A 57671-nucleotide genomic window follows, 5' to 3' on the forward strand; every position below is an offset into this window, starting at 1 on the left:
TGCTGCGTATCCTCCTTCCAATCCTAGTGTGATGCAAAAATGAAATAAAAAAACACTCCTCCCTAAAAAAGGGACGAGTGTTGTATTCGTGGTTCCACCCTTGTTTCAATTCGTAAAGTAACACACTTCACCAATTTCTCAAGTCTAAATAACGGTTTTTGCCGGCAAGCAATTACTAGATGCTCGTTCACTGCTGCAGTTCAGAGGTGGTAATCCATTTTTCCGTATTAGGAAGCTCACAGCCAAAGGCTTCCCTCTCTGAAAATCGTAAAAAATTGATCGTGTCCTCATCATCACTTCTTGATGTCGAATTTTGTAGTTATTGTTCATTATATTGAATTGTTAGAAAAAATCAATATATTTTTTATATAACATAGTAAATATTTCTCTTCTTATATTATAACAGAAGATACAAAACTTCCCCATTTCCCTAAAAATGGTATAATCCGTTTAGGAGGTGCACCAATAATGATTGCTGTCTTTTGTATCATTGCTACGTTTCTCTCTATTCTATTCGCTATCATGCATCGGCACAAGTATCCTGGTTATAGCATTTTAGCGGTAGCTATTATACCAGCTGTTTCCTTCTACGTATTGGGTAAATATCAATATACGGAAGTGTTTATCGGTTTTGTAATCTTCTACTGCATCTTCGGATACATACTAACAATGAAAAGAATTTTATTGAATCATTAAAAGGGACCGATTTCTGCTGACAGAAATCGGTCCTCGCACGTACCTTCCGGTTGCCCACACGAAAGATACATAAATCAATTATTTATCTTCTTTTTTCATAAAAAACTTATGGTGCGGTAAATCAACATTCAATGCGTCTAATTGTTTCTTTTCGTTGTCTAAAATCGCTTTTGCTTTTGTTTTTGTTGCTTCATCTAATCCAGCAAAGATGTCTTCATGCTTCTCTTTCTCTGGAAGTTTCACACCTAATTTTGTTAATTCCTCTTTTGCTTGCTCATGCGTTAATTTTCCGGATTTCTTTTGCTCTAAAATTGACTTCGCTTTCTCTTTTGTCTGTTCATCTAAGTTAGCAAACATGTCTCCATGTTTACCTTTCTCCGGCATTTTCACGCCTAGCTTTGTTAATTCCTCTTTTGCTTGCTCATGCGTTAATTTTCCAGATTTCTCTTGCTCTAAAATGGATTTCGCTTTTTCTTTCGCCTGTTCATCTAATCCCGCAAACATTTCTTTGTGCTTACCCTTTTCCGGGAACTTCACGCCTAATTTTGTTAATTCTTCTTTTGCTTGTTCTCGTGTTAATTTACCAGACTTCTCTTGCTCTAAAATGGACTTCGCTTTTTCTTTCGCCTGTTCATCTAATCCTGCAAACATGTCTTTACGCTTCTCTTTCTCTGGAAGCTTTACACCTAGTTCCTCTAACTGTTTCTTTGTATCGTCCATAATTGTTTTTACTTTTTGTTTTGTAGCGTCATCCAAATCCTTTTTCGCCGTTTTTGCAGGCTGATCCACTGCTGGAGTATTCGTTGCCGCGAATGCCGGAATGCCGACTCCTCCAATGATTCCGAATGATAAAGCACCTGCAATCGCTAAATACCCAACTGTTTTCTTCTTCATAGGAAATTTCCTCCTTCATATTTCTAATGCATGTACACTTTCGTATACAATGCCTATAGTAATGTCGGTTTCTTAACATTTCCTTAACGATTTAACAAAAAAACACCGCTCGTAATGAGCGGTGTTTCTCTATGCTTTTTGTAATTGTAACTCTTCACGTTCCATTATTTTTCTTAATACAATTGTTTGTGTCATTGTAAATAAGTTACCTGTTATCCAGTACAACACAAGTCCTGATGGCGCCGCAAACCCCATAAATAGAATCATTGCCGGCATCATAATTTGCTGCATCTTTAGCATCTGTACTTGTTCTCCAGGTGTAATATTCGATTGGAAAACTTTCATCTGAATAAATGTCGTTAACGCTGCAATAATCGGTAATATATGATATGGATCTGCATGTCCTAGGTTCACCCATAAAAACGAAGATGTGCGAATCTCTTCAGTTCTGCTAATCGCATAATACAAAGCAGAGAAAATCGGCATTTGTATTAATAATGGCCAGCAACCAGCAAGTGGATTCCAACCGCCTGATTTCATTAGTTCTGACATTTCTTTTTGATACTGCTTTTGTTTTTCAAGGTCTTTGCTTACATCACCGTACTTTTTCTTTAGCTTCTGCAATTCAGGTTGCATTTTCTTCATTTTCGCTTGGCTGCGATATTGCGAAACAGCTAATGGAATCATCGCTGAACGAATAACGAGCGTCATAATAATGATAGCAATCCCAAAGCTAGCTCCAGGTATATGATGAGCAACAAATTGAATCATAAACGAGATTGGATATACAAAATAATGATCCCAAATCCCAGTACTATGTGCATCAATTGGGGCCGCATTACTGCAACCAGATAAAACAAAAACAAATAATAATGATAAACTAACGAGCACAGCTCGGTATGATTTTAACATGTTCATTCCTCCAATGTTTCGTAATTATTTAGCGAAACATTGGCGTATACGGACCGACCTCATCATTCTCTTCACTTGATTCTTGTCTACGTACAGAACGAATCATTCCATATTTATAAAAAATAGAAAATAGCGGTACATTTCCCGCACTATCTTCACATGTATCAACTAACGCAAAAGCTCTTTGTCTACCGCTTGATGCTTGTTGACGCACAAAGCGAGAAACATTAGCAAGGAAGAAAACTTCTAATAAACAAAGTGCCGTCGTTACAAACGATATATATAGAATTGCATCCTGCAATAAAAATTCCATCGCTTCACATCCTTAATAAGGTCATTTTAGCACATCGGGCAAATATTCTCTATTTCCTTTTATTTTCAAAAAAAGTATTTTGCATATTTTCTCAAGAAAACAATAATTAAGAAACGTTGTATTCGCTTTCTTTAGCATATTCACACACATCAATGAATAGGCTTGATTTATTAGAAATTTATAAAATTTTTGCATTATAATAAAACTATTGCCAGTTTTTGAAAAAACCTTTATTCTCTTCTTGTAATCAAAAATGAATATGGAGATGAAACATACTATGGGTCAACTAGGAGACGCCGATTACGTTCCCGACACCGCCTTTTTATCCTTCCCAGCAGCTAAAACATTTCACTTAGAATTTATGATACAGTTGGTTGTTATTTTTATAGCTTCTATTCTGTATGCAATTTCTATGAATATGTTTTTTATCCCGCATAATATGATTAGCGGTGGATTCGCTGGTGTAGGGATGATTATCGGTTATTTAATGCACTACAATATCGGTGCACTTATCTTTTTACTAAACATTCCTCTTCTTATTTTAAGTCACTTTTACTTAGGCAAGAAGACAACCTTTTTAACAGCTTACTTTGTAGCTGTATCATCGTTAGCGATGAACATTATCCCGGTACACCAAGTTTCAGACGATATTTTACTTTCTTCTGTATTCGGTGGTGTCATCTGCGGAGCAGCTTCAGGAATTATATTCCGATTTGCTTCTTCAACAGGTGGTTTTGATGTTGTTGGATTGATTGTAGCGAAATATCGAGATGTTTCAATTGGAGCAATCATATTTGTATTCAACTTAATCTTACTTGTAGCAGCAGGTTTTATTTTCGGATGGGATATTACACTTTATACGTTAATTAGTCGATTTGTAGTCAGCAAAGTTATCGACGCTGTGCATACGAAACATATTAAATTAACGATAATGACTATTACAGAAAAAGGCGAGGAAATAAAAAGCGCACTACTACATCACGGCATACGCGGGGTGACAATGGTAGACGCTGTCGGCGGCTATACAAACCATAAGAAAAAAATGATTTACACTGTCGTGACTCGCTATGAGTTAGGCGAAATGAAACGTATTATCCGTCAAGTGGATAACAAAGCATTTATGAACATTACTGAAACAGTTGAAATTGTCGGCCGTTTCAAACGCATATAAAAAGGTTAATAAATTAAAGGGCATAACATATTAGTCATATATAATATGTTATGCCCTTTGTTATTCAACTAACGTACCTTTTAGCATAATAAAATCACTAAGTTTATTACTACAAATCGGAGGATAGCATTCCATATACAATACTATCTGTCCATTCATCTTTATTCCAAAAATCTTGTATGAAATGGGCTTCCTTTCTCATACCTATTCGTTCACACAATTTTTGTGAAGCTGTATTACGTGCATCAAGATTAGCCTGTATACGATGTACATTACATTCATTAAATAATTTCAATACCAAACTACTTACTGCTTCTGTCGCCAAACCTCTCCCAGCTACTTCATTTGAAAAACTATAACCAATCTCAACAGTGTCTTTCATATTTGTGTACCATACGGATAAATCACCAACTACTTTAGTTTTGTATATAACTGCCAAACTTAATATTGTTTCTTTAGTAAGTACATTATTTGCTATCTTCTTATTAAATCTTTTCTGCATGTCTTCATGAGTCCACTTATTATGTAATAGGAACTTACATGTATCATCACTATTATAAATAGCAAATACATCCTGTAAATCAGTACTCTTAAAAGGTCTAATTATTAATCTTTCTGTTGTGAACTCCAAGTTAGCTCTCCTCCCTTACATTCATGCTATAAAACATTTTTTATAGTATTTAAGCCTCCTTCTTAGATCTTACCTTGATTACATATTTCATCATAATAAATTAAAATCCTTCTTCCACTAAACTGCACCGTTAATGGTATTTCCTTGCGCTTTTTATTTTTTACACTTATTACAAAATCAGATAATTCTATTATTATGTCTCTAAATGTGTTATAATGAAAGCAGACTCACAAAAAAAGAGTATATAGACTTGGAAGTTTCTCTTATTTTACAAGCAAAAAGAAACGAGCAGTCGGGTATATTTCAGACACCATACACGTAACGGTTTAAACAACCGATCATCTTAGTTACTCTTCAATGATCTTTTTATAAAAAGATACGTACAATTAAAACTCACTTCAATATACTATACCTACCTTTTTGACTTCCAAATCATCTTATTACATAAGGAGATGAACATATGAATCAATATATACGATATACAATAGCTGTCCTGTTTGCTATTATCGGCGGAACAATCTGCTTCTGGACAAACACTCAGCTTGGAGAGAATATCATCTTTAATGGAATCGAAACACTTGTAAGCGCTTCAATTTTAGGCGGATACATTTACTTCCTCTTTAATCCAGAAGAAAATGCTCAAAAAACAATGTTATTAACAATGATCGGAATCGTTGGTGGATGTATTTCCTACTCAATGACAAACTATACATTACCACTTCAATTAAGCTCAGCTTTCTTCCACGGTCTATGGACTTGGTTCATTGCATTCTGCCTAGCAGACGTATTCAACCTATTACAAGACAATGAAGAAGATAGCGGTCGCCAAATTGAAAGTAACTCTTAAGCTGGAAGATACTCTTCCAGCTTTTTCATGTTGGTTTGCATACCCCGCATCACGATAAAAAGAAGTTGCCCTCACGGCAACTTCTTTTCCATATACCCCACTTCGTATTCACTAAAATATATCAACGATTTTTCAAATATATCGATCGTTTCTCCACTTATATCAACGATTTTTTCATTATATCGACGCTTCGACACAAGATATCGATTTACCGACAACCTTCGACACTCAAAACGCACAACATACCCTATCCACCAAGCAATTTACTGCCGAACTCTACGATTAAAAAGATAATTAATAAGATCGCGAGTATCTTTAATGCTACATATGCTACTTTAAAAACAGCATAAATGAGCAAGACGATTAAAATAATCGTTAAAATTTCCATCTAGAATTCCTCCAAGCTTTGCTCTTCTTATCTCATTTTACTCGTCCTAGGCTGTTTATGGAACGGCATAAGATGACATAGAAAAAAAAGGATACCTCACCCATCGTAAGATACCCTCTCTTTCAGCTGCTCAAACCATTCTCTTTCTACTTGTAAATATCCCATCTCACTCTTCTCGGCGCTCTTTAATTCTTGATTGGCTTTCTTCATATAAGTACGGGACGCTTCCATATTACCCTCTACATATCTAATAATTCCTTGTGTACGGTAATATCCACTTAGGTCCATTTTTGTAATAGCCTTTGCATGTTCCTTTGCTTCTTGCAAAGAAAGACTATCCATCTGATAAAGGGCTTTATATAAAAGGTACCAACTATGAAAACTACTAACGAAAAACTTATTTTCTTTCGTTACAGGTAGTTGAACAATTCGTTCTATATACGGTATCGCTCTTTCCATTCCCTCTTGATCTGCACGAGCAAAAAAGACGAGCATAAGTCTACTCATTATCTCTCTTATCCCTTTATTCTCTTTTATTTTCTCCTCACTCAATTCTACTAACCTTTCATCCCAATCTTTCGGTCTTTTATAACTAAATAACTCACTCGATATTTGAATCTCATATAAGTGATTTCTAGCTCTTTCATCATCTTTAATTAAAATAAGAAATTGCATCCCATCACTCATAAGCATTCCTTTTATCGGCACAATTGTAACCGCAAAGATTGCAAAATGGAAAAAGGAAAAATATAAAAGATATTGATAATAACTCACCATATATATGTAACCGGAAGTAATACCAAATAGTAAACTCGTAATCGGTCCACCTAAAGTGAGCCACGCCCACTTTTTCGAAAGATTCGGTGTCTCTATAGAAGGTGGTACTAGTGTTGCAACACCTCCAAAGTACGCCCACAATTTATTTTCTCGAATGCGTAATTTTCCCTTTTCTTTTTGAATAGTAATGGGTCCTACTGTCATAAATTTAAATGTCAAACCACCTATTACACCAAATACTACATGTCCTAGCTCATGAATGGCTAACACTAACAATGAAATTCCAACTATTGCCCATAAGTTCAAAATTACTTCTAATTTCCCAGTTCGGATTACTCCGTATAAAATGGACAGAATTAGCGCCACTGTCATTGAGCCAGCTGGCCTTCTTAAAATATCCACCTTTTTCTCCCCTTAATAAATCATTTTTCTTTGCATTTCGTACATGAACTTCCCGAGATGCAATATCCAAATAAATGAGATTAAGCCAATTAATACAAAATCGATATCACTAGCAGCTGTATATATAACGGCAGCCCACCATACATATGCCAATATTGTATTCGTAAATTCATACGCTTTATATCCAGCCTCATGCACAATGTGCTTTAATCCTTCATCTGCGTTTTTCGTCCACATTTTCATAGATTCCATATACGTTACACCTTGTTCAGGATATAGCTTATTATAACGATTTTTTGTTATAAGTCCGATAATTACTACAGTAGTTAAACAAACAATAGAAGCTACTAAATTCCACACCGCAAATGAAACATTTGTATCCTGCAACAGTGCACGTCTACATGTAATAACTGCATATACAAACCATGCCTGCGTAACTATATCGCCTACACGTAAATATATACTTATAATGCCTAATTTTCTGCCTTGTACGCTCTCTTCTTCATCGCGTGCCTCTGCTAACATACGTGTATTCTTCCAAGTATAGTACATCATTAAGATTCCAAAAATAGTACATATACCTATAAATGTATTGGATGATAATTTTCTCGGTTCATCCGAGAGTAAATTTAAAGCTATATAAGACGTTAAAAAGCCACCCATCATACTTAATGCTATTTTCCCCACAGAATCAAATTGTTTTTTTCGTTTACTCTTCATCGTCCTCTTCCCCCTCTACTAACGTAAATATTTCTTCCACCGGTACATTGAAAATTTGTGCGATTTTTAACGACAATACGATAGATGGTGCATAATCCCCGCGCTCAATTAAACTAATCGTTTGCCGTGATGATCCAATCGCTTTCCCTAAATCCCCTTGTGATAAACGATGCTTTGCTCGCAATTCCCTCACTCGATTTTGAAGCTTCATGTCTTCCCTCTTTTTCATTTATTTAATTAAAATTGTAAATAATATCCTTATCTTTGTCAATTATAATTGTCATTACGACTATAATAATTGACAAGATACTTATTTCTTATCCTGTATCAAATTCCTATAAAGAATGTAAAATGCGCATTAAACATAGTCTTGAAAATAAAAAAGTCAGTGCTTTTGCACTGACTTCCTAAATTCTGACATAGAATGGATTTCATATTAACTTGCGTTTTGTAGTAATACTCGTTTTAACTGCTTACGGAAACGAATACCTAACGTAACCGCTACAATCACAATAACTCCAAAAATGATTTTACCGATATGACCTTCTAGCACTCCAAAGATATCATGTAAGTTTCCACCTAACCAGTAACCACCGATTAAGAAGAATGATACCCAAAATAGAGCACCTGAATAAATTGTAATGGCAAAACGACGAAATGGTAAATTAATAATTCCTGCAAAGTATCCTGTGAAATGACGTACACCAGGAATAAAGAAACCAATAAAAATCAGGAAGTACCCATACTTATCAAACCACATTCTCGTTAAGTCAATTTTTCTTTGCGTTAAAAATACGTATTTCCCATACTTTTGAATGAAAGGCATACCTAATTTATTTCCTAAAAAGTATTGAATCGTCATTCCTACACTTGTCCCAATAAAGGATAGAATAATTAAAATCGGTAAACTTAAATCACCCTTATGTGCTAAAAATCCCGCATATGCTAACGTTGGCTCTCCCGGAAACGGAAGTGCAATATATTCTAACAGCAAGCCGACAAGTACAACATCGTACCCGTATTGCTGAAATAATTCATGAATCCATTCCATGTCATCTCTCCTTTCAATCACGTACAACTTCTTACTATTATTGTATAAAAAAATTGTCGAAATAACTATCACAATAGCTTACATTTTTATTACATTTTTGTAAGGGTCACACTAATGATTTTCGTTCTTTATTAAATAGTAAAAATCATTTTTCAAGTCGAAATAGCGAAAAGGCGCATTAATAACATGCAAATTTTATCCATTTTTTAGCACTAAAAAACCTCTCTTATTTTGTTCTCAATAAAAAACCATCACAAACTCATGCTAACTTCATATTAGCTTCATATACGTATTGTAAGATTATATCGGAATTTGTTGAAAAATTTAACCAATATATGACTAAGCATTAATTTGAATAAATATAAGTCGTTTTTCGAAATTGAAAAAAGGGTGAATACGAAATGGAAGCATATAAAATGCACGATTTTATTAATACAAATGTTGAATCTCATCAAAATGAAACCGTTTTTAATTTACAAATATGTGAAACAAGTGAATTTGACGTAAGTTTAACAAAATCTACAACACTATCTTTTATCGTTTCAAAAAAGAATATTAAAATTGTCACGAAAAAATGGATTAATTCAAATCAAGAAAGCATGATTGGCAAAAGCTACATCATTCCAACAAAAGCTTTTCATTATTTCTTACCAATCATCTCTGAAAATGAAGATGAGCTAAATATTCAAGTTCAAAGTTTTGGACTACGTGGTGAGCTTTTATTAAATGAAAGATTACTTATTGATAACAACAACAAACACAACAGCAAAATTACTACATTCTTTGAAACATTAGATGAAAATGTAAATAAAGCATTACGAGGATTACAACTTCATTGTATGTAAGACTCTTACGATAGTAAAAGGAGAATAACAATGAAAAAATTATTATTAAGCGCACTATTATCATTAGGATTTTTAACTCTTCCATTCGCTAGCGCAGAGGCAGCTACAACGAAAGATCAATTAATCGTAGACACTCAGTTAAATAAAATGGATTATTATCAGGATGGAAAATTTATAAAAAGTTTTACTGTCGCTACTGGAAAAGCTGCAACACCTACACCTAAAGGCACTTTTCAAATCGTAAATAAAATTAAAAATCGCCCTTATTATACAGGCAAAATTAAAGGCGGCGATCCACGTAATCCACTTGGTGACCGTTGGCTCGGATTAAATATGGCAGGAACTTACGGAACAACTTATGCGATTCACGGAACTAACAATAATCAAGCAATCGGCAAATGGACAACACTTGGTTGTATTCGTATGTATAACAATGATATACACTGGTTATTTGAGCGCGTTCAGCAGCAAGCTACTGTCACTGTAAAATAGCCTAAAAACAAGATTTATGTGTAGCCAAGAATTTTATGTCTTGGCTTATTTTATTTATTCATTTACAGTAGCAAAACAACTGTATTTACATATATAATAGGAATAGATTTGATTAGCTAATATTTAAACATTGATAAACGTAGATATTAAAATTATACAGTTATAATGTTTTATAAATTTTATAATACATACTATAATAGAACTACTGTAATTCTGAACTATTCAGTAACACTAAACTATTCCCCTTGCTACCTTCATGATTATTTTATAGCGGGGGCTTATTATATGTATAAACAATCTGAGTCACTCGAAAAATGATGAATTCGAATATTGCAGTAAAAAGCGTTATTTAGGAGGTGTTACTATGACGCATATACTGGTGATTGAAGACAACCCAGATATACAAGAACTTATTCGTGAATTTCTAATGGCACAAAACTTTACAGTTGATGTAGTTGGTGCTGGAACAGAAGGTATTCTTCTTTTCCAAAAAAATTCATACGATCTTGTCCTCCTCGATGTAATGTTACCAGATATAGATGGCTATAGTATTTGTAAAATTATGCGAGGACAATCTGATGTACCAATCATTATGTTAACAGGCTTACATAATGAAGAAAGTGAAATTAAAGGATTTGAGTTAGGCATTGATGACTATATTACGAAACCGTTCCATTATACTGTATTTATTAAGCGTGTAGAGGCTGTATTAAGAAGGGCAGCAACGAAGGAAGCAGAAGCTGCAACTATACTACAATTCCATGAATTGATGTTAAACTCTACAGCATATGCAGCTTATGTTCATGGTAATCAAATTGAATTGACAACAAAAGAATTTGAAATTATTTATACTTTACTGCAAAATCGAGGAAAAGTATTATCAAGAAGTGATTTGTTGAATAAGGTATGGGGCTATGAACATTATGGTGATGTAAGAGTTATAGATACACATATTAAAAACTTAAGAAAAAAATTAGGAATTCCTTATATTAAAACGGTGAAAGGCATTGGCTACAAAATCGAATCGTAGCAAAGACAACATCACCAAAAATATTTTCATCAAAACCTTATTATTTTGTATTCTTTTATCACTTTGTCTTTATCAAATTATTTACTTTCTAGCTTCAAACTACGATAAAGAACGTTTTGCGAAAGAAAATGGAACGCCGACTACAGAACAGGCGAATTCAGATAAGCAAAACGACGAAAGTAAAACGAAGCAAAATAAAGCTGTGTCAGAGGGGAGCATTTCTAATTTTCAATCTTCTATTATAGATTATAAATCTCTTTCTACAGCTATCAATCACCTTTTGCAGCCTAGCCAAACTGCAAAGGCAAAAGAACATACACAAAATCTTTCGGGGAAAAATAGCACTTCTAATCCGCCTACAGAAGCAGAAAAGAAAGCCGCTAATAATGATGCCTTACATACACAAAATGCAGCAAGTAAAACAAATGATACAAATGATAATCCAAAGTTAGCAGATGCGTTGCAGCAATTAGCTCCACATATTGGCGCGACAATGCTTGCATTATCACTACTCGGATCTTTAATTTATACAAAACTAATTGCCAAACCTTTTCAATATATGAGCGATGCTTTAAAAGATATTATGAATCTTGATTTCTCAGATAAAAAGCTACTTAACAAAAATACAGATCAAACAGATTTTAATTTGCAAGTAGCTGCTTCACAAGTACCAAATATTGTGAAGAATTTACATGCAAGCAATCAAGATTTAAGAAACGAGCTCAAGAAGGAACAACAATTAGAACAATCTCGTAAAGAATTTATGTCTATGGTATCCCATGAATTAAAAACACCAATCGCAGCCGTTATGGGACAACTAGATGGCATGATTCACGGAATTGGAGCTTATAAAGATAGAGATAAGTATTTGAAACGTTCCTACGAGATGATGCAAGACATTAACATATTAACGGAAAAAATGTCGGAATTATCCAAAATACAAAACCCTCAATTTAAACCGAATTTAGAAGTCATTTCTTTATCTAATATTATTGAGGATGTTATGAAGAAAGTAGATTACTTTGTATCTGTAAAACAATTAAATGTACAATCTAATATTAAACACGACGTACAAATTTTAGCTGATCCTAAATTTATTCAAACTGCTATTTTTAACATTATTTCAAATGCAATTCATTATACAATTGACCATCAGCACGTATATATAAAGCTTTATGAAAAACCAAATGGTTACGCATTAGAAGTATTAAATACAGGTTCACAAATTGATGAAGATAAACTTGCTCATTTATTTGAGCCTTTCTATCGCGCAAACCCTGATAAACACGGTTTAGTACAAGGTAGTGGTCTTGGATTATATATCGTGAAACAAATATTAGATAAACATCAGTTTCCTTATGGGATACAAAACACGCCTCAAGGTGTAAAATGTTCTATTGTATTCCCAAAAGCAATGTAAAAACCTACTACAATTTCATACCCCAAATTCATACTTCGTATGAGTGGCGGAATTTTGTAGAGTATATGACTCTGTTTCGTTCGCCCGTTATCCTTATTTGGATAGCGGGCGTTTTTTATTACTTAAAAGGAGGATTTTTTATGGAAAAGTTTAAATATTCATTGCTCGTTTTATTCGGTGCTTGCAGCTATGGCATACTTTCAACTATTTTCAAACTCGGATTCATAAATGGATTTTCAGCACATCAACTATTAGGGGGACAATATGTCTTCGGATGGATTGGACTATTTCTACTCGTTCTTTTCTTTTCACGTCATAAAGTAACAAAAAAACAATTCTTTTCCTTACTAACCGTCGGAACAACAATGAGTATGACCGGGATTTTCTACGCTATTTCTGTAGAAGAACTACCCGCATCTATCGCTGTCGTCCTACTCTTTCAGTTCACTTGGATTGGTGTCATTATCGAAGCAATTGCAAATCGAACATTTCCAAGCCGCGATAAGATTATATCTATCCTTATTTTATTTGCTGGTACATTGTTTGCAGGTGGTGTATTTGAAGGCCTCGGACAAAGTTTTTCTACGAAAGGGATTATCTTTGGACTATTAGCTGCTGTCTCTTTTTCATTCTATGTTTTTGCAAGCGGGCGCGTCGCTACGGATGTTCCGCCTTATACGAAAAGCTTCCTTATGACAACAAGCGCTACTCTTATCGTATGCCTATTCTTTCCGCCAACCTTTTTAACAGACGGTGCTTTGCAAGCCGGTCTATGGAAATATGCTTTCTTCCTCGGATTATTCGGCGTTGTTGTACCTGTCATTTGTTTTTCAATCGGTGTACCAAAGGTTGGAACAGGGCTTGGTACAATATTAGGTGCAGCTGAATTACCAACTGCTATTATTGCTTCTATTACACTTGTACATGAAGTCGTAACGTTCATCCAGTGGATTGGAATTATTTTCATATTATTTGGGATCTTCACTCCTCAGCTGCTTACGGCTAGGAAAGAAAGGAAACAAAATCGCGTGCATAGCGCTTGAAAAAATACAGAATTTATATAAAAGATATAACTGCAATTAAAATAAGTAAATTTATCTGGAGGTATAAATGACTATTTTAAGCATCGTATTTTTTGCTATTATGTGTATCTTCTTCCTAATAAGATATATGAAAGAAAAGAAATTTTACGATTTACTTCTCATTCCCGTTTGTATATATGCAGGAGCAGTGAAAACTCCTTTCGTAGAGTACTTAAACTTTAATACTACATTTAAAATAACGTATGATATTGCAGCTATTATTCTTGTAATCCTTGCTGTACTTTTCTTTTTGAAAGATAAGAAAGAGAATCATACTGCATAACAAAAGACCTTTCATTTACTTGAAAGGTCTTTTTCTCTATCTCATTTTACCGCTCCATACAGCTTCTCTATCTCATGCTCAATTTGTTTTACATCGATTCGCTCAAATAATGGCTGTACGCTATCAATTCTACTTGGCAACGTATTTTGCGGTTCCCAATTTCGTTTCACAATCGACAATGTGTTTCGAACTCTTTCACTTGAAAATGGTAAAAACGGTTCAAGGAGATTTGCAAAATTAGCGATAAGATACACACAGTTATAAATCGTTTCTTCACATGAAACTGGATCATCTTCTCTTTGTTTCCAAGGCTGCTTTTCATCAAAGTATTTATTTGCAAAACGTACTGCATCAAATATTGTTTCTAGCGCCACCTTAAATTTAGTTTGCTCAATCGCCTCTCCTACACGCTTATATAATCCTTCTACTTTATCTTTCAGCTCTACTTCAATACTTCCCTTCGGCACGATACCACCATAATATTTTTCGATAAACTTTAATGTCCGGTTCACAAAGTTCCCGTATGCACCTAATAATTCACTATTATGACTGTAAATAAATTCCCGCCATGAAAAATCAGTATCGCGATTTTCTGGTGCGTTGACGGTTAAAAAGTAACGAATAGAATCTGGATCATAGCGTTCTAATATGTCAGGCACCCATACTGCCCAGTTTTTACTTGTAGATAATTTTCTTTTTTCAACTGTTAAATATTCATTCGAAACGATATGACGCGGGATTGCTTCCTCCCCTATTCCAAGTAATACCGCTGGCCAAATGACGGAATGAAACGGAATATTATCCTTTCCGTGCACATAATATGTTTTCGCTTCGCTATCCCAAAACTCTTGATCATCTTTCCCTGTTTCTTCAGCCCAATGTTTACTCGCTGAATAATAGCCTGTCACTGCTTCAATCCATACGTAAATTTTCTTATCTTCATACCCTTCTACTGGAATTGGTACCCCAATTGGTAAATCACGTGATACGGCCCTATCTAGTAATCCTTCCTTTACATATCTCTCTGTTAGTTGAATCGCATTGTCGCGCCATGTCCCTGTTTGCTTGGCAATTTCTACAGCCCTTTTAATTTGCTCCTGAAATGTATGCAATGCGAAATAGAAATGCTCTGTTTCCTGTACAGATGGTGTACTACCACATAACTTACATTTCTTTTCTAACAAATCGAGTGGATCTAAAATAGCAGAACACGCATCGCATTGATCTCCTCTTGCTGCTTCATGACAATGTGGACATATTCCTTCTACATAACGATCCGGTAAAAACTGCGTACACGTTTCACAATATGCTTGTTCCACTGTTTTTTTAAAAATATGTCCTTCTTCTAATAAACGTAAAAAAACATTTTGAACCGTTTCATGATGGTGCTCACTATCTGTACGTGTATAGCAATCATAAGTAAAACCAAGGCTACGAAAACATCGCTGGAACTCTTCATGATACTGATCAGCAATTTCCTTCGCTGTCACACCTTCTTGTTTTGCTCTAATTGCAATCGGTGTTCCATTACAATCACTTCCCGAAACATACAACACATTCTCACCTTTTGACCGGTAATAACGTGCTAAAATATCTCCAGGTAATAAACTCGCAATATGGCCAAGATGTAATGAACCATTCGCATACGGCCAAGCGCCCCCAATAAAAATACTCATCTTACATTCCTCCTTTAAAATATAAAAAGCCCCACCCCTATCTTAAAAAAGATAAGGGCGGGGCTGTATAAACAGTCGCGGTACCACCTTATTTCGCCAATTACTCACATAATTAGCCTTAACAAGTACGGAGCTATATGCTCTTATACTGTGGTTTTGATAACGAGTACCAACTCTCGTCGCCGCCTACTATTATCATTTGATAAGTTCAGGACGAAGCTCAAAGGCCATTGTTCAAATGAATATTCTTGCTTCTTCTCAGCTACCGAAGCTCTCTGGAAAGAATGTGTTCATCCTACTTTTCCTTTTCAACGCTTTTACGTATAACAAGTATTGTACGACTTAATCACAGAAATATCAAACTTTTATACGGAAAGAAAAGGAAATTCCATCCCCCTGCCTAATACCTATACGTTCACAAAAGGAGTGATAACATTGAACCAAAAACAACTAAGCACTATAAATGAAAAAAGCTGGAATACAGCTGCTTATGAAGCTTGGACGAATCGCCATGGGGCGCCAGAGGATTATGGAAGATCCCACACGCGAAGTAGCACATTATTTACCTTACATACAATCTCCAAAAGGAAAACGTATTATTAACTTACTCGGCTCAAAAGGAAATAAAGGTGTTGCTCTCGCTCTTTTAGGCTCTGACGTAACAGTTGTTGATATTTCAGCAAGTAATGCAAAATATGCAAATGAACTTGCGGACGCAGCAGGTGTCTCTATCCAGTATGTCGTTTCGGATGTATTAAATGTGCAGCTCTCCGAATCATTTGATATCGTATTGCTGGAACTTGGTGTACTCCATTACTTTCTAGATTTAAAACCACTCTTTCAAAAAATTGCTACTTTACTTAAGCGAGATGGAATGCTTATCCTTCGTGACTATCATCCTGTTTACACAAAATTATTAGGAGTCGACCACCCATCATTTCAAGCCAATGGAAATTATTTCGATGAAGAATTAATTGAAGATGATGTTGCTTATAGCATCCTTCTTACAGAAGCACAGAAAGAATCGCTACCTAAAACAACCATCCGTCGCTGGACGCTAGGAGAAATCATTACAACACTTGCGGAAGAACGTTTTAAAATCGAAAAACTAGTTGAAGAACATGGATCTCATCAAAGATGGGTCTTTCCTTCTACTGCACCAGAAGGAATCGAAGAACGTATCCCTGGTCTATATACAATAATTGCGACAGCATGCAAAAAAGGATCCCTTCACGGATAGGATCCTTTTTGCATGCTCACGCATATAAGTTGAGGTTGGAGATTACCATAATTCTGTAGAATAGGACACAAGATATTTCAACATTTCGTCTCTGACTTACGTCGTCAAAAAGGGGTATGACCAACATAACGAAGAGTAATGTTTTTAGTTGATACTGATAATCGTTATCAACTAATTAGAAGTATACATGATGTCATTTCAAATTTCAATAGCATTTCTAATATTTATTTATGAATTTTATGATATGCAAATGTATACATTTTAAGAACTTTTTCTAATACTAATCTGACTCCTTCCATTATCTGCTATAATTTTCATTGAACAGATTAATAACTTCATAATAATGTTTTTATTAATTTTGTTTTAAATATCTATAAATCATAATAAACAGTTTAAATGAGGGTAGGGGTAACGATGAAATATGTTAGTATTCGAAAAAAACTACTGTTCACACTCTTAAGCATTTCTTCTTTATTTAGTATTGCTCTTATTGTTATTCTTTCATTCGCCATGAATCAAGCAAGTGAAATCGAAACGTTAAAAAATGATGTATCAAAAAGAGCGACGATTTTAAAAGAACGTGGCGATTGGTTCCAAGCACAAGTTGCTGGTTTACAAGAATATTTGCTATCACATGATCAAAAAGGATTAGATAAGTTCAATCGAGAAGGGAAAAAATTAGCTGATACTAGAGAGAAAGTAACAAGTGACAAGAAGCTCCCAGAAGGAATGAAAGAAGCTATTTTAATGGGTGGAAAATGGCGTAGCGTCATAGATAATGAGGTACTACCTCTTGCGCGTGAAGGAAAATGGGACGAAGCATCCAAAATTGCTTTATCACAAACAGATTATGTAAATGATCTTTTAGGTCGTTTTAATAAATATACAAATGAAGAGAATGAGAAACGTGACGCATTAATTGCTGATGTCGAGTCTTCTTCATCACTTATTCAATATATTATTTTCTTCTCACTTATTACATGTACATTAACGTCTATCTTATTAGCATGGTGGTTCTCTGGTAAACTCGTTAAACCAATTCGACAAATTGATGAGAAGTTAAAAGAATTAGCTTCTCAAGACGGAGATTTAACGGCTAGATTACACGTAACAAGTAAAGATGAAATTGGTGACATTGCAAATTCCTTTAATCAAATGCTCACTAACTTACAGCATATAATAAAACAAGTTCAACAAACATCAACAAGTGTAAAAGAAGCTTCCGAAAATGTATTTATCGAAACAACCGCTTCTATGGAAAATACCGCAAGAACCCAAGAAACTATGAATGCTCTTGAACACAATATTCGTTCACAAGTTTCTAGCATTGAAGAAAGTTCAACCGCAATGGATGACATGGCAACGAGTGTTCAGCGTATCGCTGAGTCCGCCTCTTCTGTTACTAGTTTAGCTGTCACAACTTCAGAAAAAGCAGATGATGGGAATAAAGTCATTGAGAAATCTATTACACAAATGCATACAATTAACGAAGCTGTTAACGCTACATCACAAGTAGTTGAGCGGCTCATTACACATACAAATCATATAGATACTGCACTTCAATCTATTTCAAATATCGCCGACCAAACAAATTTGCTCGCTTTAAATGCTTCTATTGAAGCAGCTCGTGCTGGTGAACACGGCAAAGGATTCGCTGTTGTTGCCGATGAAGTTCGAAAACTTGCTGAACAATCTCAACTAGCCGCAACTGACATTAACCATTTACTTCATCAAATTCAAGCTGATACAAAAATAGCAAATGATATGATGACACAAGGTCAAGCAGAAGCTTCTGAAGGAATTACGGTTATTCGTACCGCCGGATCTTCATTCTCAGAAATTGTTAACCACATTAACAAAGTCTCTACACAAATGCAAGAAATGTCTGCAACTGCTGAAGAGATGGCTGCAAGCTCTGAAGAAATGAACGCAGCTTTAAATAATATCGCTTCTATTTCAAACGAAGTTGCTGCAGAAACATCACAAACAGCGCATTCGGCTGGTGATCAAGTAAACAAAATGAGTATCGTGGCTAACAAATCATCTGAAATGAAAACAATCGTACAAGAACTTGAAGTTCTCGTCTCTCATTTCAAAACAAACGCTTAAAGTGAAAATGACACGAGCTCAAAGGTATAGGAATGAAAGTTTTACAGTCTCTCTTTTTTCACTTTAAAATATCTCTTTCTATCTCTCATTCCGTCTGCTATAATTCCTAAAGGAAATAAGAAAGCTTTATTCCAACTGGAGTAAAGCTTTCTTTCAATTTTTTACATTTATTAATTCTAATACTAAGATTTCACAAAGGAGGCTTTTAATTATATGAATTTTGTAAGTATCAGAAAAAAACTTATGTTCATGATGGGAACGATTTGCGCTTTATTTGGTGTCGCCTTAGCATTTATTTTATTTTTTGCTATCGACCAATCTCGTAAAGCTGAAACATTACAAAAAGAAATTTCTCCACTGGCAACAGAATTGAAAGAGCGTGGAGACGCTTATCAAGTACAGCTCTCTGCTTTAAGAGGTTATTTACTACAACATGATCAAGTCGAATTAGACAAGTTTAATGAGATGAGTAAACGTCTTGAGGATTCAAAAGATAAACTTCTTTCTAATCCAAATCTTTCTTCGTCCGTAAAAAGCACAATGGAATTAGGGTCTACTTGGAGAAAGTTCATTGAAGAAAAAGTATTCACTCTTGCAAAAGAACAAAAATGGGAAGAGGCTTTACAAGTAGCTTCTTCAGAAAACGGAACGGTCTATAAAGTAATTGGTGACTTCACAAATTACAGTAATGAACAAGCTAAATTACGTGAACAATCTATTGAAAAAATTGATCAATCTGCACTCTTAATCGAATATGTTATTTTCTTATCACTTGTTGTATGTATTATCGTTGCAATTATTCTTGCATGGTGGTTCTCTGGTAAACTGGTGAAACCAATTCAACAAATTGACACGAAACTAAAAGAATTGGCCTCTCAAGAAGGTGACTTAACGGCACGTCTACAAGTAAATAGCAACGATGAAATAGGTGCTATCGCAACATCATTTAATAAAATGTTAGAAAACCTACAACATATTATTAATCGTGTTCAAAAAACATCAGTGGAAGTACAAACCGCTTCTGAAAATATGCTAGAAAAAACGAATACATCACGTGAGGCGACATTAAGAGTCCAAAGCTCGATGTCCAACTTAAATGCAAGTATTCAATCACAAACTTCTAGTATGGAAGAAAGTTCAACTGCAATGGATGATATGGCAGTAAGTGTTCAGCGCATTGCTGAATCTGCTTCATCTGTAGCGGAACTTGCTGTTGCCACATCTGAACATGCTAGCGATGGCAGTACCGTTATCCAAAAATCTGTTTCACAAATGACAACAATACACGAAGCTGTAAATGCTACGTCAGAAGTGGTTGAACGTCTAATCACTCATACGAAATATATTGATACTGCTGTACAATCTATTTCTAATATTGCTGAGCAAACAAACTTACTTGCTTTAAATGCTTCTATTGAGGCAGCTCGTGCTGGTGAGCAAGGAAAAGGATTTGCTGTCGTAGCTGACGAAGTTCGAAAACTTGCTGAACAATCTAAAACAGCTGCAACAGACATTAATCAATTACTACATCAAATTCAAAATGATACAGAAACTGCTAGCTCTATGATGTCTCAAGGCCGTTCTGAAGCATTTGAAGGCATTAATGTTATTCGTGAAGCTGGTACTTCTTTCTCAACAATTGTAGAACAAGTAAATAAAGTATCTACTCAAATGCAAGATATATCAGCAACTGCTGAAGAAATGGCTGCAAGTGCTGAAGAAATGAACGCTTCACTTAATAACATCGCTTCTATCTCTACTGAAGTATCGAGCGAAACTGCCGCAACGGCACAATCTGCTGAACAGAAAGTTATTGTTATGAATGAAATGACAGTAACTGCTAGAAAAATGAAACAAACAGTTGAAGAGTTAGATCAACTCGTATCTCATTTTAAAACAGAATAGATGTTCAAAAAATATCCCTTCTTTGAAAGAGGGATATTTTTTTGAGCTCATTTCCTGCACATTATGCTCATTTCCGTTATAATGAGAATCGATATCATTAAAGTGTAGGAGGGGCTGCTTATGTCACAAGAAGCATTTGAAAATAAATTACTTGCCAATTTAGAGGCTGTTATTGACCCTGAACTAGGTGTTGATATCGTTAATCTTGGATTAGTTTATGATGTTACAGCAGATGAAAATAATAATGCTGTCATTACGATGACTATGACTTCTATCGGTTGTCCAATGGCTGGGCAAATCGTATCAGACGTTAAAAAAGTATTATCAACGAACGTACCTGAAGTTAATGAAATAGAAGTAAATGTCGTTTGGAATCCACCGTGGTCGAAAGAACGTATGTCACGTATGGCGAAAATCGCATTAGGCATTCGCGACTAAATAAAGTGGAAATTTCATCATTTGCGGATAGCGGGATAAAGAAAAGACCTGACTAGGATGTCAGGTCTTTTCTCTTATTATTTTACACCTACTGCATCATAAGCTTTCGTTACAGCTTGTACAGCTTTAGAGTTTTTACCATATAAATCTTCAGCTGACTGAAGAGCAGCTTGACGCATCATTTTGAAGTCAGAGTTTGCAGTTAAATATTTCGTAAGAGCACGGTAGTAAATTTTTTCTGTCGCTTCACGGCCCACTCCAGTTACTTTCACGCCGTAATGATCTCCGCCTTCAGATACTAAATATGCAGCTTTATTGTTAATACTGCTGTTAATATGAACACCGCCATTATCAGCTGTTCCAGTATAACGTTTACTATAGTGATCTGGGTAACCTTCACTTGGTTTTAATGGATTTGGAATAGACGCTGGGTCTTTAAGAGAGCGAAGTGCATCACCAGGTTTATCAGGTGTATAAATATCAGCACCTAAATCCCAGCTCTTCTTCTCAACCATAACACCCATAATATCAGATAACGATTCATTTAACGCCCCTGACTCATTTTTGTAAACAAGGTTTGCTGTATGTTCAGTTACAGCATGCGTTAATTCGTGACCGATAACATCAAGTCCAGCAGATAATGGAATGAATGTTTTTCCATCGCCATCACCATACATCATTTGCACACCATTCCAAGCTGCGTTATTCCAGCTCTCCCCTACGTGAACAGTTGAAATAAGCTTCGCACCTTTATCATCGAAAGAGTTACGATTAAATGTCTTTTTGTAGTAATCATATACTTTTCCTGCATTTACATGCGCATCAACTGCAGCTTTATCTTCGAAGAACTTAGATTTACTTTCAACTTCTTCTCCTGTATATCCAAGCCATTGTGAGAATAAATTAAACCAGTTCTCGTCCATATTTTCTGCATCAAATGTATGAACACCTTGTCCTCGTTTACCATCAAACAAGTTGAATTGTCCTGTTTTCGTATCTTGAGCAATTTCAAATGATTGTCTAGCACCTAATACTCCGTAACCAAATCCAGTAATGTTATCTACAGCGTTATATTTCTCAATAACATTTCCATTCGTTGCATCAACAAAATAATGCCAATACCCTGGAGCTGGTTTTGAAATCGATGCCTTAACTAAGTATGCAAGGTAGTAATTACCGTCTTTTTCATATACAAATAAATCTTTTTTCACACCATCATAACTCTTTACTTTACCAATTTCTTTCTCAATATCTGCCTTTGCAATTGTTTCTGCTTGTTCCGCAGTAATGCTTGCAGCTGCAGGAATATTTTTATCATCTAAATTCGGAATAACTTGTCCGAAGAATGCTTTTACATTATTCTCTTTATCAAGTGTAACAGTTTGATCAGAACCGTACACAGGAATGTTATTATGTTTCTCAACTAGCTTCACATGTGTCGTATCAGATTCAGCGTCTTTTTCTTCCCCAACGATATTAAAATGCTTTTCAATATTTCCTGCTAATTTAAACATATCTTTCTTACTCTCTAAGTATTGAAAGACTGTCTCTTTTTTATCTAGTCCTTCCGGTGCTTTCCATTCTTCACCTATGTATGCAGGTGTTTTAAATTCTTGATGATATTGAATTTTTTGTTCTTCCGCTTTCGTTGTCGTTGCCCCAAACGCTCCAAATCCCCCGGCGATAACAGTTAACGCTAATGCTGATGAAATGACTTGCTTTTTCACTATAACATTCCCCATTCCCATAAAGATTTTTGACACTTTTATACAATTCTTATTTTCCCAGCTGATACCTCTACCTAAAATTTGAGAAACATTTTTCAGACAATTCTAATCAAAAAAAGAGGACATCTATCGGATGTCCTCTTTTCTATAAACCTTTTATTGTTTTTTCAATTCAATTGCTAAATAGTGTGATTGCTCTTTCGCTTGAATGTGAATATCTTCTTCTACAGATTCTGCTGCATCCCGCATAACAAACGTTTCACCATTTATTACACTGCTTCCTTCAATTTGTACAAGATACAATTGACGGCCTTCTTTCACTGGAAAATGAATTTCTTTTCCAGCCTCTAATGATAAAGAATATAAATTCGCATCTTGGTGAATTTGAATTGGTGCATTTCCTTCTACTGAAGATACCATATGGAACCATTCATCTTCACGCTTGCTCCAATCAAATTTAAACTCACCATAGTTTGGTTTATAATCTGCGCGGTCTGGTAAAATCCAAATTTGTAATAAACGCAGCGTTTCATCGCCTAAATTATGCTCGCTATGAAATACACCCGTGCCAGCACTCATATATTGAACATGTCCACGCTCAATTGTTCCGCGATTTCCCATGCTGTCTTCATGTGTTAAAGCACCATCTACAACGTAAGAAATAATCTCCATATCACGGTGCGGATGCATATCAAAACCAGTTTGCGCCGCTACTAGATCATCATTAATAACACGTAACGCTCCGAAGTTCATGTTATTTGGATTGTAGTAATTGGCAAAAGAAAAATGAAAATGTGTATTTAACCAACCATGATTTGCTCTGCCCATATTTTTATGATCAACTTTTCTAAACATATCCTTCACCTCATACTATCTCGAATTCGAGATTTATTTTAAAATTTTTTCTTACTGTAACTTTTTTAATAGTGTTAATAACTGCTTTTGTTCCTCTATATTTAAATTATGAAACTTCTCTGCTTGGAACGTTTCTTGAGATGGGACGATTTCCTCATATAAAGCTCTTCCCTTTTCTGTTAAAGAAATATATTTCGTAGTACCCTCTTGTTCACGCAAAATCCACTCAAGCTGCTCCATTTTATTTAAAAGCTGCGTTACATTTCCTTTCGTAACAAATAGCTTATTTCCAAGTTCTTGCTGCGTTAAACGATTATGTCCTCCAACTTGAGCTAACACATCAAACTGGGCGGCAGATATATTCCATTTTTTCAAATGCTGATTCGTCTCACGAATACTCTTATTATAAAAGCGTGACAAACGAAACCATAATAGTAGCCCTAGTCTATCTTCTGTTTTCATTTCATCACCTCGCTTGTTTCATATCATTAGTTTAGAACTAAACTTAATAAAAGTCGAATACTTATTTTTAATAAGTACAAAAAGCACAGCGCTATTTCTCCACTATGCTTTACATTAACTTTCTACTCTTATATTCATCTAATTTCCTCTCCGCGAACTTCCTCGCATCTTTTTCAATCCACCGCTCTTCGTACCGTTCACTTCCCACATACAATATATCTCTCTTATGCTGCATCGCATGGCGGAATTCATGCAGTAGCGTTTTGAGAACTTGATCATACTCTTCCCACATACAAACGAAAATTAATTGCTTTTCTTTATGATAAAAACCACCTACTGGGAATAGGAACTCTTCTTCCTCTTCCCCTAATGATAGAAGCACATCATTTGCATCACACGTATCACAAAAAATAACGGGCGTTTTACATACTCCAATAAGAGAAAACAAATCCTCTCTCAACTTTTTGACATCCCAAGGAAGCTCCGAATCCAACACATACCAATTCTCTACCTGTTGATATACATTTTGAAACTGGAGTTCCATTTCTCTTTATTCCCCTTTCCAAGCACCCTTTTTCTATATGTATGCCACAATATGGTAAATATTAAACGTATTCTTTCATCCTTGAAAAAATGCCAATAAAAAAGGAATCTACGTCGACATAGATTCCTTTTCTGTAATCACTTTTTTTTCATCATTTTTTTTAATACAAAATAACCAATTGCACAAACAATAGCAGCAAGTGCAAAGTATTTCACATATGGCCCCGCAACTTTATTAATACTTTCCCACTCTGTTCCTAATTTAAAACCTAAATATACAAACACAATTGACCACGGAATAACAGCTAATGTAGTTAGCGTAATAAACTTAGCATGTGACATTTTCGCAATACCCGCTGGTATCGAAATAGCATGCCGCACAACCGGAATAAAACGTGCGGTAAAGATAACGCCAGTTCCATAACGATTAAACCAATCTTCAGCATAATCAATATGTTTCTTCTGAATTAAAATATATTTTCCATATCGCTTAAGAACAGGTCTTCCTCCATATCGACCAATCCAATAAATGAATAGTTGTGCAATTACACCACCAATTGTACCGAACGCGACAGCGCCCCAAAATGTAATGCTTCCTGTTGATACTAAATAACCTGCATAAGACAATACGATTTCACTTGGAATAACCTCTAGCATTAATCCAAGCATAATTCCCCAATAACCAAGTCCTTCTAAAAAAACTAAAACCGAATGGATCAACTCTCCTAACATCATGTACCTCTCTTTACTGTTTTCATTACAAAAATGAAAGTACAAGCAGGAAATATCTTGTACTTTTATTTTTTAAAATTTAGTTTAGTTAGTCTTCGTATCCCACTTAAAGATTTTATTTAAGAATTTATATACATTCTTCGACTCTTTTGTCAAAAGTGGGCCTAAAATGGATAGTATAAGCACGTATAGTGCTGAGAATGGTTTCAGTACTGACATTAAACCACCGGCGATACCGATATTAGCCATAATGATGGAGAACTCTCCTCTTGAAACGATTGTTAATCCGATATTTGTTGATGCTTTATGAGATAATCCAGCTTGTCTTCCTGCAATCATTCCTGCTACAAAGTTACCGATTATCGTAAGAAGGACAGCACCTAACGTTAACCATATCGCTCCGCCTAATGAGAACGGATCAATACTTAACCCGAAGCTGAAGAAGAAAATAGCTCCGAAAAAGTCTCTAAATGGAACAACAAGATGTTCAATTCGGTCACTATGCTCTGTCTCAGAGAAAACTAATCCTAGAAGAAGTGCTCCAATTGCTTCTGCAACGTGAATTGTTTCTGAAAAACCAGCAATGAAGAATAATGAAGCAAATACTACAATAATAAAGATTTCATCTGAGCTAATATTGAGCAATTTATTTAATAACGGCGTAGCCTTTCTAGCTACTATAAAGAATAGAAGCATATATCCTAAAGCAATTCCAATTGAAGTAAGGGCACCTAAGAAGGAAGCGTGATCCCCTAGTACTAAACCAGAAACAACTGATAGGTATACAGCAAGGAATATATCTTCAAACATAATAATTCCTAAAATTAATTCGGTTTCATTATTACCAGTTCTTCTTAAGTCCACTAACACTTTAGCAACGATAGCGCTAGAAGAAATCGTAATAATACCCGCAATAATTAAGATCTCTAGTAATGGGAATCCCATTATAAATCCGTATAACAAACCAAGTGAAAAGTTAATTAAAATATAAATCGTTCCGCCAATCGCAATAGAGCGTCCAGATTTAATTAGTTTTTTCATTGAAAATTCTAATCCTAGATAGAATAGAAGGAATAGAACCCCAATCCGTCCAAGGAAGGAAATTACACTTGCACTTTCAATAAATTTGAGATCGATAACACCTATTGTCGGTGCATGCGGTCCTACTAACATTCCAAGAACGATTAGAAAAGGAATTACTGAGAATTTAAATTTTCCAGCAATTACTGCTGCAATTGCCACTAAAACTAAAGCTGTACCAACTTCAAAAATTAACGTATCCATCTAATCAGTCCCCCCTATTTGAAAGTAATTCATTAATGATTTTTTTAATTTCTTCTCTCTCACCTGAAACTACAAGCATATCTCCTTCTTCAATTACTGTTTCTGGTCCTGGATTAAATAGCTTCTTCATGTTCTTCTTCATAACCGCGATTATTGTTACGCTATATGTTTTTCTTATTTCAAGATCGCCAATTGTTTTTCCGATTGCTGGAGCTGTATTCTCCACTTTGAACCACTCAATCGCTAAACCTTCAAAAACCATCTCAACATTTTCTAACGCCCTAGGCTTATATACCATTCCACCTAATATTGCAGCGATTTGTCTCGCCTCTGAGTCACGTAGTGAAATACTTGAGATGCTTTCTTCATGATCTGAATCAAAATGATACATTTCTCTACGACCATCATCATGAATGACAATTACCATCTTTTCGTTACCTTTCGTAACGATTTGAAACTTATAACCAATACCTGGAAGTTCACTTTCTCTAATATTCATTTTTAGCTCCTCCATAACTTGTTTATTTTAATTTTCTGTTTTTCTGTCTTTTATTCATCCAATCAACTTTAGAAATTCTAACCACTCAGGATATTTGTGATTTGGAAATCTTTTATTGTAATAATAAGTGGACCCTAAAAAGATACTTAAAGATGTAATGATAAAAAATATATTACTTCTCATTTTCAAACTCTCAAGACTTACTTTCCATAAAGAATCTTCTTTCAAATTATCCCCACCTTCTCGCTTTAAATTTAGTTTTTTAAAATGTAAATAATTCTAAAAATATCACGATGTAACATAATCATAACACAAAAATGATTTAAGTAACATAATTTTTTAGAAAAATTGATTCTCGTATATTTTTTGCATATAATTTTCTTATTACGAAAAAAAGGAAGTGTATTATATGGTTGATATCTTTAGCAGATTCCTTGAGGTAACGAATAATATTTTATGGTCATATATTCTTATTGCAATGCTAATCGGCTTCGGTCTTTACTTCTCCTTTAAATTAAAATTTGTCCAAATTACTCATTTCAGTGAGATGGTCAGCTTAATTAGTAAAGGGTTTAATCGAAAAGAAAAAAAGAAAGATAGCATCTCACCATTCCAAGCATTTTGCTTAAGTGCAGCAGCACGTATCGGTATCGGAAACTTAGCTGGTGTAGCATTAGCAATTTCAATGGGTGGACCTGGCGCAATATTTTGGATGTGGTTTATCGCAATTATCGGAGCAGCTACTAGTTTTGTAGAATGTACACTTGCGCAAATTTATAAAGTAAAAGATGGAAGTAGGTTCCGTGGTGGACCAGCATATTACATGGAAAAAGGGTTAAACAAACGCTGGATGGGCGTCTGGTTTTCACTTCTTATTACAGTTGCGTACGGATTAATTTTCAATTCAGTGCAAGCAAATACAGTAACAATAGCGTTTGAAAATGCTTTTGGACTAGAGCGAACAATCGTAGGAGCTCTATTAGCCTTATTAGTTGCAGTTATTATTTTTGGTGGCATTAAGAGCATTTCACGTATTACAGAAATGATTGTTCCGCCAATGGCAATCGTTTATATCGGCGTGGCTATTTTTGTCGTTATTAACAACTTCAGTATGTTACCAAGCATTTTCATGGAAATCTTTAACGGTGCATTCGGTTTAGACCAAGCCATCGCTGGTGGTATTGGAGCAGCAATCAAGTTCGGAATTCAGCGCGGTTTATTCGCTACGGAAGCAGGAATGGGTAGCTCTCCTAATGCAGCCGCAACATCTGATGTATCTCACCCTGTAAAACAAGGGCTTGTTCAAGCGTTAGGCGTTTTCGTAGATACATTCTTAGTATGTACATCAACAGCATTTATCGTATTATGTTCTGGACTTTACAAAGGATCAAATTTAGAAGGTATCGAATTAACACAAAACGCATTAAGTTCACAAATTGGACCGTGGGCAAGCACCTTCTTAGCAATTATTATTTTCCTATTCGCTTTCAGTTCACTTCTAGGAAACTACTATTATGGTGAAACAAATATCGCATTCATTAAAGAAAGCAAAACATGGTTAATGATTTATCGTGTTGCAGTTGTCGGAATGGTATTCTTCGGATCAATCGCTGCTCTTAAAACAGTTTGGAGTTTAGCTGATTTATTCATGGGACTAATGGTATTCACAAACTTAATTGCCATCTCATTCCTTAGCAAATTTGCTTACGCTGCATTAGTAGACTATTTGAAGCAAAAGAAACAAGGAAAAGATCCTGTCTTCGTTGCAAACTCTATCCCTGGCTTAAAAAATACAGAGTGCTGGGATGGGCAGGATGTAGAAGAAAAACAAAAGGCCGTTTAACAAATAAAAGCGGAAGTGGCTCGTTCAGAACAGGAGGGTGTTGGAACTCCTGATTACGAGGCGCTTTTTGCCTCGAATGAAGGAGTGAAACAACCGACTGTTCTAGCCGCTGGAGCTGGATATCATTTAAAGCGGAAGTGGCTCATTCAGAACCGCAGGACACTTCAAGCTCTCGACCTTGAAGCGCTTTTTGCTTCGAGCGAGAGAGCGAAATGACCGGAGATTCTAGCCGCTGGAGCTGGATATTAATTAAAAGCGGAGGTGACTTGCTCAGAACAGGAGGGCATTGGAGCTCCTGACGAAGAGGCGTTCTTTGCCTCACAGGAAGGCGCGAAATGACTGACTGGTCTAGTCACCGGAGCTGGATATCACTAAAAGCACAAGCGGCTCGTTTAGAACAAGAGCCATATCTCAAACAAAGGCCCTATTACTTCACCGTAATAGGGCCTTTTATTTACAACAGTTCATAATTTGTTCAAATTAATTCCAGCAAAAGGGTTGATTTATAGAGATTACTAGATTACAATTATTATAAATTAGTAATTGATATCACATAACAACTCAAAAGGAGATTGATCATAATGAACAAACAAGTAATCGAAGTATTAAACAAACAAGTAGCAGACTGGAGCGTTTTATTCACAAAACTTCACAACTTCCATTGGTACGTAAAAGGACCTCAATTCTTCACATTACACGAGAAATTCGAAGAACTTTACACAGAATCAGCTACTCACATCGATGAAATTGCAGAACGTATTTTAGCAATTGGCGGCAAACCAGTAGCAACAATGAAAGAATACTTAGAACTATCTTCTATTCAAGAAGCAGCATACGGAGAAACTGCAGAAGGGATGGTCGAAGCAATCATGAAAGACTACGAAATGATGCTAGTCGAACTGAAAAAAGGCATGGAAATCGCTCAAGACTCTGACGATGAAATGACATCTGACCTACTACTAGGCATCTACACAGAACTAGAAAAACACGCTTGGATGCTACGTGCGTTCTTGAATCAATAATAATTAAAAGCGGAAGCGGCTCGTTTAGAGTCGCTTTTTTATGTAATGGTCGCACTTAACGGTACACGAAATTATATCAACGATTTTTCAAATATATCGATCATAACTCGCAATATATCAACGATTTTTTCATTATATCGATCATTACCCGCAATATATCAACGATTTGACAAAGGATATCAATTTGCCGACAAATCACGACAATATCAGCGCCCCTCTCCCCTACTTTTATCAATATATTACAATCTCATCTATGTTAAAATATAGGAAACACCCTTTAGCTTTTCCAAATTCATCATTTACTACTTAAATGACGGGAGTGGTTCAGTTGAAAGACTACTTAATTAGAGCATTTTTTGCGTTAATAACAGTTGGGATTCTCTTACTTATGGCTAATATTTTCAATATACGTGTCGAGGTTAAGGACTATGCTTTCCTCGTTGTCGTAGCAATTGGTGGCGGCTGGGGTGGCTGGTACCTGTATAAAAAACAAAGCAATCAAAATGATAAAGGCATTCCAAAGTAATATGGAATGCCTCTTTTATTGCCTTCTGTAATAAATAATGAAATTCAGACCACTAATACAACCAATCGCAATAAACATACAAAGCGATTGTGGATCTCCACCTAGATTATACTCATCAACGATAAATCCGGACATAAACAACGTTATCGCTGAAACACCGATACACAATACCGAGATAAACCAAAGCGAAAATTCATTAATCAACTCTTTCTTCTATCTCAAAACAATTAGCATAACAAGAATAGACGCTGCTAAAATACTTTTAAAAACCGGACGTAAATATACGAACTCCTCCATCTATTTCTCCTTTCCCCAAAACATTACATCTAAACATTAATATATTTAACTAAATTAAAAACACATGCCATCTTAAATTAAAACGACATGTGTTTCCGTGTTTCCGTATTTGCTATGATAGTTGCTTCCACTTCGTTCCCAAAACAGGACGCTCATAATTTTGGATTGCATGAATTAGTTTATCTGCTGTCTCAGCTGAAACGATCAATTCTTTATTTGATGAATTCATAAATCCTTCTTCTGCTGCACGTTCAACCATTTGCAAAATTGGTCCGTAAAAACCTTTTATGTTTAATAAACCAACCGGCTTATTATGTATACCAATTTGTGACCAACATACAACTTCAAATAGTTCTTCAAACGTTCCGTATCCGCCTGGAAGCGCAATAAAAGCATCCGCAAGCTCTGCCATTTTCGCTTTACGTTCATGCATCGTCTCTACTTCAATTAATTCTGTTAATCCTGTATGCACAATTTCTCCTCGGAATAGACCGCGCGGCATAACACCTGTTACACGTCCACCTAAACGAAGAACTTCGTTTGCTACTTCTCCCATTAATCCAACACATGAACCACCGTATACAAGCTCATACTCGTTCTCAACAAACATTTTACCTAACTGAATTGCCTGCTCTTTGAATTCTGGTCTCTCCCCTAAATTAGAACCTGCAAACACACAAATCTTTCTCATCCCTACACCCCGAAACTATATATTGTTATGATACAATTAACATTGTACAACATATTGAGGAGATGAGGAAGAAATGGATATCGTTGCATTTCAAAGATGGGTTGAGGAATTTTACGAAAAACGAAGCTGGTCACAGTATAATGCCTTTATTCGATTAAATTTCTTAACCGAGGAAGTTGGGGAAGTTTCACGAGTCGTTCGTGCTATTGAAATTGGCCGCGATCGCCCTGATGAAGATGCGAAAACAGAAGAAGAGCTAAAACAAGAACTAAAAGAAGAACTTGGCGATGTACTATCTAACCTTATTATTCTTTCGCAAAAATATGATTTAGACTTACAAGACATTATGGACGCACACGTTGCAAAGCTTTCAAAAAGGTTCGAAGTATCTAAATGAGAATATTATCAATTATGGTATAATATTCTTGTCACAATACTAAGGGGGATTTTATGTTATCAAAAAAATTGCACGACGCATTAAATGAACAAATGAACTTTGAATTTTACTCTGCCCATGCTTATATGGCAATGGCTGCTTACTGTACAGCTGAGAGCTATGATGGATTCGCTAACTTTTTCCTTGTACAAGCTGAAGAAGAACGTTTCCACGCAATGAAGCTTTACAACTATATTAATGACCGCGGAGAGCGCGCTATTATTACTGGATTTGATAATCCGAATAACGAATACGAATCTGTATTAAACGCTTTTGAAGTCGCACTTGAGCACGAGCGTGAAGTAACGAAACGTATTTACAACTTATCTGATATCGCTTGGGACGAGCGTGAACATGCAACAATTACATTCTTAAAATGGTTCGTTGACGAACAAGTTGAAGAAGAAGCTTCATTCGATAGCATCATTCAAAAATTAAAACGTATTACAAGCGATTCAAACGCACTGTTTATGCTAGATGCTGAATTAGAGAAACGTACATTTACGCCTCCAGCTGAGTAATATTTCAATCACCTTAATACATGTATTAAGGTGATTTTTTTGTTTGCTCTCTATCTTAAAATCACCTTAAATTTCCTCATATTTGACATAGTGCCAGATATAAAGTGGTATTATTTTCAATATAAAAACGAATATACGAGGAGAGGAAAAATGAATCAACGTGTAGAAGCTGTTGATGCAATTCGTGGTTTTGCTTTGTTTGGCATTTTACTAGTCAATATGACATTAATTCAATTTGGGTTCTTCACCAGTGAAAAACCAACTTATCTATTTGGCGATCTTGATAAAGGTGCTAATTGGTTTATTCAATTTTTCGGCACACATAACTTTATATCCCTATTTTCTTTTCTATTTGGGCTTAGCATTATTTTGTTACAAAAAAGTATTATCACAAAAGGAAAAAAATTCTTCCCCACATACATAAGACGTATTATCATTCTTTTACTACTCGGCTACATTCACGGCACTTTTGTTTGGGAGGGAGATATTTTATTTGCATACGGAATAATCGGGATTTTTTTAATGATATTCATCAATCGAAAACCGAAAACTTTGCTTATTTGGGCGATTATTCTACTCGCACTTATTACACTTATGTCTTATCAAACTGATCCATCTACAAATATAAATGATTTCGCACCTTATACTGAAAAAGAACATAAAGTCCATCAAACTGGAAGCTATATGGATCACGTCAACTTTAGATTGACTGAAAATCCTTTTGATTACATGGGAATTGACGGTGCATTCGGATTATTTTTCATATCAGTTTTCGCAATAATTTTTATGTCTCCACTGTTCCTACTCGGAATGTATGTAGGGAAAAAAGGCTGGCTATTTGAGGTCAGTAAACATATACCTGCTGTCAAAAAAATATGGTTTGCCACCGGTCTCTTCTCTTTTACAATTAAAATCTTAGCTATGTTCATAAAACACCCGGTTTTAATTATGTTACAAGATGGCCTTACACCAGTAACTATGACCTTCTTTTACGGAAGCACAATCATTTTATTATTCCATTACAAAAAAGCAACCCGTCTACTAACATACATGGCGAACATGGGGAAAATGTCCGTTAGTAATTACTTAGCGCAATCTATTATCGCAACAACCATTTTTTACGCATATGGATTTGGCTTATACGGGAAAATCGACTATTTCTTCGGTATTCTTTTAACCATCGGAATTTATACGATTCAATTATTCGTTAGCACCTATTGGCTCCAGAAATACCGAATGGGGCCAGTGGAATATGTGTGGAGACTGGGAACTTATTTAGAGAAACCACGTTTTAAAAGAGACTTGGATAAAGCAAGTTAAACAAAAAAAGCAATGAGCCTACGCTCATTGCTTTTCTTAATTTATTAAAGCATAACCCCAACGATAATCGCTGATAATATACTTACTAATGTTGCACCGTATACAAGTTTTAAACCGAATGATGATACAACGTTTGCTTGTTTGCCATCGATACTCTTCGTTGCACCTGCGATAATTCCGATAGATGAGAAGTTCGCAAATGATACAAGGAAGATAGATAAAATACCTACTGTACGAGCTGATAAATCACCAGCTACTTTACCAAGATCAAGCATTGCAACGAATTCGTTCGTTACTAATTTTGTTGCCATAATTTGTCCTGCTTGTAACATCTCTGATGTTGGAATACCCATTACGAATGCTAATGGTGAGAAGATGTATCCTAAAATGCTTTGGAATGTGATTCCGAAAATTGAATCGAATACACCATTAATTGCTGTAATTAATGCCACGAAACCGATTAACATCGCCGCTACTGTTACAGCGATTGAGAAACCAAGCATAATATATTCGCCTAACATTTCAAAGAATGTTTGTTTCTTGTCTTCTTGTAATTCTAAAATATCGTCTTCTTCTTTTACTTCATATGGATTAATGATATGAACGATAATGAATCCACTGAATAAGTTTAATACAAGTGCTGTTACTACATATTTTGGATCAATCATTTTCATATAAGAACCGACAATTGACATCGATACTGTAGACATTGAAGATGCACAAAGTGTGTATAAACGATTTTTCGGTAATTTGCTTAGTTGATCTTTTACTGTAATGAATACTTCCCCTTGACCAACGATTGCAGCTGCTACCGCATTATATGATTCTAGTTTTCCTAAACCGTTAACTTTACTTAATAGGAAACCGACTGCACGAATGATAATCGGTAAAACTTTAATATGTTGCAGGATCCCGATTAATACTGCTAAGAAAATAATCGGTAATAATACTGTTAAGAAGAATGGTGCTTGTCCATCGTTTGCTAGACCACCAAATACGAAATTAACCCCAGCTTCCGCAAATTTTAAAATAGCGCCAAATCCATCTGCGATCCCTTTTACTAATACAAATCCGACCTTTGTATTTAGTAAGAAATACGCAAGTACCAATTGAATGACAAGCATAAGTGCAATTGGTTTATATTTAATTTTCTTACGATCTGAACTAATAAGGAAACCTAGTACAAACACTACAAGTAAACCGACTAGAAACATTACGAACTTCATATGTGAATCCTCCACTTCTCCCACAAGTTATTGGTCGTATAACGTATAACGAATGACGTCTGACCATTGTTGTTAAAAAAATTTAAAACCCCTAAAACTATTCAACTGTCATCTAAAATCAGTAAGCGTTTACATAAATTGCAATTTATAAAAGGTAGCTTCTTCTCTCCTACCATACTTGAAAGTCTGAAATTGATACCACCTACAAATCAAATTGTAAGCGTTATCTAGACGAAATGCAATATAAATTTTAAAAGATTTTTATATGTTAATATATTCCTAATTAATTGGTTTTTTCATGTAAATTTACCATAAAAAAATAGCCCTAGCTATGAGCTAGAGCCATCCTTTTTTTATAACATAACACCAACGATAATCGCTGATAGAATACTTACTAATGTCGCACCGTACACAAGGCGTAGACCGAATGATGATACAACATTTGATTGATTTTCATCGATACCTTTTGTTGCACCTGCAATAATTCCGATAGATGAGAAGTTCGCAAATGATACAAGGAATACAGAAAGAATACCAACTGTACGAGCCGATAAATCACCGGCTACTTTTCCAAGATCAAGCATCGCAACAAACTCGTTTGATACTAATTTTGTTGCCATAATTTGTCCCGCTGTTACCATTTCTGCTTGCGGGATGCCCATTACGAATGCTAATGGTGAGAAAATATATCCTAAAATAGCTTGGAATGTAATACCGAACATTGAGTCAAACAAGCTATTGATTGCTGTAATTAATGCTACGAAACCAAGTAACATAGCTGCTACTGTAATCGCAATCGTGAAACCAAGCATAATGTACTCGCTCAGCATTTCAAAAAATGATTGTTTTTTCTTATTTTCTAATTTCAGTGTATCTTCTTCTTCTGTAATATCGTACGGGTTAATAATATGAATGATAATGAAACCACTAAATAAATTTAATACAAGTGCTGTTACTACATATTTCGGTTCGATCATTTTCATATAAGAACCAACGATTGACATCGACACTGTCGACATAGAAGATGCACATAATGTATATAAACGATGTTTTGGGATTTTACTTAATTGATCTTTTACTGTAATAAATACTTCTGCTTGTCCAACAATGGCAGCTGCTACTGCGTTATATGATTCTAGTTTTCCTAGACCATTTACTTTACTTAACAACGTACCAATAGCACGAATAAATATCGGTAAAATTTTAAAGTGTTGCAGAATTCCGATTAAAACCGCAAAGAATACGATTGGTAATAACGCTGTTAAGAAGAATGAAACCTCTCCTTTATTAACAAGACCACCAAATACGAAAACGATTCCAGCTTCCGCATATCCAAGAAGTGCGCCAAATCCATCTGAAATTCCTTTTACTAAAATATAACCAACTTGCGTATTTAATAAGAAATAAGATAATGCTAGCTGAATAATAAGCATAATTGCGATTGGTTTATACTTAATCTTCTTTCGATCGGCACTTATAAGAAAACCGAGTACAAATACAACGAGTAATCCTACAAGAAACATAACAAACTTCATTAATAAAATCCTCCATTTAACTCTTCATTAACGTTGAACGTCTGACCATTCAAAACAAGAAATAATCCGAACTTTCCATTTCCCCTCCAAAATCTTCAATCGGATAGGAAAGATCATAAAACCTCTTATTTCAAAGGCATTTTCCATTCTAACACAAATCACAAATCATATCCGCACTTTTCTTTAAAAAATTACATTTTATTATAAAATGTCTATGAATGTTCGTCTTTTACTATCTGCAAATAGTTGAATAAAACAAAAAAAGAGCATCAAGTTTCACTTGATGCCCTTTTCATTATACCGCTTTTTCTTTATCAGCTACCGCTGACTCATCCCAACACTCTGTATTGTTCAAACCTGGAATAGACTCCGCATAAAAGACTGGATCTTTCCCTTGTTTCTTTTGCTTAATATAATCTGATAACGCTGCGAAAGCATACTTAGAAAGGAATACAATTGCTACTAAGTTAATAACAGCCATAATTCCCATAAATAAATCTGCTAAATCCCAAACGATTTGAATTGTCGCTACAGATCCTAGCATAACCATACCAAGTACAGCAATGCGGTATGCATTTAATAGCACTTTACTTCCATTTAAGAATTCAATATTTGTTTCACCATAGTAGTAGTTACCTACTAATGAACTGAACGCAAACAAGAAGATTGCCACTGCTACAAATATAGAAGCCCATGGACCGATATGTTGACTTAACGCCTGCTGCGTTAATTGAATTCCGTTTAAATCAGCTGCATTATGCACATCTGATAAAAGAATAATAAATGCTGTACAACTACAAATTAATAATGTATCAGTAAATACCCCTAAAGTTTGAATGAAACCTTGTTTAACTGGGTGCGTTACGTTTGCAGTCGCTGCTGCGTTCGGCGCACTACCCATACCTGCTTCATTTGAGAATAACCCACGTTTTACCCCTAATAAAATCGCAGCTCCTAATCCTCCGCCTACTACTTCTTTAATTCCGAAAGCATGTAAGAAAATTTCTTTAAATACATATGGAATTGCCGTAATGTTTGTTACAACAACGAATAATGCCACTGCTACATAAATAATTGCCATTACTGGAACAATCATTTCAACCGCGCGAGCAATTCGTTTTACTCCGCCGAAAATAATAACTGCAAGTAAACCAGCCATAACAAGACCTACTAATCTACTATCTGTTTTGAACGCCCCATCAAAGGCAGCCGCTACAGTATTAGACTGTACAGCGTTAAAAATCAATCCGAAACTTACTGTTATTAGAACAGAGAACACAACACCTAACCAGCGTTTCTTTAAACCCTTTTCCATATAATACGCTGGGCCCCCACGGAATGCATTCCCATCTTTTACTTTATAAATTTGCGCTAATGTGCTCTCTACAAATGCAGAAGCACCCCCAATTACCGCGATTAACCACATCCAAAATACTGCTCCTGGACCACCTGCTGAGATCGCAATAGCTACACCAGCTAAGTTACCAGTACCTACACGAGAAGCTGTACTCATACAAAACGCTTGGAATGATGATACGCCGCTCTTCTCTTTTTGCGCTTTCCTCGTTTTCGAGCTTGCCCCGTCCCCAAGCAAACGAATCATTTCACCGAAGTAACGAACTTGGACAAATTTCACACGAAATGAAAAATAGAGCCCTAACCCAATTAACATCGCAATAATGATATATGACCAAAGGATATTATTTATATCCCCAATTACCTTAGCTAAAAAATCCATAATTGCATTGCCCCCTCTTCCTAACAATAAGAAAATTATATTCTAAAAACTTTTAGTAATCAAGAACTTTATGTTAGGTTTTATAACATGAGTACGTTAATTTTTTAACATACGTGTTTTTTTGCATGAAAATATAGCCATTACATGCATTTATCCAATACTTAATAACTTATCCTATTCGACCAGCCATACTTTTAAAACAGTACGTTCCCCACAAATAACGAGAGAAACAAACAAAAAAGTTATATTAATAATTACCCCTCACCCTTTTCATCATTTACTACAACAAAAAAGGCGAGCATCGAATTTACCTCGATGCTCGCCTTTTCAATTACACTGCTTTTTCTTTATCTGTTACCACTTGCTTATCCCAGCACTCTGTATTCGTTAAACCAGGAATAGAATCTGCACTGAAGACTGGATCTTTCCCTTGTTTCTTTTGCCTTACATAGTCTGTTAATGCCGCGTACGCAAATCGGCCAAGAAGTGTAATCGCAATTAAGTTCGTGATTACCATTAGACCCATAAATAAGTCTGCCATATTCCATACAACTTGAAGCGTTGCAACAGAACCGAATAATACCATTCCAACTACCGCAATACGGTAAATTGTTAACCACGTTTTGCTTTGTTTAATGAATTCAATATTTGTTTCACCATAATAGTAGTTTCCTAAAAGAGAACTAAATGCAAATAAGAAAATAATAATCGCTAAGAAGCTACTTGCCCATGGGCCGATTTGTGAGCTTAATGCATTTTGCGTTAATTCAATACCTTCTAAATTCGTTGCTTTATATGCACCAGAACATAGTACGATAAATGCTGTTGATGTACATACTAAGAATGTATCTACTAAAACGCCGATCGTTTGAATAAAACCTTGTTTTGCTGGATGCGTTACATCAGCTGTTGCTGCCGCGTTCGGCGCACTACCCATACCTGCTTCGTTCGCAAATAATCCGCGCTGAATACCATATTTCATCGCAGCACCGATACCGCCACCTACAGCTGAATCTAAACCGAATGCACCTTTAAAGATTTCCGTAAACACATCTGGTATTAAATAGAAGTTTTTAATGACAACAAAAATAGCTACCGCAATATAAACAAGCGCCATTGGCGGAACAATCATTTCCGACATACGTGCAATACTTTTTACACCACCAAAAATAATAACCGCAACTAATGCAGCTAATACAATACCAACAATATAACGCTCTAAACCAAATGCATTTTCAAACGCTAATGTTACTGTATTCGCTTGTACTGAGTTAAAAATTAAACCGTAACTAACTGTAATAAGGATAGAAAACCAAATTCCCATCCAACGTTTATTTAAACCTTTTTCCATATAATAAGCAGGACCACCACGGAAGCCACTGCCATCTTTTACTTTATAAATTTGGGCAAGCGTACTTTCTACGAAACTTGAAGAAGCCCCGATAATCGCAATAACCCACATCCAAAATACAGCTCCAGGTCCTCCCATAGATATAGCTAATGCTACACCAGCTAAGTTACCGATACCAATACGAGCTGCTGAACTCATACAAAACGCTTGGAAAGAAGATACACTACCTTTTTTACGCGTCTTTCCAGTTAATCCATCACTCATTAGTCGAACCATTTCCCCTAAATGAGTAATTTGTACGAATTTCAATTTAATAGAAAAATAAAGACCTAAACCAATTAACATTGCAATAAGAATATATGACCAAAGAATTGTATTTGTTGATGAAATAAATTGCTCTAAAATATTCATACAATTAACCCCTCCTTTTCTCCATAAAACGAATTATATTTAAAAAACATTCAAAAATCAACATTTTTCGACAATTTGCAATTTCCAAATATTAGCCAGGTTCACAGTAACAATATCTTTATGACTGACTACCCTCCCTCTAACTGTGCATACTAAAACAAAAAATAAATTCACAAACAACCCTATTGACAAAAATACCAACCTGTAACTATAATTATTACAACAGGTTGTAACAAACCTAATTACAACAAATTCATTTACTTTCAGATATACACTTTAACAAAACACTTTGGAGGGATTTATTATGAAAATCGGAATTATCGGAGCAACTGGTAAAGCAGGAAGTCGTATTTTAAAAGAAGCATTAGATCGCGGACATGAAGTAACTGCAATCGTAAGAAACGCTGCAAAAATTACAGAAGAAAACGTAAAAGTTTTAGAAAAAGACGTATTTTCTCTTACATCTAACGACTTGCAAGCATTCGATGTAGTTGTAAATGCATTCGGTGCTCCAGCAGGACAAGAACACCTTCACGTAGATGCAGGAAACGTACTAATTGAAGCGATGAAAGGTGCACCTAACACAAAATTACTTGTAGTTGGTGGCGCTGGAAGCTTATTTGTAGACGAAGAGAAAACAACACGTGTATTTGAGACACCAGGTTTCCCGAAAGAATATCTTGCAACAGCTCAAAACCAAGGTAAAAACTTAGAAATCTTACAACAAACAAATGATATCACTTGGACATTCATCAGCCCTTCTGCACTATTCGCATTAGGAAAACGTACTGGTTCTTATAAAGCTGGTAAAGACAACCTTCTTGTGAACACAAAAGGTGATAGCTACGTAAGTTACGAAGACTTCGCAGTTGCAGCACTTGATGAAATTGAAAACCCAAAACATGTAAACGAACGCTTCACAGTAGTTTCTGAAGCTGAATAATAAAAAAAGCTCGTAAAACATTATGTTTTACGAGCTTTTTCTTATTATTGCACTTGCTCTAATCCATTTTGAGTAATCTTAAAGGATATTTCTTGCCCCTTCATCGCATCCTCTTTTTTAACTAACTCATTCTTTTTGTACCAATTCAAACGACTCGGTTCCGCATGGTATACTTTCAGCACATCTCCATACTCAAATGCCGTTCCATTTACTTGCCCAGCAAAATTCTTTGAAGTCTCTTGTCCTTCTGCCGTTACATGCTTTTTCTTATTCCCATTTTGATCATAAATCGTAAGGCCTATATACTGCTCATTTACAAAGCGATAATGAATCTCCTCATTTGTAAATGTTGCATGTAATTTCTTTTCAGCGTGGTTTAACGTAACAATTGAACGTGTAACATCGGACACACCTTGATAGACTAGACTATCCCCATATGTCACTTCTACAGGAACTTCCGTCACCTTCTTATTTCCAAATCGATCTTTCGTTTCTACTTTCACTTTTTGCTGAACAATTTTTGTCGTATCTATTTCCCCTACAAAACCTACTACTTCTCCACCCTGTACTTCAACAAAGTTCTTCGCGTCTAGCGTTTCGCTATTTGTTCCGATTACTACTTGCTGCGGATTTGCTTTTACTGTTTGCTCACCGTCTAATCTTTCAAATCCATTTTCAGTTATTTTGAAGACTAATTCCTTTATCTCTTTACTTTTTCCTTCGCCCACATATACATCTTTTTGATACCAATGTAAACGAGAAGATTCCGCATGATATACTTTCACTACATCTCCATACTCAAATGCAATTCCATTTACTTCCTTAGCAAATTCTTGCGTATTCTCTAAACCTTTTACTGCTATATTTTTCTTCACTCTTCCTTCTTTATCGTACAATGTGAATTCAAAATACTTTTCATCTTTAAAGTAATCATGAATTAGGTTCTTTGTATCTGTCGCACTCAGTTTTTTCGTATCATGATGCAAAGTTACAATTGATTTCAAGTCACCATCTCTATAGCTCAGCCCATATACAAGTAGGCTATCTCCATATGTTACTGTTAGAGGAACTTCTGTCACTTTCTTATTTCCAAATCGATCTTTCGTTTCTACTTTTACTTTTTGTTCACCGATTTTTGTTGTATTTGGTTTTTCTACAAATCCAACTACTTCTCCATCTTTTACTTCAACAAAGTTTTTTGCATTTATTTTCTCTACATCTGTTCCGATTACTACCTTCTGTGGTACTGCCTTTACCTCTTGTAAAGTTTCCATTCTTTCAAAGCCTTTTTCAGTTACCTTGAAGAATAATTCTTTTTCTACTTTCGCCTTACCTTGGCCAGCAAGGCTATTATTTTGATACCATTTCAAGCGGTCCGGTTCTGCATGGAATACTTTTACTACATCACCATATTCAAACTGCATTCCACTCACTTGCTCCGCAAATTTCTTTGAAGTTTCTTGTCCTTCCGCTGTTACACGCTTTTTTGTGTTCCCATTTTGATCATATAGCGTAATCCCCATATACTCTTCATTTACATAACGATAATGAACAGGATTACCTGTAAACGTTGCGTGCAGTTCCTTTTTATCATGTTGCAATGTTACAACCGAACGTATTGCATTATCATTAGCATGAAATACTAAACTATCTCCATAAATTACTTCAAGCGGCGCTTCTGTTATCTTCTTATTTCCAAAAGCATCCTTCGTCTCTATTTTTACTTTTTGTTCTCCAATTTTTGATGTATTTGGTTTTTCTACAAAACCAACCACTTCTCCATCTTTTACTTGTACGAATTCTTTCGGATCTAGTTTGTCTACATCCATTCCGACTACTACTTTTTGCAGTTTCGCCGTCACTTCTTGTAAAATATCTTTTAATTCGAACCCTTGCTCAGTTATTTGGAATAATTTCTCTTTTTTATTTTTAACTTTTCCTTGATCTACAAGTTCGTTATTTTTAAACCACTTCAAACGGCTTGGTTCTGCGTGGAATACTTTTATTACATCACCATATTCAAAATCCAATTCATTTAGTTCCATCGCAAATCTTTTTCCCGTTTCTTGTCCTTCTGCTGATACACGTTTCTTTTCAATCCCATTTCGATCATATAGCGTTAAGCCCATATATTCTTCTTTTTCAAAACGGTAATGTATTTCATTATTAGTAAAGTTTACATTTAATTTCTTCTTATTGTGGTGAAGTGTCACTGTCGACATTACATCATCTGAAAGTCCTTGAAAAACTATACTGTCATCATAAAATCCGTTAACTTGGACAGGAATTGAATTTTTATTTCCTTTCTCATCCCCAATTTCTACTAACACTTCCTGTTTCCCATTCTCTAATTTAGGCCATACAATCTTTCCTGTTACTTTTACATTCTCACCTAAATTTCGAACAAGCTTACTTGCTTCATTCTCGTCAGAATCTGTACCAACTAAAAGATTTTGTACTTCATTAGCAGGTTCACCATACGGAACCTTATACAGTTCAACTTGCTTCTCACGAATATCATTACTATCTGTAGCTTTCCAGATTTCCTTTTCTAATTTAGGTAACTTTGATTTTTCTATTTTCTCTCTAATATCATCATTTGGTGTTAATCCCCACTCCTCAAAGAAAGGAATTAAATTTTGCCCTGCCACTTTTGATGTCATATAAATAAATAGCTGCTTTTTCTCTTCATCAGAATGAGGCATTTCACTCTGAGGTAACAAACGATAAGCTTGATGTAACCTAGGATAAAAATGTTCTCCATACACTACATTTAATTGCCAAAACATTGTAAGAGGATTAATGTCATCAATGAATCTTTCTGCTTTAGGCTTCTCTAAATACTCAAATGAGTTTTTATAGTGCTCATCCATTTCTAATTGATTCCCTAACGCCTTTTGAACAGCTAATGAGTAAATATTTACTGTTACTTCCCTTACTTTAGACCACTTCCACGGTTCTTGCTGATGTAAATGACCAACTTCATGCCACGGTCCCCATCCATCCTTCTCAAGTACCTCTATATCTAAAACTCTATTCATTGCAGTTGGAATATATCCTGTATGATAATGTTTCGCAAACATAAAGTCCCCTTTAGCAGGCTTCCGTTTTTCAACAAACTGAACATAATGAGTTGGAGATTTTGCAACCCCAACACTGTCCTCAGATAATCCTGCCACTGCGTTTTCTAAACGGATAATCTTATCATGCAATTTCATTAAATCTGTTGGATCCGTATTCTTCATATATTTCTGCACAGAATCGTAAGTAGTAGTAATTAAGCTTCTCTCACCTTTTAATTCAACTGCATAAGGATCCTTATATTTTTTTAACATTTCATCCCAATCTTTTTTCGTATGCTTACCTAAAATAAATAAAGGAAAGTGACTACCACCATTTGTAACGGAAGCTGTTACTTCTCCTTCGTTATTCATATTATAAAAATATAAAATACCGCCTCTTGAAGATGAAATAACATTTTTTCCTGGTTTTAAATCAAACTCCTCTGGGTCCTTTTCATCATAAGATCTCGTTCCAATAAAAGCTTGGATAGACTGCGTTCCTTTTATGTCAATTGTAATCTCTTCATTTGGCTCTGCATAAATTCCAGTCGGTTCATTAGCGGAAAGTTTCCAAGTAACTCTTAAACGATTATTTTCTTCTTCTACGCTACCTTTCCCCGGCAACTGAAATACTCTCTGCTCAAATTTATTCTCTTCTAATTTCCCACCTTTATTCTCTTCCAAAGGCGCCGCATATCCTTTTGATGCTTCGAAAGCTACTGGTGATAATAATGTAGATATACATATACCTGCTACTAATACCCTACTCTTTTTCTTCTTTGACATAATCTGTGTCCCCTGTCCTTTTTTTAGACAAACCATCCTATATATTCGTTTAATGAAAAATCCTATTATCTTTATAAAAACATTTAACGAATAGACTAACACCTCGCGCACCTGTATCTATTACTACCGCATTTCCCTCCATGTATTCGCTTTCTTACATTGTACAATTTTTATGTAATATCCCCTCCTCACTTCTCTCTATTTGTGATGAGTTCTCTTGCTACATAAAAAAGAGAATAGTAAAAGATATTTTTCAGTATTGTCATCTATACATCTAAAAATGTGAACAACAATAGATTTTTACATTTTCTTCATATATGACCATCTATAGGTAGTTTTTCCAACTGAATTGTACACGCTTTACACTTTGTTTGATAGCCTCTCTAATTAGAATAATGTTACAATTTCGTGAATAAAATCCATTTATTGTAACGTTTAGATTTCTCCATATTTTATTATTTTTAAATACTTCTTCAAACGTTAAAATAGTGTTTCACTCGATTAATTATTATCTTGATATATCTTTAAAGAATTCATATGAAAAAGCATTGGCATATACCAATGCTTTTTCATTATCTCTTTTGATTCGGTTTATGCGGTTCATTTGGAGTATATGGCTTATTTGGTTTATTTGGAGCCTCAGCCTTTTTCCAACTTACCGCTAACTCTGGACTTGTTTTTTCTTCACTACGCTCAAGTAATACTACTGCATTTTGAATAGTCGGTGTACCTTTATGCGCAATCCCTTGTAATTTCGTTAAATTTCCTGATACTTTAAAGCTAAATCCACCAGCTGGTGTTTGTTTCGGAATTAAAATGCGGAACTTTTCTCCTACATTAAATTCTGTTTTTGTTTCGCCTTTTTCATTTGCAAATTTCACGCCCGCTGGTGCACCTGTTGCTTGCACTTTATACGTTCCGCTTTTTGCATTTGTTTCTACTGTATATAAGCCTGTTTCAAAGAAATCATTTTTTAAGACTGCTTCTTGTTCTTCTGTAGGAGTTACACTCATCGTAATTTCTTGTAGCTCTTCGCTAGCGTTTGCTTTTGCAACGATATCTTTTGTTACTTTCTCTACATTTTTATTTCGGAAATCTAAATCATTAACATCAATTTGTTTTAACGCATTCCATACTGCAAGCTGCGTTGCGTAATGCGCCTCTCTCCAATCAGATACTCCTAATTCTTGTGGGCTCTTTTGTGGATATCCATTCAACAGTACACGGTACACATTAATATCCACTTTACCCATTTCTGGTAAATCTTGACCACTCGGAGATTTTAAATCTACATTTAAGCAAAATGCAATTTTTCCATCTGCCGTTTTAATAAGTTCTGTTCGAATTGGTTTCTTCTTTGACTTACTATAACTCCAATTCATTTCATACTTTGTATGATCCATAACTTCTGCGAATGCTTTTTGAAGTGGGAATAATACAAATAAGACACTTAAAAACATAGCTAAAAGTTTGAACGATTGCTTTATATTCATGTTTACAGCCCCTTAATAACAAACTTAATACTAAGTAGTATTTATTTAGAAACTATTTTTATGCAAAAAAAAAGAGTGCTTTTAAGCACTCTTTTTTCTTACCTTAATCTTAGAAATCGAAGTTATCAGGATCTGGACCAACGCGATGATTTTGATTTAACGCATCGATTTTTTCCATATCTTCTTTCGTTAATTCAAAGTTAAATACATCTGCGTTTGCAATAATGCGGTGTTCTTTCGTTGATTTTGGAATTGTGATTACTCCATTTTGAAGATCCCAACGTAAAATAACTTGCGCTGTTGTTTTACCGTGTTTCTCAGCAATCTCTTGTAATGTTTCGTTATCTAATAATTGACCTTGCATTAGTGGTGACCATGCTTCCATTTGAATACCTTGTTCTTTACAGAAAGCTTGTAGTTCTTTTTGTGTTAAACGAGGGTGGTATTCTACTTGGTTAATCATTGGTTTAATTTCTGCATCTTTCATTACATCTTGTAAGTGATGGATTTGGAAGTTACTTACACCAATTGCACGTACGCGCTTTTCTTTATAAAGTGTTTCTAGCGCTCTCCATGTATCTTTATATTTTCCTTCTGAAGGCCAGTGAACAAGATATAAATCTAAATAATCTAGTCCTAATTTTTTTAGACTCTCTTCGTATGCAGCGATTGTTGTTTCATACCCTTGATCTGCGTTCCATACTTTTGAAGTAATAAATAATTCTTCTCTTGCAATACCAGTCGCTTCAATACCTGCACGAATTCCTTCACCTACAGCTTTTTCATTTCCGTAAATTGCAGCTGTATCGATGCTGCGGTATCCTGCTTTAATTGCTGATTTTACAGCTTCTACAAGTTCTGGTCCTTCTTCTACTTTAAATACACCTAAACCGAACCAAGGCATTTCTACACCGTTATTTAATACTGCTTTACTTTGTAAGTTTTTCATTTTATTTTCTCTCCTTTTATTTTACTTGATCTCTTTTTTCTAATGTCACGCTCCACGCTGTTAAAATAACAGCGGCTAATACCATAAGGCCACCTACCCAAGCAGTATGGATTAATCCTAATGAATTCGTTACAAGGCCACCTATATAAGAACCTAAAGCGATCCCTCCGTTAAATGCGGCAATATTAATTGCTGAAGCAACATCAACCGCACTCGGAACAAAGCGCTCTGCCAATATAACTACATATACTTGTAGCCCCGGAACATTCATAAATGCGAATAGTCCCATGAAAATAATTGTGATTAATCCAGCTACTTTAAATGGCGCTGTAAATGTTAAAACAAATAATATAATCGCTTGAATCAAGAACATGTAAAATAGCGCTCGAATCGGATTATGATTCGATAATTTTCCGCCGACCATATTCCCTATCGCAATTGCGATTCCATACACTAATAAAATGATAGTAACAGTACTTGCTTCAAATCCTGTTACTTCTTGTAATAACGGAGATAAATACGTAAATGTTACGAATGTACCGCCGTATCCAAGTGCAGTAATAATGAAAACAAGTAATAGTCTTCCATTTTTAATTAATTTAAATTGATCACGAAACGATACAGGTACACCATTTTTTAAATTAGATGGGACGAGTATACTGTTTGCGATGAAAGCAATAATTCCAATTACAACAATCGCCATAAATGACGCTCTCCAGCCAAATTGTTGACCGATAAATGTTCCAATTGGCACACCAGTAATAGTCGCAACTGTTAATCCAGTAAACATAATCGCAATTGCGCTAGCACGTTTATTCTCTGGTACGATTGCAGCTGCAATTGTAGATCCAATTGACATAAACACACCATGTGCAAACGCAGATACAATTCTTGCAATAATTAATACAGTGAAGCTTGTTGCTACCGCCGCAATGCCATTACCAATAATGAAAATAACCATAATCCACATTAATAATGTCTTTCGCGACATACTAGCCGTTAACGCTGTTAAAACAGGAGCTCCTACCGCTGCTCCTAACGCATATAAGGAAACCGTTAAACCGGCTGTTGTAACCGAAACATTTAAATCTTTTGAAATAGATGGTAGTAAACCGACACTAATAAACTCGGTCGTACCAATCCCAAACGCACTAATTGCTAGCGCTAATAAAGCAAACATACTTCTTCGGCTCGTCTGAGCTTCCGAAGATGGTACTGTATATGAACTCAATTGAATTCCTCCTTATTACAAGAAATCCAATCATAATAGTATGATAAAAAGGCCCTTTTATCTTCTAAAAAATATATTTCATACTTACAAATGCTATTATGAATGGTTTCATTCCTTTTTTGAAGAACGCACTTTAAAGTACGATAGGCACTAAAAAGTAACATAGTCACTTTTTGGTACCGTACTATTCATTTGCCTCTTACATGTGCTATTATGAAACATATTTAACATAATAAAAAGTACGTACTTTAAAGTGCTATAGGTACTAAAAAGTAACATTTGTATGATTTAACTTATTTTACTCACAAAGGGAGGATTTCATATGAAGAAATACAATATTCCTGTAGAGGCGACTTTAGAAGTTATCGGCGGAAAATGGAAGGTTGTTATCCTTTGTCACTTAACGAAAGGTACAAAGAGAACGAGTGAACTAAAACGTTCCATGCCTGGTATTACACAAAAAATGTTAACACAGCAATTACGTGAATTAGAAGACGACGGCGTCATTCAAAGAAAAGTATACAACCAAGTCCCACCGAAAGTAGAATATTCTCTTACCGACTACGGTTGGTCTTTAGAATCCATTCTTGATTCTCTTTGTTCTTGGGGCGAATGCCATCTTGAAAAAGAAGGTAACACATCGATGCTAATTGCAGAAGGTGAATAATAGGAAAAAGGAAAAAACGAACATGAATTTGTTCATTTTTTCCTTTTTTTCTATATATATATGTACATTTCTAACTGGAACAAAATATTTTATACGCTTTCATACCTTGTCAGCACTACGTTATACACTCAATATCAAATAATTAGGAATCATTTTTATGTTAACATAGGTGTATATAGTATATAATATAGGATATATATTATATACACTTTCCGGTAACGGAGCTTTTCCATTATGCGGACAAGCCATGTATCGGACAGTTCATAAATAATAAGTAAGACGTTATGGTTTTAGATTTATGTCAGCTTACTTGCTGTCATAAATTTAAAGGCATTTTATTGTGTTTTGTGAAACTTTGTATAAAGTTTCGTAACCGTTTACTATCTTACTTATAAAAAATAAGAGTATTGCTATCGTAAAGGAGAATTGGAGATGCCAGAAACTATGACTCAAACAAAGCCAGAACAAGAAACTGTACAAATTTCTGCTAGCCAAGGACAACTTGATGTACTTGATCAGTTGTTAAAACCTGAGGTACAAGAATCATTAACAACACTAGTAGAACAGCTTCCAAAATTAACTGAGCTTGTTAACATTTTAACTAAGTCTTATGACTTCGCTCAAACTGTTGCTACTGATGAAGTATTAAAAAGCGACACTGTTGGTGCAATCACAGAGCTTGTAGAACCTGTAAAAGATACAGTGAAAAGCATGGCTGCTACTGCAATCGAAGCGAAAGATCGTGCTGACGAAAGCAACGAAGTTATCGGCCTGTTCGGTCTATTAAAATTATTAAAAGATCCACAAGCACAAAAAATGTTCCGCTTTGTGAACGCATATCTTCAAATTAGTGCAGAACGTAACAATAAATAAGTTAACTTATAACAACAATTAGTAAAGACGGGGGATATCATACTATGTCAAAACAAATTGTCATCTTAGGCGCTGGTTATGGCGGTCTTCTTGCCGCTTTAAACGTACGTAAATATTACAGTAAATCAGAAGCACAAGTTACAGTGATTAACCAATACCCAACGCACCAAATCATCACTGAACTACACCGCCTTGCAGCTGGTAACGTGTCTGAGCAAGCAGTTGCAATGCCACTTACAAAGCTTTTCAAAGGTAAAGATATCGATCTTAAAATTGCAACAGTTGAGTCATTCTCAGTTGATAGCAAAGAAATCAAATTAGCTGGCGGCACTACTTTATCTTACGATGCACTTGTAGTTGCTTTAGGAAGTAAAACTGCTTACTTCGGTATTCCAGGACTAGAAGAAAACAGCATGGTATTAAAATCTGCTGCTGATGCAAATAAAATCTACAAACACGTTGAAGACCGTATTCGTGAATACGCGAAAACGAAAAACGAAGCTGATGCTACAATCGTAATCGGTGGTGGCGGATTAACTGGCGTTGAGCTAGTTGGTGAGCTTGCTGACATTATGCCTAAACTTGCAAAAAGCCACGGCGTAAATCCAAAAGAAGTGAAACTTCTTCTTGTTGAAGCAGGTCCAAAAATCCTTCCAGTATTACCAGACCACTTAATCGAACGTGCAACTACTAGCCTAGAAGCGCGCGGCGTTACATTCTTAACTGGTCTTCCTGTAACAAACGTTGCTGGCAACGAAATCAACTTAAAAGACGGTCAAAAACTTGTTGCTAACACATTCGTTTGGACGGGCGGCGTACAAGGTAACCCATTAATCGGTGAATCAGGTCTTGAAGTTAACCGTGGACGTGCAACAGTTGATGCATACCTACAATCTACTTCTCACAAAGACGTATTCGTTGCTGGAGACAGCGCTGTTGTCTTCGCTCCAGACGGACGTCCATACCCACCAACTGCACAAATCGCTTGGCAAATGGGTGAGTTAATTGGATACAACTTATACGCAGCACTAGAAGGCAAAGCATTCGAAGAGTTCGCACCTGTAAACTCTGGAACACTTGCTAGTCTAGGACGTAAAGATGCGGTTGCTACAATTGGAGCAAGCAATACTCCACTTAAAGGCTTACCAGCATCATTAATGAAAGAAGCAAGTAACGTTCGTTACTTATCACACATTAAAGGTCTATTCAGCTTAGCTTACTAATCTGAATATAAGCCCGAATCATGCCCTGCATGGTTCGGGCTATTTTTATCCGTAATTTTCTCTAACTTATTTATTCGGCAGAAGAATCGTATAACCCTTTTAATTATCTAAATTTACTGATTATTTTATGTCCAAATTGTGTATACGAAAAGATGGAAGTATTCTTCCTACTCCCATCCTTTCACACAAACTATTCGCCTAACTTCACAAGACTGTAATTCTTCTTCCCTTTACGGATAATAATAAATCGTCCATCAAATGAATTTTCTACAGTAACATCTGTACCCACATCTGTTACTTTCTCACCATTCATAGAAATCGCTCCGTTATTAATATCTTCACGCGCTTGTCGTCTAGATGGTTCAATTCCTAAATCAACTAGCCATTCTACGATGTTTTTCGTCTCTTTTGAAGACTGAAATGTTGGCATTTCTTTAAAGCCTTGTTCAATTTCATCAGCTGTTAACGATTTAATATCTCCGCTAAATAACGCTGCTGTAATTTTCTCAGCTTGCAGGAACGCCTCTTCTCCATGAACAAATTTCGTCATTTCTTCCGCTAATACTTTTTGCGCTTCACGTTTATGAGGTTCCGCTTCTACCTTCGTTGCTAATTCATCAATACGCTCTTTCGTTAAGAACGTAAAGTATTTCAAGTATTTAATTACGTCACGGTCATCTGTATTTACCCAGAACTGGTAAAATTCAAACGGTGTCGTTTTTTCAGGATCAAGCCAAACCGCACCACCCGCTGATTTACCAAACTTCGTACCGTCCGATTTTAATAATAACGGAATCGTTAATCCGAATACTTTCGCCTCATGACCTTCTAACTTACGAATTAAATCTAAACCACTCGTAATATTTCCCCATTGGTCACTACCACCAATTTGCAGTTGAACATCCTCTTTCGTGTATAAATGATGGAAGTCCATCGCTTGCAAAATTTGGTACGTGAATTCCGTGAAAGAAATACCTGTATCCAAACGGCTTGCTACAATATCCTTCGCTAACATGCTATTGATGCTAAAGTTTTTCCCGTAATCACGTAAAAACTCAATAATATTTATTTCATGTGTCCAATCATAGTTATTTACCATCTTCACTTCGCTATTTCCACCAAAATCAAATAGCTTTTTCATTTGTGCTGTTAACGCATCTACATTATGCTGAACCACTTCTAACGTTTGAAGTTGACGCTCTGATTGTCGTCCACTCGGATCACCAATTGTTCCTGTTGCCCCGCCAATTAAAATAACAGGATGATGACCAGCTAATTGGAATCTCTTCATCATCATAAACGGAATCAAATGTCCGATATGCATACTATCACCAGTCGGATCAACTCCGCAGTATAGTGAAATCTTTTTCTCTTCTACTAGCTTACGTAAGCCTTCTTCGTCAGTCTGTTGATTAACGGCGCCGCGCCATTCTAATTCATCAATAATATTCATCTTTTGTCATCCCCTTTATTTTTTAAAAACAAAAAAGCCCCTATGTCTACGATAGACATAGGGACGATTATTCACCGTGTTACCACCCAGTTTGTATAAATAGCATAGCTACTCATACCACTCTTAGCAATAATATCGATTGCCAGTCCGCTTAGCATTACCTAAGATACTCCAGAGTGTAATTCACAAGTTTGTTTGTGCTAGGTTCCAGCAACCCCTAGCTCTCTCGTTAACAGTGACAAACTGCTACTGGGCTCTTTCAACGTATGTTATTTGTTAAATTATTAGCCATTATATTGAATTGAAAACAAATTGTCAACAATACCCAAATATTATTTTAAAATAACTCATATCTTCATACGTATTTCTTTATTCCTTATCTTCTCCAATAATCCTTACTTCTCGCTCCAACTTCACGCCAAATTTCTCTTCAACTGTCTTTTGTACGAAGTGAATTAAATCGATGTAATCTTGTGCTGTTCCGTTATCAACATTCACCATAAACCCAGCGTGTTTTAAAGAAACTTCTACTCCACCAATTCGCTTACCTTGTAGTCCTGAGTCTTGAATTAACTTACCAGCAAAGTTATTTGGTGGGCGCTTAAATACGCTACCACATGAAGGATATTCTAGAGGCTGTTTTGACTCACGTTTAAACGTTAAATCATCCATTTTTGCTTTAATTTCTTCATGTACACCTTCTTCAAGTTCAAATCTCGCTTCAAGAATAATGTAATGGTTGTTTGCAAATACACTCTTACGATATCCAAATTCAAATGCTTCTTTCGTCAAAGTACGTAGCTCTCCATCACCTGTCATTACGACAGCTTCTGTTAATACAAACGAAATTTCACCGCCGTATGCACCAGCATTCATATATAATGCTCCGCCAACTGAACCTGGAATACCACAAGCAAACTCAAGACCCGTTAAGTTATGGTCTAAGGCAATACGTGATACGTCAATAATTGCTGCACCACACTGTGCTACAATCGTCGTTCCTGTTACAGTAACACCTGTAATATGAATTAAACTTACTGTAATCCCGCGAATTCCACCATCTTTAATAATGACATTCGATCCATTTCCTAAAAACGTAACTGGAATATTATATTCGTTCGCATATTTAATAACTTCTTGAATTTCATCATAATTTGTAGGGGCAACAAAAACATCTGCTTTTCCGCCAACTTTAATATGCGTATGATTCTTTAACATTTCATCTTGTTTAACATGTCCTTCAGGCAATACCGTACTTAAATATTTATAAACCTCTTGCATATTCATTTTACGATTCCTCTATTTCTATATTCATTTTATCCCGTTATACGGGCCCATAATATCCCCACGTACATGAAAGAACCTAAAGTGGTGGATACAGTGTACCCAAAATCAATTCGAGACACCTATAAACCTCTTAATTTATAAGAGGTGCCACTCATATTAAAATATATATTGCATAATAAAGCAACCCAAATGGACTACTAAACTTGACATGTCATCAGAAAGACAACAATTTGTAAAATATGTGACTTTTTCAAAACACTATCCCTCAGTATCTTACTATACCACACAAAAAGAAAGTGGTATTTTTTTGTACTTTTTACTTTATTTACATCAATAAAAAAGAGCACATCCGACAGAATGTGCTCTTTCTATACTCTTTATATTACTTTTCGTTCTCTTCTTTTTCTTTATCAAACCATAACAGCTCATCGTTATCAACTTCACCATTATAATTGATTAAAATTTCTTCTCCTGCTTTTATATCCTTATAAGCATAGAAGTTAAACGTATGGTTCTCGAAGACAATATCATACGTTGCATTCGGTGTATATGAATGATTAAATAACATACCGTATCCTAAAAGGATTGCCGTATGATTGATTCCATACTCAAATGCGTAGTCAGCAAGTAATGTTTTCTCAATATGTTCATGCTGTTCATTCGGATAAGAGATAACTGGTGCTGCGTGTATCAACTCACCTTTTTTAATATCACGAGTTGCAAATACACCTCTATTAAATTCTCCATCACTAAGTTCAGAAGTCTTAACTTCGATCATATGCGTCACCTATTTAATTCTTTCTTTGAAGTATTTTAATTCCGCTATTAGCTGAATTTTATCTCCTTAAGCTTGGCAGAAAACGCGCAGAAAAGCAATTAAATTCCTATCAAGTATTCGTTTCAATGAAAAAAGAGCACATCATTTGTGCTCTTTCCAAGCAATATTACTTTTCTAAAATATCTTCTAACAACTTCACTTGCTCGCTAACAGTTTGTAACGTCTTCACTGACGTATCATTTCGATGTTTTTCTTCTTCCACACTCGCTAGCACTTCTTCTGTAGCTGTAGAAGTTTGCTGAATTACGTTAGAAGCATGCGTAACATCCTTTACGATATTCGTCGTTTTAACTTGGAAACTTTCTTGATGAACAACAACCTCTCGCATTACTTCATTAATCGCATCAATAAACTTCCCTAAATCAGTTACATTTGTTAAAACGCTTGCTAACATCTCGTTACATTCTTCTTGTACTCTTTCTGACTTTTCTACTTGCACTTCTACCTTACTTGCTTGATTACTAAACTCCTTCAAAATCCCTTGAATTCTTCCCGCAGAACGATTTGATTCTTCAGCAAGCTTTAACACTTCACTCGCTACAATAGCAAAACCTTTTCCATGCTCGCCTGCCCTCGCAGCTTCAATATTTGCATTTAAAGCTAGCAAACTCGTCTGACTTGAAATATTCGTTATTACATCTACAATTTCATTAATTTGTTTCGATTGCATCATTAAATCTCTAAATATAATTCCAGACTGTGAAACAACATCATTTAAACTTCTCATGTTAGTTTCAAAATTTCTTAGAGTATGTACACTACCTTTTGAAATTTCTAAGCTTTCATCCACACGAGTCGATGCAGTTCTTACTTGAGAGATGATTTGTTCAATATTTCCCTCCATATCATTCAATACTTCTACCGAACGATACATCATCTCTGATTGTGATTGCGTACCAACTGCCACCTCTTCAAAGGCAAAATTAATTTCACTCATCGATTCCATCGACGTGTTCATATTTTGTCTTAAATGATTGAAATTACTATCTAGTTTCACAACTGTTTCTTCAATAAGTCTTTGCGTCTCTTCTAACTCCTGAGCTTTTCTCATTACTTCTTGCTTCTCATCACTTAAACGAAGGAGCAGATTAGAACCGATTTTCGTGACGCCCCACATAGTAATTGTTACAATCGCTAACAAACTTGCGAAATTAGCAGCTTCAGACGAGGCTGTATAAGCAAAAAATTGCTCTGGCCAATAGCTACAAAGGATAAATGTGATCACAACAGCTACCCCGCCAAGAATTAAAATGAGGCGCTCACTTAAGTAAATAAGTGAAACAGCTAATGTAAAATAGACCATTTGAAATACAGCCGGGCTTTCATTAAAGGCTTGTACCATAATGTAAGACATTGTAAGCAACATAAATGTCATGATATATTTATACGCTGATTCCATACTTTTTATAAAAGTAAAAAGCGTTCCAAATGCAACGACAGAAATACCACAAATCCAAAACGCTATTGCTCTCTCTGTAAAAATATATCCATAATACCCAATTGCGATTATCCCAAGAAAGAAACTACAAATCGTTATAAACAGTAATAAATGATTTTTCTGTGATTCTTTCTCAAGGTTAGAAAAACAAGTCCTCTTTAACCACTCCATATGAAGCCCCACCTTCTACTTATACATATCAATTACTTCAGTTTAAATACCGCACTTACTGGGTTATGATCGCTATTTTCAAACTTTAAATCTTTCCCTTGTACATTTACAATCTCTACATTCGGTGAAACGATAAAGCCATCAATAATAGTGACGAAATTTTCACCTTCTACATATTTCTTTACATCATCTCTCACAGTCATAACAGACGGATCTACAGCCCACTTAAAGCCACCGTCTGTAAAGTCCTTCGGTAACTCTACTAACCACTCAGGGCGCTCTTTCACGAACTTCGGATCACTTAATTGAGCGTTTGAAACTAATTGATTCCAATCTCCGCCCATTATTACGTAATCACCATTTTCATAATGCTTGTTCATATATTCTTTTAAGTACTCTACTTGCTGTTTTCTAATTTTCCCGCCTTCATCATAAGCAGACAAATGTAAATTTACGAGTCTAACATGTTTCCCATTATTAACAGGAATTTTATATTCCACAATTGCTCGATCTAAATCAAACAAACGCTTTGGCCAAGGCTCCATTCCAGGAAGCTGGAACCTCTTCGCTTCTTGAACAGTGTATTTAGAAAACGTACTTAATCCAGCCTCCGCATATCCCATTGGATTTATTATTGGCACTGGAACCCATTTCGTATCGTAGTTCTTGCCAAATGACGAAACATAATCAGGTAATCCTTTTTTCAAAATTTCATGTTCATTTACATCAAATGAACGAAGTGACTTTATATCAACTTCTTGTAATAGTGCAAAATCACTATTCTCATTTTGTAAAAACGAAAGCATATTCTTTAAATTAGTTTCCGTTTGCTCTTTACTACTTGAACCAGATCCCTTTCCACCATCCATAAAGAAATCTTGATCCTTATCTAACCCAGCATATCCAATATTAAATG

Annotated in this window: 54 protein-coding genes, 2 pseudogenes and 3 other annotated features (2 of these 59 running past the window's edge); of the genes and pseudogenes, 23 read left to right on the forward strand and 33 right to left on the reverse strand. The window is 35.4% G+C overall.

The genetic code is table 11. The features are described 5' to 3' along the window. A protein-coding gene (locus V7S45_RS24890; RefSeq protein WP_088346134.1) for an amino acid permease crosses the window boundary here: on the reverse strand, position 1 shows a 1-nt sliver of it. Its footprint begins 1310 nt before the window's first position; only 1 of the gene's 1311 nt is visible here; its start codon straddles the left edge of the window (only 1 of its three bases is visible, at position 1); its stop codon lies beyond the left edge, outside the window. 65 nt (positions 2-66) lie between these two features. Continuing rightward, positions 67-303 (reverse strand) — a binding site (T-box leader). 165 nt (positions 304-468) lie between these two features. Between V7S45_RS24890 and V7S45_RS24895 the strand changes: the two genes are divergently transcribed. Then, positions 469-696: a hypothetical protein gene (locus V7S45_RS24895; RefSeq protein ID WP_089607704.1), complete on the forward strand. Its 228-nt coding sequence runs from the start codon at positions 469-471 to the stop codon at positions 694-696. Between the two features lie 78 nt (positions 697-774). On the opposite strand, the gene V7S45_RS24900 is transcribed toward V7S45_RS24895, so the two are convergent. The 3 genes from V7S45_RS24900 to V7S45_RS24910 form a co-directional block, all read right to left on the reverse strand. Next, positions 775-1590, reverse strand: a complete 816-nt coding sequence (locus V7S45_RS24900) for a hypothetical protein (protein WP_342761538.1) — start codon at positions 1588-1590, stop codon at positions 775-777. A 129-nt stretch (positions 1591-1719) separates the two neighbouring features. Next, positions 1720-2502 carry a membrane protein insertase YidC gene (gene yidC, locus V7S45_RS24905; RefSeq protein ID WP_000920524.1) on the reverse strand — a complete coding sequence of 261 codons (783 nt, stop codon included), beginning with the start codon at positions 2500-2502 and terminating at the stop codon, positions 1720-1722. 28 nt (positions 2503-2530) lie between these two features. Next, a complete protein-coding gene (locus tag V7S45_RS24910) occupies positions 2531-2815 on the reverse strand; it encodes a hypothetical protein (protein WP_000394930.1) in 285 nt (94 codons plus the stop codon). Positions 2816-3092: 277 nt separating this feature from the next. Here V7S45_RS24910 and V7S45_RS24915 point away from each other — a divergent pair, with 277 nt between their 5' ends. Continuing rightward, a complete protein-coding gene (locus tag V7S45_RS24915; protein ID WP_000530044.1) occupies positions 3093-3986 on the forward strand; it encodes a YitT family protein in 894 nt (297 codons plus the stop codon). Positions 3987-4095: 109 nt separating this feature from the next. On the opposite strand, the gene V7S45_RS24920 is transcribed toward V7S45_RS24915, so the two are convergent. Further along, complete coding sequence (locus tag V7S45_RS24920; RefSeq protein ID WP_000397300.1) at positions 4096-4617, reverse strand: GNAT family protein; 522 nt, start codon at positions 4615-4617, stop codon at positions 4096-4098. Between the two features lie 460 nt (positions 4618-5077). On the opposite strand from V7S45_RS24920, the gene V7S45_RS24925 reads away from it, so the two are divergent. Beyond that, positions 5078-5464 (forward strand): DUF3938 domain-containing protein, encoded by a 387-nt coding sequence (locus tag V7S45_RS24925; RefSeq protein ID WP_001077773.1) that lies wholly within the window; start codon positions 5078-5080, stop codon positions 5462-5464. 247 nt (positions 5465-5711) lie between these two features. Here V7S45_RS24925 and V7S45_RS24930 read toward each other — a convergent pair whose 3' ends face one another. The 5 genes from V7S45_RS24930 to V7S45_RS24950 all read right to left on the reverse strand — a co-directional run bounded on the left by V7S45_RS24930 (position 5712) and on the right by V7S45_RS24950 (position 8802). After that, on the reverse strand, positions 5712-5852 hold the full coding sequence (locus tag V7S45_RS24930; protein ID WP_000404782.1) for a DUF3985 family protein: 141 nt from the start codon (positions 5850-5852) through the stop codon (positions 5712-5714). Between the two features lie 96 nt (positions 5853-5948). Next, the gene (locus V7S45_RS24935; protein WP_257116105.1) at positions 5949-7001 is read right to left on the reverse strand and encodes a hypothetical protein; all 1053 of its coding nucleotides are present in this window, start codon (positions 6999-7001) and stop codon (positions 5949-5951) included. A 42-nt stretch (positions 7002-7043) separates the two neighbouring features. Further along, positions 7044-7751, reverse strand: coding sequence for a DUF3169 family protein (locus V7S45_RS24940; RefSeq protein WP_000837717.1), 708 nt, complete (start codon positions 7749-7751; stop codon positions 7044-7046). Further along, the gene (locus tag V7S45_RS24945) at positions 7741-7962 is read right to left on the reverse strand and encodes a helix-turn-helix transcriptional regulator (RefSeq protein WP_000776168.1); all 222 of its coding nucleotides are present in this window, start codon (positions 7960-7962) and stop codon (positions 7741-7743) included. The genes V7S45_RS24940 and V7S45_RS24945 overlap by 11 nt, the downstream gene beginning before the upstream one ends. A 225-nt stretch (positions 7963-8187) precedes the next feature. Beyond that, on the reverse strand, positions 8188-8802 hold the full coding sequence (locus V7S45_RS24950; RefSeq protein ID WP_342761539.1) for a DedA family protein: 615 nt from the start codon (positions 8800-8802) through the stop codon (positions 8188-8190). 401 nt (positions 8803-9203) lie between these two features. On the opposite strand from V7S45_RS24950, the gene V7S45_RS24955 reads away from it, so the two are divergent. From V7S45_RS24955 to V7S45_RS24980, 6 genes are all read left to right on the forward strand, one after another. Then, complete coding sequence (locus tag V7S45_RS24955) at positions 9204-9647, forward strand: DUF3978 family protein (protein WP_000388769.1); 444 nt, start codon at positions 9204-9206, stop codon at positions 9645-9647. A 30-nt stretch (positions 9648-9677) separates the two neighbouring features. Next, positions 9678-10139 carry a L,D-transpeptidase gene (locus V7S45_RS24960; protein ID WP_000735058.1) on the forward strand — a complete coding sequence of 154 codons (462 nt, stop codon included), beginning with the start codon at positions 9678-9680 and terminating at the stop codon, positions 10137-10139. A 364-nt stretch (positions 10140-10503) separates the two neighbouring features. Then, complete coding sequence (locus tag V7S45_RS24965; RefSeq protein ID WP_000148833.1) at positions 10504-11169, forward strand: response regulator transcription factor; 666 nt, start codon at positions 10504-10506, stop codon at positions 11167-11169. Next, the gene (locus V7S45_RS24970; protein ID WP_088346122.1) at positions 11147-12589 is read left to right on the forward strand and encodes a HAMP domain-containing sensor histidine kinase; all 1443 of its coding nucleotides are present in this window, start codon (positions 11147-11149) and stop codon (positions 12587-12589) included. Before V7S45_RS24965 ends, V7S45_RS24970 begins: the two co-directional genes overlap by 23 nt. Before the next feature lie 140 nt (positions 12590-12729). Next, the gene (locus V7S45_RS24975) at positions 12730-13632 is read left to right on the forward strand and encodes a DMT family transporter (RefSeq protein WP_342761540.1); all 903 of its coding nucleotides are present in this window, start codon (positions 12730-12732) and stop codon (positions 13630-13632) included. Between the two features lie 67 nt (positions 13633-13699). Next, a complete protein-coding gene (locus V7S45_RS24980) occupies positions 13700-13954 on the forward strand; it encodes a hypothetical protein (protein ID WP_000154129.1) in 255 nt (84 codons plus the stop codon). A gap of 41 nt (positions 13955-13995) precedes the next feature. On the opposite strand, the gene metG is transcribed toward V7S45_RS24980, so the two are convergent. Beyond that, a complete protein-coding gene (gene metG / locus V7S45_RS24985; RefSeq protein ID WP_089607705.1) occupies positions 13996-15630 on the reverse strand; it encodes a methionine--tRNA ligase in 1635 nt (544 codons plus the stop codon). A gap of 50 nt (positions 15631-15680) precedes the next feature. Beyond that, positions 15681-15951, reverse strand: a binding site (T-box leader). Between the two features lie 114 nt (positions 15952-16065). Between metG and V7S45_RS24990 the strand changes: the two are divergent. The 4 genes and pseudogenes from V7S45_RS24990 to V7S45_RS25005 all read left to right on the forward strand — a co-directional run bounded on the left by V7S45_RS24990 (position 16066) and on the right by V7S45_RS25005 (position 21322). Beyond that, positions 16066-16870: pseudogene (locus tag V7S45_RS24990) on the forward strand (class I SAM-dependent methyltransferase). Between the two features lie 414 nt (positions 16871-17284). After that, entirely contained in the window at positions 17285-18979 is a 1695-nt protein-coding gene (locus V7S45_RS24995; protein ID WP_000878445.1) for a methyl-accepting chemotaxis protein, read from the forward strand. A gap of 213 nt (positions 18980-19192) precedes the next feature. Next, positions 19193-20884 carry a methyl-accepting chemotaxis protein gene (locus tag V7S45_RS25000; protein WP_001012209.1) on the forward strand — a complete coding sequence of 564 codons (1692 nt, stop codon included), beginning with the start codon at positions 19193-19195 and terminating at the stop codon, positions 20882-20884. A gap of 120 nt (positions 20885-21004) precedes the next feature. Beyond that, positions 21005-21322 carry a metal-sulfur cluster assembly factor gene (locus V7S45_RS25005; protein WP_000076422.1) on the forward strand — a complete coding sequence of 106 codons (318 nt, stop codon included), beginning with the start codon at positions 21005-21007 and terminating at the stop codon, positions 21320-21322. Between the two features lie 77 nt (positions 21323-21399). Here the strand turns inward: V7S45_RS25005 and nprB are convergent, their stop codons facing one another. The 7 genes from nprB to V7S45_RS25040 form a co-directional block, all read right to left on the reverse strand. Further along, positions 21400-23049, reverse strand: coding sequence for a neutral protease NprB (gene nprB / locus V7S45_RS25010; RefSeq protein WP_000745123.1), 1650 nt, complete (start codon positions 23047-23049; stop codon positions 21400-21402). A 156-nt stretch (positions 23050-23205) separates the two neighbouring features. Then, the gene (locus tag V7S45_RS25015) at positions 23206-23904 is read right to left on the reverse strand and encodes a pirin family protein (RefSeq protein WP_025686647.1); all 699 of its coding nucleotides are present in this window, start codon (positions 23902-23904) and stop codon (positions 23206-23208) included. A gap of 51 nt (positions 23905-23955) precedes the next feature. Continuing rightward, a complete protein-coding gene (locus tag V7S45_RS25020) occupies positions 23956-24366 on the reverse strand; it encodes a MarR family transcriptional regulator (protein WP_342761541.1) in 411 nt (136 codons plus the stop codon). A gap of 109 nt (positions 24367-24475) precedes the next feature. Further along, positions 24476-24910: a DUF3920 family protein gene (locus tag V7S45_RS25025; RefSeq protein WP_000422806.1), complete on the reverse strand. Its 435-nt coding sequence runs from the start codon at positions 24908-24910 to the stop codon at positions 24476-24478. Positions 24911-25047: 137 nt separating this feature from the next. Then, the gene (locus V7S45_RS25030) at positions 25048-25641 is read right to left on the reverse strand and encodes a DedA family protein (protein WP_142292987.1); all 594 of its coding nucleotides are present in this window, start codon (positions 25639-25641) and stop codon (positions 25048-25050) included. 84 nt (positions 25642-25725) lie between these two features. Next, positions 25726-26925, reverse strand: a complete 1200-nt coding sequence (locus V7S45_RS25035; protein WP_000380223.1) for a cation:proton antiporter — start codon at positions 26923-26925, stop codon at positions 25726-25728. A 4-nt stretch (positions 26926-26929) separates the two neighbouring features. Beyond that, positions 26930-27424 (reverse strand): cation:proton antiporter regulatory subunit, encoded by a 495-nt coding sequence (locus tag V7S45_RS25040; protein WP_001026075.1) that lies wholly within the window; start codon positions 27422-27424, stop codon positions 26930-26932. Between the two features lie 409 nt (positions 27425-27833). Here V7S45_RS25040 and V7S45_RS25045 point away from each other — a divergent pair, with 409 nt between their 5' ends. The 3 genes from V7S45_RS25045 (at position 27834) to V7S45_RS25055 (ending at position 30815) form a co-directional block, all read left to right on the forward strand. Then, positions 27834-29267 carry an alanine/glycine:cation symporter family protein gene (locus V7S45_RS25045; RefSeq protein ID WP_000227591.1) on the forward strand — a complete coding sequence of 478 codons (1434 nt, stop codon included), beginning with the start codon at positions 27834-27836 and terminating at the stop codon, positions 29265-29267. Between the two features lie 581 nt (positions 29268-29848). Further along, entirely contained in the window at positions 29849-30289 is a 441-nt protein-coding gene (locus tag V7S45_RS25050; RefSeq protein WP_001041895.1) for a Dps family protein, read from the forward strand. A 328-nt stretch (positions 30290-30617) separates the two neighbouring features. Continuing rightward, positions 30618-30815, forward strand: a complete 198-nt coding sequence (locus V7S45_RS25055) for a hypothetical protein (protein WP_000656316.1) — start codon at positions 30618-30620, stop codon at positions 30813-30815. A 15-nt stretch (positions 30816-30830) separates the two neighbouring features. Here the strand turns inward: V7S45_RS25055 and V7S45_RS25060 are convergent. Both V7S45_RS25060 and V7S45_RS25065 read right to left on the reverse strand, forming a co-directional pair. Then, positions 30831-31112: pseudogene (locus V7S45_RS25060) on the reverse strand (hypothetical protein). A gap of 112 nt (positions 31113-31224) precedes the next feature. Continuing rightward, positions 31225-31788 carry a TIGR00730 family Rossman fold protein gene (locus tag V7S45_RS25065; protein ID WP_002026558.1) on the reverse strand — a complete coding sequence of 188 codons (564 nt, stop codon included), beginning with the start codon at positions 31786-31788 and terminating at the stop codon, positions 31225-31227. Positions 31789-31876: 88 nt separating this feature from the next. Here V7S45_RS25065 and V7S45_RS25070 point away from each other — a divergent pair, with 88 nt between their 5' ends. The 3 genes from V7S45_RS25070 (at position 31877) to V7S45_RS25080 (ending at position 34080) form a co-directional block, all read left to right on the forward strand. Then, a complete protein-coding gene (locus V7S45_RS25070) occupies positions 31877-32200 on the forward strand; it encodes a MazG-like family protein (protein WP_000355744.1) in 324 nt (107 codons plus the stop codon). 53 nt (positions 32201-32253) lie between these two features. Continuing rightward, positions 32254-32760, forward strand: coding sequence for a ferritin (locus V7S45_RS25075; RefSeq protein ID WP_000949403.1), 507 nt, complete (start codon positions 32254-32256; stop codon positions 32758-32760). Between the two features lie 150 nt (positions 32761-32910). After that, positions 32911-34080 (forward strand): DUF418 domain-containing protein, encoded by a 1170-nt coding sequence (locus tag V7S45_RS25080; RefSeq protein WP_342761542.1) that lies wholly within the window; start codon positions 32911-32913, stop codon positions 34078-34080. A 44-nt stretch (positions 34081-34124) separates the two neighbouring features. Here V7S45_RS25080 and V7S45_RS25085 read toward each other — a convergent pair whose 3' ends face one another. The 4 genes from V7S45_RS25085 to V7S45_RS25100 all read right to left on the reverse strand — a co-directional run bounded on the left by V7S45_RS25085 (position 34125) and on the right by V7S45_RS25100 (position 40341). Then, positions 34125-35306, reverse strand: a complete 1182-nt coding sequence (locus tag V7S45_RS25085; RefSeq protein ID WP_000673874.1) for a nucleoside transporter C-terminal domain-containing protein — start codon at positions 35304-35306, stop codon at positions 34125-34127. A gap of 353 nt (positions 35307-35659) precedes the next feature. Further along, the gene (locus V7S45_RS25090; protein ID WP_000673839.1) at positions 35660-36841 is read right to left on the reverse strand and encodes a nucleoside transporter C-terminal domain-containing protein; all 1182 of its coding nucleotides are present in this window, start codon (positions 36839-36841) and stop codon (positions 35660-35662) included. A gap of 295 nt (positions 36842-37136) precedes the next feature. Further along, positions 37137-38579: an alanine/glycine:cation symporter family protein gene (locus tag V7S45_RS25095; protein ID WP_000346371.1), complete on the reverse strand. Its 1443-nt coding sequence runs from the start codon at positions 38577-38579 to the stop codon at positions 37137-37139. Positions 38580-38910: 331 nt separating this feature from the next. Next, positions 38911-40341 (reverse strand): alanine/glycine:cation symporter family protein, encoded by a 1431-nt coding sequence (locus V7S45_RS25100; protein WP_001022931.1) that lies wholly within the window; start codon positions 40339-40341, stop codon positions 38911-38913. 304 nt (positions 40342-40645) lie between these two features. Between V7S45_RS25100 and V7S45_RS25105 the strand changes: the two genes are divergently transcribed. After that, positions 40646-41284 carry an NAD(P)-dependent oxidoreductase gene (locus V7S45_RS25105; RefSeq protein WP_025686651.1) on the forward strand — a complete coding sequence of 213 codons (639 nt, stop codon included), beginning with the start codon at positions 40646-40648 and terminating at the stop codon, positions 41282-41284. A 44-nt stretch (positions 41285-41328) separates the two neighbouring features. On the opposite strand, the gene V7S45_RS25110 is transcribed toward V7S45_RS25105, so the two are convergent. The 4 genes from V7S45_RS25110 to V7S45_RS25125 all read right to left on the reverse strand — a co-directional run bounded on the left by V7S45_RS25110 (position 41329) and on the right by V7S45_RS25125 (position 48754). Further along, positions 41329-45132: a putative mucin/carbohydrate-binding domain-containing protein gene (locus V7S45_RS25110; RefSeq protein ID WP_342761543.1), complete on the reverse strand. Its 3804-nt coding sequence runs from the start codon at positions 45130-45132 to the stop codon at positions 41329-41331. Between the two features lie 572 nt (positions 45133-45704). Further along, on the reverse strand, positions 45705-46625 hold the full coding sequence (locus V7S45_RS25115; protein ID WP_001022532.1) for a thioester domain-containing protein: 921 nt from the start codon (positions 46623-46625) through the stop codon (positions 45705-45707). Positions 46626-46734: 109 nt separating this feature from the next. Then, positions 46735-47574 carry an aldo/keto reductase gene (locus V7S45_RS25120; RefSeq protein ID WP_000793532.1) on the reverse strand — a complete coding sequence of 280 codons (840 nt, stop codon included), beginning with the start codon at positions 47572-47574 and terminating at the stop codon, positions 46735-46737. Between the two features lie 16 nt (positions 47575-47590). Next, on the reverse strand, positions 47591-48754 hold the full coding sequence (locus V7S45_RS25125) for an MFS transporter (RefSeq protein ID WP_342761918.1): 1164 nt from the start codon (positions 48752-48754) through the stop codon (positions 47591-47593). 373 nt (positions 48755-49127) lie between these two features. Here V7S45_RS25125 and V7S45_RS25130 point away from each other — a divergent pair, with 373 nt between their 5' ends. From V7S45_RS25130 to V7S45_RS25140, 3 genes are all read left to right on the forward strand, one after another. Continuing rightward, positions 49128-49472 carry a helix-turn-helix domain-containing protein gene (locus V7S45_RS25130; protein WP_000760481.1) on the forward strand — a complete coding sequence of 115 codons (345 nt, stop codon included), beginning with the start codon at positions 49128-49130 and terminating at the stop codon, positions 49470-49472. 432 nt (positions 49473-49904) lie between these two features. Beyond that, positions 49905-50345: a DUF1641 domain-containing protein gene (locus tag V7S45_RS25135; RefSeq protein WP_001115309.1), complete on the forward strand. Its 441-nt coding sequence runs from the start codon at positions 49905-49907 to the stop codon at positions 50343-50345. Positions 50346-50389: 44 nt separating this feature from the next. Next, the gene (locus V7S45_RS25140; RefSeq protein ID WP_342761544.1) at positions 50390-51568 is read left to right on the forward strand and encodes an NAD(P)/FAD-dependent oxidoreductase; all 1179 of its coding nucleotides are present in this window, start codon (positions 50390-50392) and stop codon (positions 51566-51568) included. A gap of 190 nt (positions 51569-51758) precedes the next feature. Here V7S45_RS25140 and tyrS read toward each other — a convergent pair whose 3' ends face one another. The 5 genes from tyrS to V7S45_RS25165 all read right to left on the reverse strand — a co-directional run. Further along, positions 51759-53021: a tyrosine--tRNA ligase gene (gene tyrS, locus V7S45_RS25145; protein WP_001021096.1), complete on the reverse strand. Its 1263-nt coding sequence runs from the start codon at positions 53019-53021 to the stop codon at positions 51759-51761. Positions 53022-53077: 56 nt separating this feature from the next. Beyond that, positions 53078-53293, reverse strand: a binding site (T-box leader). A gap of 97 nt (positions 53294-53390) precedes the next feature. Next, positions 53391-54308, reverse strand: a complete 918-nt coding sequence (gene murB / locus V7S45_RS25150) for a UDP-N-acetylmuramate dehydrogenase (RefSeq protein ID WP_001057102.1) — start codon at positions 54306-54308, stop codon at positions 53391-53393. 382 nt (positions 54309-54690) lie between these two features. Beyond that, the gene (locus V7S45_RS25155) at positions 54691-55086 is read right to left on the reverse strand and encodes an SET domain-containing protein (protein WP_000573649.1); all 396 of its coding nucleotides are present in this window, start codon (positions 55084-55086) and stop codon (positions 54691-54693) included. A gap of 166 nt (positions 55087-55252) precedes the next feature. Then, entirely contained in the window at positions 55253-56755 is a 1503-nt protein-coding gene (locus V7S45_RS25160) for a DUF4077 domain-containing protein (protein WP_342761545.1), read from the reverse strand. Positions 56756-56787: 32 nt separating this feature from the next. After that, a protein-coding gene (locus V7S45_RS25165) for an endonuclease/exonuclease/phosphatase family protein (RefSeq protein WP_342761546.1) crosses the window boundary here: on the reverse strand, positions 56788-57671 show its 3' portion. 175 nt of this gene lie beyond the right edge of the window; the window shows 884 of its 1059 coding nt (coding positions 176-1059); the start codon falls outside the window, past its right edge — the gene reads right to left on this strand; its stop codon occupies positions 56788-56790.

The sequence above is a fragment of the Bacillus sp. BR3(2024) genome (assembly GCF_039134555.1).
In the GTDB taxonomy this organism is placed as follows: domain Bacteria; phylum Bacillota; class Bacilli; order Bacillales; family Bacillaceae_G; genus Bacillus_A; species Bacillus_A cereus.

Coding starts and splice junctions, on each gene's coding strand:
- V7S45_RS24895 (WP_089607704.1), top strand. CDS start 469: ATGATTGCTGTCTTTTGTATCATTGCTACGTTTCTCTCTATTCTATTC.
- V7S45_RS24900 (WP_342761538.1), bottom strand. CDS start 1,590: ATGAAGAAGAAAACAGTTGGGTATTTAGCGATTGCAGGTGCTTTATCA.
- yidC (WP_000920524.1), bottom strand. CDS start 2,502: ATGTTAAAATCATACCGAGCTGTGCTCGTTAGTTTATCATTATTATTT.
- V7S45_RS24910 (WP_000394930.1), bottom strand. CDS start 2,815: ATGGAATTTTTATTGCAGGATGCAATTCTATATATATCGTTTGTAACG.
- V7S45_RS24915 (WP_000530044.1), top strand. CDS start 3,093: ATGGGTCAACTAGGAGACGCCGATTACGTTCCCGACACCGCCTTTTTA.
- V7S45_RS24925 (WP_001077773.1), top strand. CDS start 5,078: ATGAATCAATATATACGATATACAATAGCTGTCCTGTTTGCTATTATC.
- V7S45_RS24930 (WP_000404782.1), bottom strand. CDS start 5,852: ATGGAAATTTTAACGATTATTTTAATCGTCTTGCTCATTTATGCTGTT.
- V7S45_RS24935 (WP_257116105.1), bottom strand. CDS start 7,001: ATGACAGTGGCGCTAATTCTGTCCATTTTATACGGAGTAATCCGAACT.
- V7S45_RS24940 (WP_000837717.1), bottom strand. CDS start 7,751: ATGAAGAGTAAACGAAAAAAACAATTTGATTCTGTGGGGAAAATAGCA.
- V7S45_RS24945 (WP_000776168.1), bottom strand. CDS start 7,962: ATGAAGCTTCAAAATCGAGTGAGGGAATTGCGAGCAAAGCATCGTTTA.
- V7S45_RS24950 (WP_342761539.1), bottom strand. CDS start 8,802: ATGGAATGGATTCATGAATTATTTCAGCAATACGGGTACGATGTTGTA.
- V7S45_RS24955 (WP_000388769.1), top strand. CDS start 9,204: ATGGAAGCATATAAAATGCACGATTTTATTAATACAAATGTTGAATCT.
- V7S45_RS24960 (WP_000735058.1), top strand. CDS start 9,678: ATGAAAAAATTATTATTAAGCGCACTATTATCATTAGGATTTTTAACT.
- V7S45_RS24965 (WP_000148833.1), top strand. CDS start 10,504: ATGACGCATATACTGGTGATTGAAGACAACCCAGATATACAAGAACTT.
- V7S45_RS24975 (WP_342761540.1), top strand. CDS start 12,730: ATGGAAAAGTTTAAATATTCATTGCTCGTTTTATTCGGTGCTTGCAGC.
- V7S45_RS24980 (WP_000154129.1), top strand. CDS start 13,700: ATGACTATTTTAAGCATCGTATTTTTTGCTATTATGTGTATCTTCTTC.
- metG (WP_089607705.1), bottom strand. CDS start 15,630: ATGAGTATTTTTATTGGGGGCGCTTGGCCGTATGCGAATGGTTCATTA.
- V7S45_RS24995 (WP_000878445.1), top strand. CDS start 17,285: ATGAAATATGTTAGTATTCGAAAAAAACTACTGTTCACACTCTTAAGC.
- V7S45_RS25000 (WP_001012209.1), top strand. CDS start 19,193: ATGAATTTTGTAAGTATCAGAAAAAAACTTATGTTCATGATGGGAACG.
- V7S45_RS25005 (WP_000076422.1), top strand. CDS start 21,005: ATGTCACAAGAAGCATTTGAAAATAAATTACTTGCCAATTTAGAGGCT.
- V7S45_RS25015 (WP_025686647.1), bottom strand. CDS start 23,904: ATGTTTAGAAAAGTTGATCATAAAAATATGGGCAGAGCAAATCATGGT.
- V7S45_RS25020 (WP_342761541.1), bottom strand. CDS start 24,366: ATGAAAACAGAAGATAGACTAGGGCTACTATTATGGTTTCGTTTGTCA.
- V7S45_RS25025 (WP_000422806.1), bottom strand. CDS start 24,910: ATGGAACTCCAGTTTCAAAATGTATATCAACAGGTAGAGAATTGGTAT.
- V7S45_RS25030 (WP_142292987.1), bottom strand. CDS start 25,641: ATGTTAGGAGAGTTGATCCATTCGGTTTTAGTTTTTTTAGAAGGACTT.
- V7S45_RS25035 (WP_000380223.1), bottom strand. CDS start 26,925: ATGGATACGTTAATTTTTGAAGTTGGTACAGCTTTAGTTTTAGTGGCA.
- V7S45_RS25040 (WP_001026075.1), bottom strand. CDS start 27,424: ATGAATATTAGAGAAAGTGAACTTCCAGGTATTGGTTATAAGTTTCAA.
- V7S45_RS25045 (WP_000227591.1), top strand. CDS start 27,834: ATGGTTGATATCTTTAGCAGATTCCTTGAGGTAACGAATAATATTTTA.
- V7S45_RS25050 (WP_001041895.1), top strand. CDS start 29,849: ATGAACAAACAAGTAATCGAAGTATTAAACAAACAAGTAGCAGACTGG.
- V7S45_RS25070 (WP_000355744.1), top strand. CDS start 31,877: ATGGATATCGTTGCATTTCAAAGATGGGTTGAGGAATTTTACGAAAAA.
- V7S45_RS25075 (WP_000949403.1), top strand. CDS start 32,254: ATGTTATCAAAAAAATTGCACGACGCATTAAATGAACAAATGAACTTT.
- V7S45_RS25080 (WP_342761542.1), top strand. CDS start 32,911: ATGAATCAACGTGTAGAAGCTGTTGATGCAATTCGTGGTTTTGCTTTG.
- V7S45_RS25085 (WP_000673874.1), bottom strand. CDS start 35,306: ATGAAGTTCGTAATGTTTCTAGTCGGTTTACTTGTAGTGTTTGTACTA.
- V7S45_RS25090 (WP_000673839.1), bottom strand. CDS start 36,841: ATGAAGTTTGTTATGTTTCTTGTAGGATTACTCGTTGTATTTGTACTC.
- V7S45_RS25095 (WP_000346371.1), bottom strand. CDS start 38,579: ATGGATTTTTTAGCTAAGGTAATTGGGGATATAAATAATATCCTTTGG.
- V7S45_RS25100 (WP_001022931.1), bottom strand. CDS start 40,341: ATGAATATTTTAGAGCAATTTATTTCATCAACAAATACAATTCTTTGG.
- V7S45_RS25105 (WP_025686651.1), top strand. CDS start 40,646: ATGAAAATCGGAATTATCGGAGCAACTGGTAAAGCAGGAAGTCGTATT.
- V7S45_RS25110 (WP_342761543.1), bottom strand. CDS start 45,132: ATGTCAAAGAAGAAAAAGAGTAGGGTATTAGTAGCAGGTATATGTATA.
- V7S45_RS25115 (WP_001022532.1), bottom strand. CDS start 46,625: ATGAATATAAAGCAATCGTTCAAACTTTTAGCTATGTTTTTAAGTGTC.
- V7S45_RS25120 (WP_000793532.1), bottom strand. CDS start 47,574: ATGAAAAACTTACAAAGTAAAGCAGTATTAAATAACGGTGTAGAAATG.
- V7S45_RS25125 (WP_342761918.1), bottom strand. CDS start 48,754: ATGTTTGCTTTATTAGCGCTAGCAATTAGTGCGTTTGGGATTGGTACG.
- V7S45_RS25130 (WP_000760481.1), top strand. CDS start 49,128: ATGAAGAAATACAATATTCCTGTAGAGGCGACTTTAGAAGTTATCGGC.
- V7S45_RS25135 (WP_001115309.1), top strand. CDS start 49,905: ATGCCAGAAACTATGACTCAAACAAAGCCAGAACAAGAAACTGTACAA.
- V7S45_RS25140 (WP_342761544.1), top strand. CDS start 50,390: ATGTCAAAACAAATTGTCATCTTAGGCGCTGGTTATGGCGGTCTTCTT.
- tyrS (WP_001021096.1), bottom strand. CDS start 53,021: ATGAATATTATTGATGAATTAGAATGGCGCGGCGCCGTTAATCAACAG.
- murB (WP_001057102.1), bottom strand. CDS start 54,308: ATGAATATGCAAGAGGTTTATAAATATTTAAGTACGGTATTGCCTGAA.
- V7S45_RS25155 (WP_000573649.1), bottom strand. CDS start 55,086: ATGATCGAAGTTAAGACTTCTGAACTTAGTGATGGAGAATTTAATAGA.
- V7S45_RS25160 (WP_342761545.1), bottom strand. CDS start 56,755: ATGGAGTGGTTAAAGAGGACTTGTTTTTCTAACCTTGAGAAAGAATCA.